The 57,671-nt window shown below is 28.2% G+C and carries 56 protein-coding genes (2 of these 56 cut by a window edge); 2 read left to right on the top strand and 54 right to left on the bottom strand.

What is annotated here, in order from left to right; genetic code table 11:
* The 43 genes from D3Z33_RS09920 to D3Z33_RS09705 form a co-directional block, all read right to left on the bottom strand.
* Window positions 1–500, bottom strand: partial view of an acetyltransferase gene (locus D3Z33_RS09920; protein WP_160197604.1) — the 5' portion only. It extends 172 nt beyond the left edge of the window; the window shows 500 of its 672 coding nt (coding positions 1–500); its start codon is at window positions 498–500; the stop codon falls past the left edge of the window.
* Between the two features lie 5 nt (window positions 501–505).
* On the bottom strand, window positions 506–1,555 hold the full coding sequence (locus D3Z33_RS09915; protein ID WP_160197603.1) for a sugar phosphate nucleotidyltransferase: 1,050 nt from the start codon (window positions 1,553–1,555) through the stop codon (window positions 506–508).
* 27 nt (window positions 1,556–1,582) lie between these two features.
* Window positions 1,583–2,755, bottom strand: coding sequence for a LegC family aminotransferase (locus D3Z33_RS09910; protein ID WP_160197602.1), 1,173 nt, complete (start codon window positions 2,753–2,755; stop codon window positions 1,583–1,585).
* 15 nt (window positions 2,756–2,770) lie between these two features.
* Window positions 2,771–3,751 (bottom strand): NAD-dependent 4,6-dehydratase LegB, encoded by a 981-nt coding sequence (locus D3Z33_RS09905; RefSeq protein ID WP_160197601.1) that lies wholly within the window; start codon window positions 3,749–3,751, stop codon window positions 2,771–2,773.
* Window positions 3,752–3,992: 241 nt separating this feature from the next.
* Window positions 3,993–4,433, bottom strand: coding sequence for an OsmC family protein (locus D3Z33_RS09900; protein WP_160197600.1), 441 nt, complete (start codon window positions 4,431–4,433; stop codon window positions 3,993–3,995).
* Window positions 4,434–4,750: 317 nt separating this feature from the next.
* Window positions 4,751–5,629, bottom strand: a complete 879-nt coding sequence (locus tag D3Z33_RS09895) for an ROK family protein (RefSeq protein ID WP_160197599.1) — start codon at window positions 5,627–5,629, stop codon at window positions 4,751–4,753.
* Window positions 5,630–5,651: 22 nt separating this feature from the next.
* The gene (locus D3Z33_RS09890) at window positions 5,652–6,602 is read right to left on the bottom strand and encodes an ROK family protein (protein ID WP_160197598.1); all 951 of its coding nucleotides are present in this window, start codon (window positions 6,600–6,602) and stop codon (window positions 5,652–5,654) included.
* Window positions 6,603–6,605: 3 nt separating this feature from the next.
* Window positions 6,606–7,256: a D-sedoheptulose-7-phosphate isomerase gene (locus tag D3Z33_RS09885; protein WP_160197597.1), complete on the bottom strand. Its 651-nt coding sequence runs from the start codon at window positions 7,254–7,256 to the stop codon at window positions 6,606–6,608.
* A gap of 68 nt (window positions 7,257–7,324) precedes the next feature.
* The gene (locus tag D3Z33_RS09880; RefSeq protein ID WP_160197596.1) at window positions 7,325–8,257 is read right to left on the bottom strand and encodes an ABC transporter substrate-binding protein; all 933 of its coding nucleotides are present in this window, start codon (window positions 8,255–8,257) and stop codon (window positions 7,325–7,327) included.
* 51 nt (window positions 8,258–8,308) lie between these two features.
* A complete protein-coding gene (locus D3Z33_RS09875; RefSeq protein ID WP_160197595.1) occupies window positions 8,309–9,271 on the bottom strand; it encodes an ABC transporter permease in 963 nt (320 codons plus the stop codon).
* A 53-nt stretch (window positions 9,272–9,324) separates the two neighbouring features.
* Window positions 9,325–10,860: a sugar ABC transporter ATP-binding protein gene (locus D3Z33_RS09870; protein ID WP_160197594.1), complete on the bottom strand. Its 1,536-nt coding sequence runs from the start codon at window positions 10,858–10,860 to the stop codon at window positions 9,325–9,327.
* Between the two features lie 130 nt (window positions 10,861–10,990).
* Complete coding sequence (locus D3Z33_RS09865; RefSeq protein WP_160197593.1) at window positions 10,991–12,400, bottom strand: ATP-binding cassette domain-containing protein; 1,410 nt, start codon at window positions 12,398–12,400, stop codon at window positions 10,991–10,993.
* A gap of 28 nt (window positions 12,401–12,428) precedes the next feature.
* Window positions 12,429–13,442 carry a sensor histidine kinase gene (locus D3Z33_RS09860; RefSeq protein WP_160197592.1) on the bottom strand — a complete coding sequence of 338 codons (1,014 nt, stop codon included), beginning with the start codon at window positions 13,440–13,442 and terminating at the stop codon, window positions 12,429–12,431.
* Between the two features lie 9 nt (window positions 13,443–13,451).
* A complete protein-coding gene (locus D3Z33_RS09855) occupies window positions 13,452–15,032 on the bottom strand; it encodes a response regulator transcription factor (protein ID WP_160197591.1) in 1,581 nt (526 codons plus the stop codon).
* Between the two features lie 290 nt (window positions 15,033–15,322).
* Window positions 15,323–15,520, bottom strand: coding sequence for a cold-shock protein (locus tag D3Z33_RS09850; protein WP_160197590.1), 198 nt, complete (start codon window positions 15,518–15,520; stop codon window positions 15,323–15,325).
* Between the two features lie 276 nt (window positions 15,521–15,796).
* Window positions 15,797–17,005 carry a phosphopentomutase gene (locus tag D3Z33_RS09845; RefSeq protein WP_160197589.1) on the bottom strand — a complete coding sequence of 403 codons (1,209 nt, stop codon included), beginning with the start codon at window positions 17,003–17,005 and terminating at the stop codon, window positions 15,797–15,799.
* 17 nt (window positions 17,006–17,022) lie between these two features.
* Window positions 17,023–18,186: a YhfX family PLP-dependent enzyme gene (locus tag D3Z33_RS09840; RefSeq protein ID WP_243153474.1), complete on the bottom strand. Its 1,164-nt coding sequence runs from the start codon at window positions 18,184–18,186 to the stop codon at window positions 17,023–17,025.
* Window positions 18,187–18,198: 12 nt separating this feature from the next.
* Complete coding sequence (locus D3Z33_RS09835) at window positions 18,199–19,305, bottom strand: aminotransferase class V-fold PLP-dependent enzyme (protein ID WP_160197587.1); 1,107 nt, start codon at window positions 19,303–19,305, stop codon at window positions 18,199–18,201.
* An 11-nt stretch (window positions 19,306–19,316) separates the two neighbouring features.
* Window positions 19,317–20,225 carry a phosphotriesterase family protein gene (locus D3Z33_RS09830; RefSeq protein WP_160197586.1) on the bottom strand — a complete coding sequence of 303 codons (909 nt, stop codon included), beginning with the start codon at window positions 20,223–20,225 and terminating at the stop codon, window positions 19,317–19,319.
* Window positions 20,226–20,243: 18 nt separating this feature from the next.
* Window positions 20,244–21,359: an amidase family protein gene (locus D3Z33_RS09825; RefSeq protein WP_160197585.1), complete on the bottom strand. Its 1,116-nt coding sequence runs from the start codon at window positions 21,357–21,359 to the stop codon at window positions 20,244–20,246.
* A gap of 66 nt (window positions 21,360–21,425) precedes the next feature.
* Window positions 21,426–22,706 carry a YhfT family protein gene (locus D3Z33_RS09820; RefSeq protein WP_160197584.1) on the bottom strand — a complete coding sequence of 427 codons (1,281 nt, stop codon included), beginning with the start codon at window positions 22,704–22,706 and terminating at the stop codon, window positions 21,426–21,428.
* Between the two features lie 16 nt (window positions 22,707–22,722).
* A complete protein-coding gene (locus D3Z33_RS09815) occupies window positions 22,723–23,085 on the bottom strand; it encodes a DUF2620 domain-containing protein (RefSeq protein ID WP_160197583.1) in 363 nt (120 codons plus the stop codon).
* 15 nt (window positions 23,086–23,100) lie between these two features.
* The gene (locus tag D3Z33_RS09810; protein WP_160197582.1) at window positions 23,101–23,460 is read right to left on the bottom strand and encodes a PRD domain-containing protein; all 360 of its coding nucleotides are present in this window, start codon (window positions 23,458–23,460) and stop codon (window positions 23,101–23,103) included.
* A gap of 49 nt (window positions 23,461–23,509) precedes the next feature.
* Window positions 23,510–24,469, bottom strand: coding sequence for a GntR family transcriptional regulator YhfZ (yhfZ, locus tag D3Z33_RS09805; RefSeq protein ID WP_201750491.1), 960 nt, complete (start codon window positions 24,467–24,469; stop codon window positions 23,510–23,512).
* Window positions 24,470–24,625: 156 nt separating this feature from the next.
* Window positions 24,626–25,366 carry a glutamine amidotransferase gene (locus D3Z33_RS09800; RefSeq protein ID WP_160197581.1) on the bottom strand — a complete coding sequence of 247 codons (741 nt, stop codon included), beginning with the start codon at window positions 25,364–25,366 and terminating at the stop codon, window positions 24,626–24,628.
* Between the two features lie 22 nt (window positions 25,367–25,388).
* On the bottom strand, window positions 25,389–26,660 hold the full coding sequence (locus tag D3Z33_RS09795; RefSeq protein ID WP_160197580.1) for a M20 family metallopeptidase: 1,272 nt from the start codon (window positions 26,658–26,660) through the stop codon (window positions 25,389–25,391).
* Window positions 26,661–26,670: 10 nt separating this feature from the next.
* Window positions 26,671–27,603 (bottom strand): nucleoside hydrolase, encoded by a 933-nt coding sequence (locus D3Z33_RS09790; RefSeq protein WP_160197579.1) that lies wholly within the window; start codon window positions 27,601–27,603, stop codon window positions 26,671–26,673.
* A gap of 12 nt (window positions 27,604–27,615) precedes the next feature.
* A complete protein-coding gene (locus tag D3Z33_RS09785; protein ID WP_160197578.1) occupies window positions 27,616–28,551 on the bottom strand; it encodes an ABC transporter permease in 936 nt (311 codons plus the stop codon).
* Window positions 28,541–29,590: an ABC transporter permease gene (locus D3Z33_RS09780; protein ID WP_130805839.1), complete on the bottom strand. Its 1,050-nt coding sequence runs from the start codon at window positions 29,588–29,590 to the stop codon at window positions 28,541–28,543. The genes D3Z33_RS09785 and D3Z33_RS09780 overlap by 11 nt, the downstream gene beginning before the upstream one ends.
* Window positions 29,591–31,102: an ABC transporter ATP-binding protein gene (locus D3Z33_RS09775; RefSeq protein ID WP_347561250.1), complete on the bottom strand. Its 1,512-nt coding sequence runs from the start codon at window positions 31,100–31,102 to the stop codon at window positions 29,591–29,593.
* 78 nt (window positions 31,103–31,180) lie between these two features.
* Window positions 31,181–32,239, bottom strand: coding sequence for a BMP family lipoprotein (locus tag D3Z33_RS09770; RefSeq protein WP_160197577.1), 1,059 nt, complete (start codon window positions 32,237–32,239; stop codon window positions 31,181–31,183).
* Window positions 32,240–32,254: 15 nt separating this feature from the next.
* A complete protein-coding gene (gene rbsK / locus D3Z33_RS09765) occupies window positions 32,255–33,175 on the bottom strand; it encodes a ribokinase (protein WP_160197576.1) in 921 nt (306 codons plus the stop codon).
* A gap of 56 nt (window positions 33,176–33,231) precedes the next feature.
* Window positions 33,232–34,218 carry a LacI family DNA-binding transcriptional regulator gene (locus tag D3Z33_RS09760; protein ID WP_160197575.1) on the bottom strand — a complete coding sequence of 329 codons (987 nt, stop codon included), beginning with the start codon at window positions 34,216–34,218 and terminating at the stop codon, window positions 33,232–33,234.
* A 108-nt stretch (window positions 34,219–34,326) separates the two neighbouring features.
* Window positions 34,327–35,490: a M20 family metallopeptidase gene (locus D3Z33_RS09755; RefSeq protein WP_160197574.1), complete on the bottom strand. Its 1,164-nt coding sequence runs from the start codon at window positions 35,488–35,490 to the stop codon at window positions 34,327–34,329.
* Between the two features lie 122 nt (window positions 35,491–35,612).
* On the bottom strand, window positions 35,613–37,175 hold the full coding sequence (locus tag D3Z33_RS09750) for a PucR family transcriptional regulator (RefSeq protein ID WP_160197573.1): 1,563 nt from the start codon (window positions 37,173–37,175) through the stop codon (window positions 35,613–35,615).
* 209 nt (window positions 37,176–37,384) lie between these two features.
* Complete coding sequence (locus tag D3Z33_RS09745; RefSeq protein ID WP_243153473.1) at window positions 37,385–38,887, bottom strand: tripartite tricarboxylate transporter permease; 1,503 nt, start codon at window positions 38,885–38,887, stop codon at window positions 37,385–37,387.
* A gap of 14 nt (window positions 38,888–38,901) precedes the next feature.
* Window positions 38,902–39,345 (bottom strand): tripartite tricarboxylate transporter TctB family protein, encoded by a 444-nt coding sequence (locus tag D3Z33_RS09740; protein ID WP_160197572.1) that lies wholly within the window; start codon window positions 39,343–39,345, stop codon window positions 38,902–38,904.
* A 57-nt stretch (window positions 39,346–39,402) separates the two neighbouring features.
* Window positions 39,403–40,395 carry a tripartite tricarboxylate transporter substrate binding protein gene (locus tag D3Z33_RS09735; RefSeq protein WP_160197571.1) on the bottom strand — a complete coding sequence of 331 codons (993 nt, stop codon included), beginning with the start codon at window positions 40,393–40,395 and terminating at the stop codon, window positions 39,403–39,405.
* Window positions 40,396–40,413: 18 nt separating this feature from the next.
* Window positions 40,414–41,421 (bottom strand): 2-dehydro-3-deoxygalactonokinase, encoded by a 1,008-nt coding sequence (locus D3Z33_RS09730; RefSeq protein ID WP_160197570.1) that lies wholly within the window; start codon window positions 41,419–41,421, stop codon window positions 40,414–40,416.
* A 36-nt stretch (window positions 41,422–41,457) separates the two neighbouring features.
* The gene (locus D3Z33_RS09725) at window positions 41,458–42,084 is read right to left on the bottom strand and encodes a bifunctional 4-hydroxy-2-oxoglutarate aldolase/2-dehydro-3-deoxy-phosphogluconate aldolase (protein WP_160197569.1); all 627 of its coding nucleotides are present in this window, start codon (window positions 42,082–42,084) and stop codon (window positions 41,458–41,460) included.
* A 119-nt stretch (window positions 42,085–42,203) separates the two neighbouring features.
* Window positions 42,204–42,983 (bottom strand): IclR family transcriptional regulator, encoded by a 780-nt coding sequence (locus D3Z33_RS09720; RefSeq protein ID WP_160197568.1) that lies wholly within the window; start codon window positions 42,981–42,983, stop codon window positions 42,204–42,206.
* Window positions 42,984–43,231: 248 nt separating this feature from the next.
* Window positions 43,232–44,587 (bottom strand): sigma-54-dependent transcriptional regulator, encoded by a 1,356-nt coding sequence (locus D3Z33_RS09710; RefSeq protein WP_160197567.1) that lies wholly within the window; start codon window positions 44,585–44,587, stop codon window positions 43,232–43,234.
* A gap of 16 nt (window positions 44,588–44,603) precedes the next feature.
* Window positions 44,604–46,904, bottom strand: coding sequence for an ATP-binding protein (locus D3Z33_RS09705; protein ID WP_160197566.1), 2,301 nt, complete (start codon window positions 46,902–46,904; stop codon window positions 44,604–44,606).
* Window positions 46,905–47,186: 282 nt separating this feature from the next.
* Between D3Z33_RS09705 and D3Z33_RS09700 the strand changes: the two genes are divergently transcribed.
* Both D3Z33_RS09700 and D3Z33_RS09695 read left to right on the top strand, forming a co-directional pair.
* The gene (locus D3Z33_RS09700; RefSeq protein ID WP_347561249.1) at window positions 47,187–47,891 is read left to right on the top strand and encodes a cysteine hydrolase family protein; all 705 of its coding nucleotides are present in this window, start codon (window positions 47,187–47,189) and stop codon (window positions 47,889–47,891) included.
* Between the two features lie 34 nt (window positions 47,892–47,925).
* Window positions 47,926–49,278 (top strand): APC family permease, encoded by a 1,353-nt coding sequence (locus tag D3Z33_RS09695; RefSeq protein ID WP_160197565.1) that lies wholly within the window; start codon window positions 47,926–47,928, stop codon window positions 49,276–49,278.
* Between the two features lie 357 nt (window positions 49,279–49,635).
* Here D3Z33_RS09695 and D3Z33_RS09690 read toward each other — a convergent pair whose 3' ends face one another.
* The 11 genes from D3Z33_RS09690 to D3Z33_RS09645 all read right to left on the bottom strand — a co-directional run.
* On the bottom strand, window positions 49,636–50,097 hold the full coding sequence (locus D3Z33_RS09690) for a DNA/RNA non-specific endonuclease (protein WP_243153472.1): 462 nt from the start codon (window positions 50,095–50,097) through the stop codon (window positions 49,636–49,638).
* A gap of 107 nt (window positions 50,098–50,204) precedes the next feature.
* Complete coding sequence (locus D3Z33_RS16965) at window positions 50,205–50,336, bottom strand: hypothetical protein (protein WP_279279076.1); 132 nt, start codon at window positions 50,334–50,336, stop codon at window positions 50,205–50,207.
* On the bottom strand, window positions 50,323–50,490 hold the full coding sequence (locus D3Z33_RS09685) for a DUF4301 family protein (RefSeq protein ID WP_201750490.1): 168 nt from the start codon (window positions 50,488–50,490) through the stop codon (window positions 50,323–50,325). Before D3Z33_RS09685 ends, D3Z33_RS16965 begins: the two co-directional genes overlap by 14 nt.
* 45 nt (window positions 50,491–50,535) lie before the next feature.
* The gene (locus D3Z33_RS09680) at window positions 50,536–50,928 is read right to left on the bottom strand and encodes a hypothetical protein (RefSeq protein WP_160197564.1); all 393 of its coding nucleotides are present in this window, start codon (window positions 50,926–50,928) and stop codon (window positions 50,536–50,538) included.
* Window positions 50,929–50,963: 35 nt separating this feature from the next.
* On the bottom strand, window positions 50,964–51,731 hold the full coding sequence (locus D3Z33_RS17170) for a DnaJ domain-containing protein (protein WP_160197563.1): 768 nt from the start codon (window positions 51,729–51,731) through the stop codon (window positions 50,964–50,966).
* A gap of 8 nt (window positions 51,732–51,739) precedes the next feature.
* The gene (locus D3Z33_RS09670) at window positions 51,740–53,119 is read right to left on the bottom strand and encodes a DUF4301 family protein (protein ID WP_160197562.1); all 1,380 of its coding nucleotides are present in this window, start codon (window positions 53,117–53,119) and stop codon (window positions 51,740–51,742) included.
* Between the two features lie 205 nt (window positions 53,120–53,324).
* Window positions 53,325–54,026, bottom strand: a complete 702-nt coding sequence (locus D3Z33_RS09665) for a DNA/RNA non-specific endonuclease (protein WP_160197561.1) — start codon at window positions 54,024–54,026, stop codon at window positions 53,325–53,327.
* A gap of 101 nt (window positions 54,027–54,127) precedes the next feature.
* The gene (locus tag D3Z33_RS09660; RefSeq protein ID WP_160197560.1) at window positions 54,128–55,381 is read right to left on the bottom strand and encodes a TRAP transporter large permease; all 1,254 of its coding nucleotides are present in this window, start codon (window positions 55,379–55,381) and stop codon (window positions 54,128–54,130) included.
* On the bottom strand, window positions 55,378–55,872 hold the full coding sequence (locus D3Z33_RS09655; protein ID WP_160197559.1) for a TRAP transporter small permease: 495 nt from the start codon (window positions 55,870–55,872) through the stop codon (window positions 55,378–55,380). Before D3Z33_RS09655 ends, D3Z33_RS09660 begins: the two co-directional genes overlap by 4 nt.
* A 76-nt stretch (window positions 55,873–55,948) precedes the next feature.
* A complete protein-coding gene (locus D3Z33_RS09650) occupies window positions 55,949–56,986 on the bottom strand; it encodes a TRAP transporter substrate-binding protein (RefSeq protein ID WP_160197558.1) in 1,038 nt (345 codons plus the stop codon).
* Window positions 56,976–57,671, bottom strand: partial view of an FAD-dependent oxidoreductase gene (locus tag D3Z33_RS09645; RefSeq protein ID WP_160197557.1) — the 3' end only. The gene runs 1,314 nt beyond the window's last position; only the last 696 of its 2,010 coding nucleotides appear in the window; the start codon falls outside the window, past its right edge; its stop codon occupies window positions 56,976–56,978. The genes D3Z33_RS09650 and D3Z33_RS09645 overlap by 11 nt, the downstream gene beginning before the upstream one ends.

Below are 57,671 nucleotides of genomic sequence, written 5' to 3'. Positions count from 1 at the left end.
GCAACTAAGGGATTAATTACATTATAATCTTTTAATTCTGTATCGTGTCCAACTGTACAATTTAAATTAATTAAATTAAAATTACCAATTTTTATATCACAAGTTAAATTTACACCAGCAGTTAATATATTTCCTATTCCAAGTTTAACATTATCGATATCAAATTTAACACTTGGATGAATTATATTAGGATAAACTATATTTCTAATATTATTTATCTTATTATATATTATAGACTTAACTTTAGGATTACCTATAGGGATTACCACACCTATTACTGGAAAGTAACGTGTATATTCTGCAATATCATTATCACATGTTATGACATTATATCCATCAATTATTTCATTTCCAACTTTAGAAATATCATCTTCAACAAATCCTAAGAAATCATAAACTTGCTGGCCATTATGTAGATTAATTTGTTTTATTATGTTATAAGTCTCTTTAGAAATTCCTCCACTTCCAAAAATTAAAAGAGGCAACCCATTCCATTTCATTTTAATTACACATCCTCTCGTTCCAGCTTTCTTCTCATCTCTTCCATCTCATCTAATTGCCCCATATCTAGCCAACTTTTTTCGCTAATAGGATAAATACCGATTTTATAACCACTTTGTTTATATTTTTCTATTATATCTGGAAAACTTATAACTTTATTATCTTCAAGATCCTCAATTACTTTAGGCTCTACAATATACATTCCTGTATTAGTGAAAAATGATATTTCTGGTTTTTCTTTCATTTCTTCTATTTCACCAGTTTTACTTATTTCAATTACCCCATATGGTATCTTAATATTCTTAAGTGAACATACCATAGTTATTAAATTATTTTCTTTTTTATGATAATTATAAATTTTTTCATAATCCTCTTCTATTAAAATATCACAATTTGACAATACGAATGTAGAGTTAATTTTGCCTTTAAGTAAACTCAAACCTCCACCAGTCCCTAAAGGTTTTTCTTCATCAGCATAGTCAACTTTATAACTTTTATTAATTTCATTAAAATAAGCTTTTATCATATTTTTTTTATGATTCACCACTAAATAGAATTGATTGCTACCATACTTATTAAACCTATTTATAATATGTTCCACTATTGGAATTTCACCAATAGGAATAAGTGGTTTAGGAAGAATTTTTGTATACGGGTAAAGTCTAGTTCCAAAACCACCAGCCATAATAACTATAGGAATATTTAATGTTTTTCTATGTTGAATTTCCTCATCATTCCATAATATAACTGAAATAATATCCTTTTGTTCATTTAATATTGGTAATGCCTCAATAGCATTTTTCTTCATAAACTCTTTTGCTAAAGACTTGTCCTCTTGCATCAAATATTTAGGATTATAGTTTGCTATTTCTTTTACTGTAGCATCCAGATTCCCTTTTTTGAGAATCCATCTTCTAATATCGCCATCTGTTATAGCAGCAACAAACTTACCTTTGTTGATGACAAAAAGCACCTTTTTAGCTACCTTATCTAAGAGTTCCATAGCTTCTAACATTGTACATTCTTGATCTATTAAAAAGTTTTTTACTTCCAATGTTTACACCTCTCTTGTAACTAAAATCTATAATGTTTTAGAATCCTTTAAACAATTTATTACATAAAGTACATCTTTCTTACTTAAATTTGAACTACAAGGTATATTTATAATATGTTTTAAATAATTCTTTGCTTTTTCTATTTTATAAGTCTGACTACCTAAATAAGGCTTTTGATCACTTATTAATCCCCATATAGGTCTTGATTGAACATTCTTTGACGATAAATATTTAATAATTTCATCCCTATTAAGTGAATAATCTTCATCACAATAAAGTGCATAGAACCAATAGTTTGGCCTTATGTCATCTCTAAAGTCTAGTATTGTTAATCCATCAATACTATTGATATACTTCTTATATAAATTATAATTTTCTTTTTTAGTTGCAATAAACTGTTCAAGTTGTTCTAATTGTGCAATTCCAAGAGCTGCTTGTAAATTAGTCATTCTGTAATTATATCCAATTTGATCATGAGTGTAATACAACGTATCACTTTTAGCTTGAGTTGTGAGATGTTTTGCTTGTTTAAGAAGATTTTCATCATCTGAAACTATCATTCCCCCACCACCAGTAGTTATAATCTTATTTCCATTAAATGAATAAATTCCAACATCTCCAATAGTTCCAGCATATTTTCCTTTATATTTACCTTTACTATAATAAGTACCTATTGCTTCAGTAGCATCTTCTACTACTTTAAGGTTGAATTTATCTGCAATATCCATTATCTTCTCCATATCAGCCATATTTCCAAATACATGCACAATTAATATTGCTTTTATATGTTTATTAGTTTTATTATTAATTAACTTTCCATCTATAAAGGTACATTTTTTTTCACAGAATTCTAATAGTTTATCTGTATCTATAGTAAGTGAATCATCACAATCCATAAATATAGGCTCTGCCCCTACATATTTAACAGGATTAACAGCTGCAATAAATGTAAGTGTAGGAACAATTACTTCATGTTCTCCTGTTATTCCACATACTTCTAGAGCAATGTGAATACCTGAAGTTCCATTTTGACAAGATACAGCACCTTTAGACTTAACATATTCTGCGGTTTTTTGTTCAAATTCAGTAACATATGTGCCACCTGTTGAAACCCATTCAGTTTCTACTGCATGAGTTACATATTCAAGCTCTCTTCCCTTTAAATTTGGTACAGATAAAGGAATAAATTTTTGGCTCATAGCTTGTCCTCCTGACTATATATTATAAATGTCTGTTTTATATTTATCTAAGTTATTTTTAAAAAATTCAATAGTTTCTGCAAGACCTTGCTCAAAAGTATAATTTGGTTTCCAATTTGTAAGATTCTTAATTTTATCATTAGCTCCTAATAACCTATTAACTTCACTTTTTTCCGGTCTAAGTCTTTGTTCATCACAAATGATTTTCGCATTAGGATTTATTTGTCTTATTAGTTCTTCAGCTAATTGGCTAATAGATATTTCTTGTTGAGTTGCTATATTGATTTCTTCACCAATTGTTTTATCAGATTTTGATATTTCTATAAATCCATTTGCTGTATCTTTTACATAGTTGAAATCTCTTGTTGGAGTTAATGCACCTAATTTAACCTCTTTTTTTCCATCAAGTAGTTGAGTAATAATCGTTGGAATAACTGCTCTTGCTGACTGTCTAGGTCCATAAGTATTAAAAGGTCTAACTATTGTTATAGGCATATTAAAACTTCTATAAAATGATTCTGCTAATCTATCTGCTCCAATCTTAGTTGCTGAATACGGCGATTGTCCTTGATATGGATGATTTTCGTCAATAGGCACGTATTGTGCAGTTCCATATACTTCTGATGTTGATGTTACTAAAACTCTAGATATATCTAAATCTCTAGCAGCTTGAAGCACATTAAGTGTACCTTTAATATTTGTATCTACATAAGCATCAGGTGAATGATAACTAAAAGGTATAGCTATCAATGCTGCTAAATGAAATACTTCTTCAATACCTTTCATTGATTCTCGAACTCCATTTGGATCACGTACATCTCCTGTAAAAACTTCAACTTCTTTCATTATTTCTTTAGGTAATGTATCTAACCATCCCCAAGTATTAAATGAATTATAATATGTAAAAGCCTTAACCTTATTTCCTTGTTTTACTAATTCCTCAGTTAGGTGACTTCCTATAAAACCATCAGCACCTGTTACAAGTATTTTTTTCATATGTAATCACTCCCCTTAAAATACCATTTATCTATATTAATAAAAAATAATTAAACACATAAAATATTTTATATAATACAACTTCATTATATCGTAAATTTAAACCTACTTCTATAATTCTTTTAACTATAGTATTATATGACTAGTACTTACTTTAGTCCTATTTAAGAAAAAAATATCTATAAATTTTCTAAGAAAATTTATAGATATTTTTTAAAAGTTATATTAATAATTATCTAAGTTATTTTTTGACACTATATTTTACTGCTAAATCTGTACCATTAGAAATAGTATCCCCTACTGGACAAAACTGCTTGACTCTTTTCATCATTTCATTTATTTTTTCTTCTGGTTCATTAGATTTAATAATAAAATTAGATTTGATATTAGATAATCCTGGTCTTATTTTAGTATTACCTTGAAAACCTTCAGTGTCAAGTTTTCCTTCAATTTCAATTTTTATATCTTCAATTTCTATTCCCATATCTTTTGCCATCATTTTAGTTATAATGGATTGACATGAACCCAGTGCACAAAGTAGTGCTTCTACTGGATTCATACCACTATTTGTACCTCCACCATCTTCAGGTTCATCTAAAATCATTTTGAATTCTCTTGCAGTAGATTCAACCTTTACTCCCTCTAATAAATGTGATGTAGTTTTAGCAACTTCTATAGCCATATTTTATCTCCTTAATTTTATGATATTTATCAGCTATAGTTTTTACTATAAAAAAATTAATTATTCATTTTAATATATACTATAAATTATTTTTCAACTTGCCTTTTTATTATTAATATATTGAACTCTTCACGAGATAATTTTTGATATGATCTTCTAATAGATATATACATAAGTTCATCAAAAATAATTTTTACGAAGCTTTTCAACATCTTATTTTAATTTCATATTAAAAAGACGATTATTTATTTGTTCAAATAAATAATCGTCTTTTATATTAATTAATTAATATAAATATCCACATTTTCTAAAAAAATTTAATATGTTTTTCCACAATATCCACATTCTTTAGAAGCTAATACTAAACCTCCAATAATACCTGCATTATCTTTTAATGAAGGTTTTACTATATAATCATCTATATTAGGTACTTCTACATAATCTGAAAGTAATGATTTAAATTCCTTTTTTACTAAACTTAACATATGATCTTGATTCATTACTCCTCCACCTAATATTATCTTTTCTGGTCTTATTATTAATGTATAATTTACTAGAGCTTGAGCTAAATAATAAGAAATAAACTTCCATACTTCATGATCTTTATCTAGTTTTTTCCCACTCACACCATATCTTTTTTCTATTGAAGGTCCTGCTGTAAGCCCTTCAAGACAATCTCCATGGTAAGGACAAAATCCTTCATATTTATCTTTTACATGCTTTTTAATTAAAATATGTCCCATTTCTGGGTGACTAAATCCTTCCATAAAATCTCCATTTATTATAACTCCTCCACCAATGCCTGTTCCTATGGTTAGATAAATACAACTATTACTTCCTTTTGCACTTCCTAGATAGTATTCTCCTAAACATGCTGCATTAACATCTGTAGTCCAACTAATAGGTATATTATAGTGTTTTTTCATTTCTCCAAGAAAATTAAAATTTTTCCATTTAGTTTTAGGAGTTGATGTTATATATCCATATTTATCTGAGTTTTTATTAATATTTATAGGACCAAAAGATCCTATGCCAATAGATTTTATGTCTTCGTATTTATCAAAAAAATTAAATATTTCTTTTAGTATTGATTTTGGATCTGTAGTTAAAAATGATATCTTATCAATCAAGTTAAATTCCTCATCGCTTACAGCACATACAAATTTAGTACCACCTGCTTCAATTGATCCTAACATAGTAAGCCTCCCTTAATTTAAATTATCTTAAAGCTGTTACTATAGCACCATAGTCTCCTATTTCTTCACCTAACATTGCAGGTACTATTTTAACTACTTTACTTGAGGATTTAAGTGCTTCCTTTTCAATTTCCCTATACATTTCTTCTTCTAAAAATTTACCTGCACGTTTATAAATACTTCCAACAACTATAATTTCAGGATTTAATATATCTATAAGTATGGATAATCCTTTACCAAAATATCTACCAGAAGTCTTAAATATATCTAAAGCATCTTTATTTCCTAATTCTGCAGACATAGCTACATCTTTTGTTGTTATATTTTTAATTTCTGTTTTATCAAATGATGCTCTTAATCCTTTATTTCTTAAAGATTGAGCTTGGAATTGAGCTAATTGAGCTATTCCTCCACCACTACAAAACCCTTCAAAGCTACCAGACTTCCCATATCCAATAGGCCCTTCATCTTCTAATCTAATATGTCCTACTTCTCCTGCCATATTAGATGCTCCAGTATATAGCTTGTTGTTTAATATAAGACCTGCTCCCAATCCTGTACCAAATGTAAGAAAAATTAAATTTTCATAACCTACACCAGCACCATATTTCCATTCAGCTAAAGCACATGCATCTGCATCATTTTGTAATTTGGGTTTCACACCTAATTTTTCATGAATATAATCTACTACAGGAACATTATCCCATCCTGGAAGATTAGGTGGTGATAATATAAGTCCTTTTTTATTATCTAAAGGTCCTCCACAAGAAATTCCTAATTTTAAATCATCTAAAGATATATTATTATCTTTTACAGCAATTTTTGATTTTTCTATTAATTGACCTATAACATTTTTCCAATCTCTTGTTGTTTTAAATTCTTCTCTTTGGAGAATTTTTATTCCAGAATCATTTACTTGAGATAATATAAAAGCAGTTTTTGTACCTCCTATATCATATCCTATTACAAACATAAATTAACCTCCAAAAATTTCATATTCTAATGCCCTACATATAAAATGATATAGAGGAAGATGGTACTCTTGAACTTGATATGTTTCATCTAAAGGTACATTTAACAATATATCACTAGTACTTTTTAATTTTCCACCATCTTCTCCTGTTAATGATATAACTATCATTCCTTTTGATTTTGCTGCTTTTGCAGCATAATAAACATTTGAAGAGTTACCAGATGTTGATAAAGCTATTAATATATCATTTTCATTTCCATATGCATATACTTGTTGAGCATAAATCATATCAAAATTCACATCATTACCATATGCTGTTAAAAATGTTGTCTGGGAAACAAGAGAAATTGCTGGAATTGATCCTTCCATATTACTACTCATATATTCATATTCATCTTTAGTACAATTTTTTCTCAAATTATTTTTAAAATCATCTTCAATTGGTCTATCAATATAGAATTTTTTCAATAATTCTCCTACTATATGTTCACTATCAGAGGCACTACCACCATTACCACATACTAATATTTTTCCATTTGATCTTATTGACTTTACTGTTTTTTCTATTATTTCTCTTAATCTTTCTTCTAAATAATCTAATTTTGGATATTTTTCAATTAACTCATTTAATATTCTTTCTGTTTTATTTTTCAATAATATCACCTCATATATAGTTTAAAGAGGTTACTTTTGTAACCTCTCTAATTTATTTTGAAACTCTATTAATTTTTAAGAGCTTCTTTATTTATTACAGAAACACCTGTATCTACATATTCTTTATTAATTTCTTTTCCTTCAAGTGCATCTACTGCTGTCTTTACTCCTTCATAACCCATTACATCAGGATTCTGTGACATAGTAGCAAGTATATGTCCTTCTTCAATCATTTGTAATATTGTATCAGATTTATCAAAACCTACTCCTATAACGTCTCCACCTGCTTCTTTTATAGCATTTCCAGTTCCAACAGTAGAACCTTCATTTCCACCAAATATTCCTACTACATCTTGAGTTATATAGTTAGCAGCTATATCTTTTGATTTTGCTGCATCACCATCTCCATATTGAGTTTCTAATATTTCAAAATCTGTTCCTTCAAATGCACTTCTAAAACCTTTTTCTCTTTGTATAGTAGAATCTGTAGATGCATTAACACTTACTACACCAATTTTACCTGCATTAATACCTTTTTCTTCTAATGCTTTTTTCATTTCTTCCCCTGCAAGTTTTCCTGCTGCTTCATTATCTGTTGCTAAAGTTTGAACTGCTGGAAAATCAGCTGGTGAATCAACATAAACAATTTTTATACCTTCTTTTTCTGCTTCCTTAAGTGCTTGAGTTACAGCATCTGGTCCATTAGCTGCTAATAATATTGCTTCAGCTCCACCTGCAATTGCATTATTTATACTTTCTATTTGTTTTGCATCATCTTTTACGTCAGGTGCTAACCATTCATAATCTACATTACCTAATTCATCTGCTGCTTCTTTAGCTCCTTCATCTACTGATACCCAATGTTGATCCATTTGATCCATAGTTATTAGATATACTTTGTGAGAATCACCACTACCACTGTCTGAATCATCAGAACACCCTACTATTACTGTTATACTAAGAAATGCAATTAACATCATTGCTAATATTTTCTTTTTCATTTTATTCCCTCCATTTTTTTATTTTTAAAGGTCTCCCTTTAATAACTTAATTTAAGATTTTGCTTTTTGATTAGACTTAGATTTATTTTTATTAGCCCTTACAACTATGTCAAGAAGAACAGATACAATAACAATAATACCTATTACTATATTCCTGATAGCTACAGGTGCACCAGCAAATTGGAGCCCATTTTGTAATACTCCCCATATAGATGCTCCCACTACAGTTCCTAAAAGTATTCCTTGTCCTCCTAATGTACTTATACCTCCTATTACAGAAGCTGCTACTGCATATAATTCATATGAAGTACCTGCATCCATAGTTCCCATACCACTTGTAGCTGTAGTTATGAGACCTACTGTTGCAGCACAAACAGAACTTACTACATATGCTTTTGTGATGGTACTAGATATATTAACTCCTGAAAGGTGTGCAGCACTCATATTGCTACCTACTGCATATATATGTCTACCTGTTCTAGTTCTACTAAGAATAAAGTTAAACACTAACCAGATTCCTAATGCTATCCAAATTGTATTATATAGTCCAAATGTTTCTCCATAATAAAATAAATCCCTAAATCCATCAGCATGTGATCCAATAGAATCTGTATTATAGTTATTATTAACAATTTGTGCAATACCCCTTGCTATAGTCATAGTACCTAATGTTGCTATAAATGATGGAAGCTTAGCCTTTGATATAAGTAATCCATTCAATAATCCTACTCCTAGAGCTGCAATAAAAGTTATAAATACAGCAGTCAAAGGATCCATACCTTTTGACATCAATGTAGCAGAAATCATAGTACTCATTCCTACAACTGAACCTATTGACAAATCTATATTTGCAGTAATCAACACATATGATTGACCTACACCTATAAGTATAATTGGTGCAATTTGTCTTAATAAGTTTGATATATTTCTACTAGAGAAAAAAGTTGGGTTTAATAATCCAAATACGATGACTAATGCTACAAGTCCTATTGAAACTGTAATTACTTGGCCCATACCTCTTCGCGAAAAAATCTTTTTTAATTTACTAGTGTTACTCTTAGTCCCCATTACATATTCGCCTCCACTTTGTTAATCTGTTCATTGTTAATCTTTTTGTCAAATTTAGTAGCATACTCTAAAATAATATTCTGTGTAGCATCTTTTATATCAAGTTCTTTAGTTATTTTACCTTCAGCCATAACTAAAATTCTATCACTAATACCTAATACTTCTGGCATCTCAGAAGAAACAAAAAGTACTCCAATCCCCTTGCTTTTTAATTCATTCATTAAATTATAAATTTCAACTTTAGATCCTACATCAATTCCTCTTGTAGGTTCATCAAAAATTACAATTCTTGAGTTTCTTGAGAGCCATTTGCCTACTACAACTTTTTGTTGATTTCCACCAGATAGACTATCTGCATTGACTTCAGCACTTGCAAGTCTTATATCTAAATTTTCTACTGCTTTTTGAATCATTTCTTCTTCCTTTTTGCTATTCACTATACCAAATTTATGAGCTAATAAATCAAGATTTGGAAGAGAAATATTTTCTCTTATACTAAGCTTTGTACATAAGCCATCATTTTTTCTATCTTCTGGAGCAAGAACTATCCCTGACTTAATAGCATCTATAGGTTTATTAACCCTTACTTCAACACCGTCAATGAAAATTTTTCCTGAACTTTTAGAATCTGCTCCAAATATTGCTCTAGTCATCTCAGTTCTTCCTGCACCCATTAAACCAGCTATTCCAACTATTTCTCCTTTAAATACTGAAAAATTAATATCTCTTACTAAATTACCAGCACTTAAATTTTTAACTTCAAATATTTTTTTCCCTACATCACTTTTGATTCTAGGAAATTTTTCTTTTATTTCTCTTCCAACCATATAGGATATAATTTCTTTAAGTGTAGTATCTTTAAAATCTAAAGAAGTAATATATTGTCCATCTCTTAATACAGTAACCCTATCTACTATATGTTCTAATTCTTCTAATCTATGAGATATATATACTATTCCATGACCTTCAGATTTCAATTTTTTTATTATTTTAAACAAATCATCTATTTCTTTAGAAGTTAAAGCAGATGTAGGTTCGTCCATAATAAGTATTTTTGCATTAGTTGATAGAGCCTTTGCGATTTCAACCATCTGTTGCTTTGATACAGATAAGTCTCCTACTAAAGTCTCTGGATCTATAGCTATGTTTAATTTATTTAATATTTCTTTTGCTTCTATATTCATCTTTTTCTCAGACAAAACACCCTTTTTAGATATCTCTCTACCTAAAAAAATATTTTGAGCTACAGTTAAATGATCACACATATTTAACTCTTGATGTATAATTGCAATACCTAATTCCTGTGCTTTAACTGGATTCATATCTTCAATAGTTTCACCAAATATATTTATAGTACCACTATCTTTTGTATAAACTCCTGACAATATTTTCATAAGAGTAGATTTTCCTGCTCCATTTTCGCCAAGCAAAGCTAAAACTTCCCCAGATTTCAGTTTGAATGATACATTATCAAGTGCCTTAACACCTGGAAAACTTTTGGAAACGTTTTCTATTTTAACAGCATAATTACTCAAAAGAACCCCTACTTTCGTCATTAAAATATCTTTATATTATTATTTAAATACATAGTAACATAAATAAAAATATAATAAGGTAGATATTCTTTTGATTTAGGGGGACATTCATTAGGTTTTAATATCGTTTTCAAAAAACACTATCATCTTTTATAGTTATAAGCCTATCTGATACAATTAAAGTATCTGATATACTTACAGCAAGAATTATAATTGTTATACCTTCATTTTTTAGTTTATTTATTAATTGAATTATTCTAGCTCTTAAATACATGTCTGCACCAGAAAAAGGCTGCATTAGAAAAATTAATTTAGGTTTAAATTCATAAACTTTAAAATATATTAAATCATATAGAGATTTTTTACTTAAATTAGAAATATCATTTTCATTTATATTTACATCTTCTAACAATTTATAATTTTCTTTAAGTCTTTTTATTTTCTTTCTAAATGAAAGATTATTATTTAACTTTTGTTCTAAAAGAAACATTAGATTTTCTAAATAAGACATATTAAAAAACAAAAAATTATCTATTGGATTTTCTGGTATAAATAATATTTCATTTTCTATAAGAGAATTAAGATCTCTTATAGATTTAATTGTTTTTCTATTAAAAATTATATTACCATCAATAAGTGTCAAATTCCCCTTTAAAAATTCAACTATATCTTGAATTCCTTTATTATCTTTATCAAGTATGGTTATACATTCACCTTTATTTATCCTTATATTGAGCTTATAAATATTAGTAGTAGTAAAATCTTCAAATCCAATAATTATATTTTCATTATCTGATATTTTAGAATTTGTATTACTGTCAAACTCCACTATATAAGGTAACATAATCTCATCAGAATAATCATTTTTTTCTATTACTTTTACTATTTTTCCATCTTCTAAAAGACAAACCCTATTACATATCTTAAATGCTTCTTCATGATGATTTGCCATGTAAAGAAAAGAAATGTCTTTATTAGAGTAATATTTAATTAACTTCTGAAAATTATATAACTCATTTATACTTAGAAAATTAGATAATTCATTTAAAATTATTAATTTAGCACCATTTATAACAGCCTTTATAGTCTCAACAACAACTTTCTCGAATTGAGATAAATCAGAAATATACTTATCTGGATTAATATCTAAATCAAAATATTCAAAAATAGCCTTTGCTTTTTTACTTAATATATTTTCATTTATAATAAATTGATTTAGAGTATTATTTAATACATAAATATTATCAATAACTTTTAACTCAGAGATTAATTTTGTATTTTTATCAATAACATAAACCTCATTATATTGCATATCACTATATTCATAATAATTTACAAGCTTTTCATCAAAATATACTCTTCCATAATCAATATTTAAATTTTTAATAATTAACTCAATAAGCTGTTCTTTACCATGATTATCAAGAGGCAATAATCCTAATATTTCTCCTTTTCTTATATTAAAATTTATATTATCTAAATAGGTAATGCCATCAATCTTCCTACTAACATTTTCTATTCTTAAAATTTCTCCATTCATAATATCAACCTTTTATTTAAATTTAAAATTAATCTAATACAAAGGGTATAGTTATTTCAACATCAGTTCCAGCACCTAATCTACTATACATATAAATACCATATTCATCACCAAAAATAAGCTTTATTCTATTATTTACATTAATCAAGGCTATACCACCTTGATTATTGCTATCTTTCTTCATATATTCTAAGGATGCTCCTCTAAGTTTTTTATTTATTTTATCAACTTTTTTTTCATCAATTCCTATACCATTATCTGATATTAAAATAATAAGTCTTTTTTCAGTAGCTCTAATTCTTAAAGTTATTTCACCTTTACCAACTTTTGTTTCCAATCCATGAAAAATTGCATTTTCACAAATAGGTTGTAAAGTTAATTTAGGAATTTTAGCTCCTAATACTTGTCCTATATCATCTATCTCATATTTAATATTTAAATTTATTTTATCATCAAATCTAAACTTTTGAATCTTATAATAATTTTTCACATTTTCTAATTCATCACTAAGAGTAACAAGTTTAGATATGTTTGAAATTGTATATCTAAAAAATGTTGCTAGAGACTCTGTCATATCTGCTATACTATCTACTTCTTCTATTAAAGCCTCACTTCGTATTGCTTCAAGGGTATTATATAGAAAATGAGGATTAATTTGGTTTTGAAGTGCTAAATATTCAGCATGTTTTTTGGAGCCTTCTATAAGTTCTTTTGTATCTATTATTTCTCTAAACTTCGCAAAGGTTTTATATGTTTCATGACTTATATGCACTCTAAGACTAAATACACCTTTAAATATATCTCCCTTATAAAATAACTTTAAAACTTTTGCTATTTTTTTATGTGGTTCATACACCCATTTATATGAGATATAAGTTGTTCCAATTATAAAAATAAACCATAATGCTAAAGCAATATAATTATTTATAGTTTCAATATTAAATAATAAATATATAAAAACTATAATATTTGCTACAAAATTAATAATAAAAAGTATCCATATTCTATCTAATAAATAATAATTATCTTTTTTAAATTTCATTTCATACACCTACACGAATAGTTTTCTATATTCATTTGGTTTTAATCCACTATATTTTATAAATGTCTTGGTAAAATACTTAGAATCATTATATCCAATCATACTAGATATATCTTGAATTTTAAGATCAGATTCCTTTAATAATTCTTTAGCTTTTTCTACTCTTACCATTGAAAGATATTCTACAAAAGAAGTGCCTGTTTCTTTTTTAAAAACACTACTAAAATAACTTGGATTAAACCCTATATAGTTTCCTACGTCTTCTAACTTTATATTTTCCATATAATTTTTTTCTATAAATTCTTTAGCTTTTATTATTTCTATCATATTATTTTGAAAGCTTTTTTTAGTTATTGAATTTATATCTTCTAATAAATATTGTAATGAATCACTAAATAATCCGTCTATTGAATCTGAATTATCAATAATGCTTTTAATCTCTTTATGTTCTTTATTTAAATTATTATTTTTAAATTTATTATTTTTCAAAACTAAATAATATGCTTTAAATAGTTCCTGAAAAAAGTCTTTTAAATTTATTCCTCTTAAAGGCATATTGCTTATATCTTGTTTAAATTTCATAAAACTATATTCAATCTTTGCATAATCTAACATTTCCACATACTTTATAAACCTTTTGAAAAAAATATAAAATATATCTTCTACCTCTTTTTTTATAGGTAATACTTCATTATACTTATATATCCTATTCTTACCATAAAGTATTCTATCTTCAATAAGTGAATTAGAAGAATTGAAAGAAATATTTAAATCATTAATTTTCTCAACTTGACTCCCATATGCAATGGTTACTTGAAAATTCTTTATTCCAATAATATATTCAATTATTTTTTGATGCACCTGTTGTATTAGTATTTCAATATTTTCTAATTGTTTTAACTTATAATTTAATATTAAATATATATTGTTTTTATTTGTTATAATTTCACATTCATTTACACCTAATTTTAAGTTTTCTTTGATTATATTAACTATTTTTGTATTCATAACAGTTATATCACTATATAGTTTTGTATTATAATCAATCTTAAATAAAACAACATTAAAATACTTCTCTATAAAGCTAAAATGATATTTTTCATTAATTTTATATATATTAGTATTATTTAGTCCTTCATTTTTAAAAAGAACATTATTTAAAAAAGATACCCTTATTAAATTAACATCTTTTTTTATAATTTCTATATCAATATTTTTTTTGATATGCTTTTTTACATTAATTAATGTTTTGATAAGCTTTTCCTTGTTTATAGGTTTCAATAAATAATCCTTTACTCCAAACTCTATTGCCTTTTTAGCATATTCAAATTGTTCATATCCACTTATAATAATAAACTGTAGATTTTCATCTATATTTCTTGCTCTTTCTATCATTTCTAAGCCATCATAACCAGGCATACGAATATCAGTAATAACTATATTTGGTTTCTTTTCTTTTATAAGATCTATTGCTTCTATACCATCATTAGCTTTTCCTACAATTTGCAGACCTAATTTTTCCCATTGGATTAATTTTTCTATGAGTTTTAATATTCTTTTTTCATCATCCGCTATAATAACTTTTATCAATACTTTTTACTCCTAACATGCTAAATTTAGATTAATAAAGGCAACCTATAATCCTATTATTTAAGGTAATCACCATATTATTCATTAAATATAGTTATTATAAATCTGTGGATATTATACCATAGGGATAATAAAACTACCATGTCAAACAATATTAAAAACTATCATATAATTCCATTATTATAATGTGAGATCTTTTTACCCCTTCATTTCTACATTTAGTCACAAAATTAGAATTATAGACATCAAAAAACCCTAGAATATATTATATCCTAGGGTTGAAATATCAATTATTTAGTAACGATATTTTCTGCTTGAAGACCTTTTTGTCCTTCAACTACGTCAAATTCTACTTCTTGACCTTCTTCTAAAGTTTTGAAACCATCTTTTTGAATTTGAGAAAAGTGAGCGAATATATCTTTTCCGTCTTCTCCTGTGATAAATCCAAATCCTTTTTCTGCGTTAAACCATTTTACTGTACCATTCATAATGTGTACCTCCTAAATTTTATTTCTTAAACTCATTTTAATAATCCACTAATAAAATCTAGATAGATACTATGTTTAATAGCACGTATAGATATATATCGTGTTACTATTTACTCTTAATTTAAGTTATAATATATATTGTAACATAGGTTAAAATTTATAGCAAGCTTTTTATGGAATAAACTTAGAAATAAAGTCATTTTATAAAAAGACCATCACTATATCCTACTCTAAATTTCCTAAGAAATTATTGACAGAAAAAAGTTTTAATCACTTTCACTCAACTAACATATCATAAAAACTTTCACCATTCTCAGGTTTATTTACCTTAAAATGATCTGCTATTGTAGCTGATATATCTGAGAGGGTTTTTCTTTCACCTATATTAACACTTTTTATATTTTTACCATATACCAATAAAAATGTCTTTTCTCTAGTATGTTGACTATTATCACTTGTAGGGTCATTTCCATGATCTGCACTTATAAATAAAATATCTTCATCAGTCATTTTTTCTAATATGCTTTCTAAATATTTATCTACAATCATTATCTTTTCAGCATATCCTTCTACATCCTGTGCATGTCCCCTTAAATCTGTTTCTTGAACTGTAGCTGATATTAATCCTTCATTCATATTATCAAGACTAACTAATATTTTTTCCATTACTAGTTCTGTATCAACTGCAGGTACTTTAGCTGAATCACTACATTCAATCACATCTTGCATTTTACCAATCAAAGTAACTTCTTTACCTGAATTTGATAATATAGATGAAATTTGTTTTTCAGGGTCAACACCATATCCCATATGCCTTGCATGATAATCTGATTTATAAACTCCCGATTTAGGAGAATTAACTCCAACTAAACCATCTTCTCTTTGCTCTATACTGTCAATTAATTGTTCTGGCTTTACATCTCTACCACCTAGAGCTATAACTCTATTCACTTCTACATTTCTTCTTACAATCTTTCCAATTTCCATAACTTCGTCAAAGGATATATAATCAAGTGGAGCACTTATATTATATATCTGACCATAATCTGTTTCTATATTATCGGCAACCACTACTAATTCATTTACCAATATATATGGTTTTTCTTTATTTGGTATTTGAACCTTATATCCTTCATCTTCTAAATCTGATTTTACTTTGTCTATATAGTATACAAAAGGTTTCATTAAAGGTTTTTTTGGATCAGTTCCCATAATTTCTTGATGTCCTGCATAACTATCGGCTCCATAGTGTTTAAGATTTAATTTACCATAACTAGCTGTATTTTTAGTTTTCTTAAGTCTATTATGCTTTACTATCTTATTTATGCCTAGCTTTTCTAAATTAGGTATTTCTATATTTTTAGCATTATCTAATATATGCTTAAAAGTATTTGCACCTATATCTTGAGGTCTAGTTTCTTTTACATCATCCATATATCCAACACCTAAGCTATCTAATATTAATATTATTGCTCTTTTTTTCAATTGTGTCACCACCTTCTTTATCGTATTTTATTTCCTTGACTATCATAAACTCCAATAACTTTAGGATTGTTTTTTTGTATACCTTCAACTAAAACTACTTCACTTCTTGTTACAAATATTTGTGTTCTAAAAGAATATATTACTGTATCTCCTACTTCTACACTTTTATTTCCAAGTTTTAACGTCCCATAATAATCTATAGCCTCAGGATTAATTTCTTCTATTTCAAATATATTCTCTTTCATCTTTTCAAAATCTTTACCTACCATAGCATTTTTCATTCTAGATCTTCTATAAAATCCACCACCATATACATATGCCTTATCATCAAAACAATGTGATATTTCACTTACATAGACCATAGCAGGCTTTTCTTCTAATATATTGTCACCATGAAGAGGTGTAGTACCTGTTAATGCATGACCAGGTTCTCCATGAGTGCCTCCCATGTCTTTTAATAATGATAATGAAGCTATAGTATTAGCACTAGGAATATTTACTTGCTTTATTTTGATATCTAATTTTTCTTTTAACATATTTGCACATCTTATAGCTGTATGAGCATTCTTTGTAGGTTCTATTTTGTCCGCTTCATAATTATATAAAAAACATGGAAAAGCAGTAACTCCTGCTATATTTACTCCCTTTAACTTTTTTATTTTATCTGCATATGTTATAAGTTCTTTTTCTTTAAATCCACCTATTTGTCCTGGATATAATCTATCATTTTCTCCTACTACCTTTAATAATATATCTTGAACCATTCCTAATTTTATAGCTTGTTCTGAAATTTCTATTGCTTTATCTAATGTAAATACTGTTATTACCTCAGGATTATAAGATAGAATTTGTCTAATCATACTAGTAGGTATTTGCACCAAATGCCCTACATTTCCAAGTTTTACTCCAGATTCTGCTAATCTTATAGCCTCCCATGGGTCTACAGCTACAGCTTTTTTGATACCACTTTCTGCTATTATTTCAGCGATTTTAGGGTTCCTACCTATTTGTTTTGTCATCATATATAACTCTATATCTAATTCTTTTGCTTTTTTAGCTAATTTAGATGCATTTTCTCTTATAGAATCTATATCTAATACATATGAATTAGGTTTAATTAGACCATTTTTATGAAGGTCTATTGCAGATTTTATTAAGTTTTCATTTCTTTTTATTGTCATATCTAAAAACATCTAATTATCACCTCTTTGAAGGGCCATTTCTATAGCTTGCTCTAATACTCTAAGAACAGTTTTTGAACCTGATCTCATTGGATTTATACGTATCATATAATCTTCTAACTTAGGATTAGATTTCAAAAATGTCCCAGAAACTCTATAAAACATAGCAGTAACTTCATATCTAGATTCAGCTCCAATTGGGTAAGGAGCTGCCCCTAGTTTTGAACTATATTCTAAAACTTTTTTTGCTATAGGTTCATCGAACTCAACTAATATAACCCTTGATTGTGCATTTGCAATAAGAGAAGATTTTACCCCTTTAATTTTTCCTGAATTTAATGTATCTATAATTTTATTTCCTTCTTCAGCTTGAATTGCTAGTGAAACAGGTGCATATACTAATGACCTTAAAGCATCCATAGCTTCATATCCTTGAACTTGACTACCTCCAGAATAGTTAATATTCCTTATTTTCTCTATTATTTCTGTATTACCAACAACACAACCTATTCCTGCTGGTCCTAATAATTTGAATAATGAAAAAGCACTTGCACTTGCTCCAAGTTCTACGCCTATTTTATCAGCTTTCATTACAACATAATTATCATCTACTAATATATTTATATCTTTATTAACCTTTTTAATTTTATTTATTACATCTTCTAAATTATAGCTATCATCTAATTTTTGTCTTGAATGTTGAACTAAAGCAAAATCTATATTTCTAATTTTTTCTTCATCTTCTTCTAAAATATTATTAAAATTAACTTTAATAGTTTCAATTCCCATACTATCAATTATTACTTTTGTAGTTGGATATATTGGTGCATCATGAATTAATATTTTTTGATTAGGTTTTAATACTGTATTCATTACATTTCTTATAGCTCCAGTACCTGAGCCACGAACTAAAACAGCATCTTCTGAGCCAAAAAAATCTGCTAATACACTTTCTACTTTTCTAGTATATTTTGGACCACCTACACCTGGCACTACACCCATATCTCCATTTTCGAGAAATTCATAACCATCAAAATGTTTATGGATTATATCAACTAGTTTAAATTGTTTTTCTTTTGCCTTATCTATATTTATAGTCTCTATAGGATATGCTTTCATCTATATTCCCCCTATATATCCAATAATTCACGTGGATTTTCTTTTAACATTTTATCAATTTGAGCTTGTGTTATTCCTGCCTCTAAAAGTTTTGGTATAAAATTATCTATCAAATGATCATAACCAATACCACCATTTATTTTTAAATGAGATTTTCTAGTTATATCTTGAGAAAGTACTATTTGATTTAAATGTCCTCTATCTATTAAATTCTTTATATATTTAACACGTTTCTCATCTTTCTCATAATTATTTTTTCCTATTGTATCAAAAGCTAAATAGCATCCATTATCAGCAATTCTTAGATGATAATCAGAGTCACAGTTTAAATCTAAATGGCCTATAACTACTTTACTAAGATCAATATTGTGTTTTTTCATAAACTCTATTTGTTTTATAGCATAGGTGCCTAATGTAGTATGAGTAGAGAAAACTCTACCAGTTTCAAGATGGGCTCTAGCTGCTACTCTAAATATTTTATGTTCCATATCTGTCATAGTATCCTTACTAGTACCAATTTCACCTATTACATGTGCTTTAATATCAGTATTATCTATTCCTTCTGTAAGATCTTTTATTAAAAGCTTACTTAACTCTTTTTCTTCCATTTCATATACATATGATGGCAAGAAAGGTTCTTTATAAAATCCTGTACTAGCTATGACATTAATTCCAGTTTCATCTGATACTCTTTTCATTACTTCTATATTTCTTCCCATGCCTCTATTTGTAACTTCTACAATACTATCTATGCCTTTACTTTTTATATTTTTAATCTCATCAATCAATGATTCCACATCATCAAAATTAGTATCAGGATCTTTTTTATGAGCTGATAAATCTACACTTAAATGCTCATGTATATAAGTTGACCCTAAGCTATTTTTATCTATCTCTCCATTTACAGTTATTATACTCATTTTATACCTCCTGTTTATTTATATAAAATCTAGACTTTTGCTTTTGTAATCTTCAATAAAATATCTATTATATAATTCTGGTCTATCATATAATCTTCTTATTTTATCTCCCAACTCTATAGCAATTTCACCATTTTCTAAACCTTCCTTAGCCATAATAAGAACTCCCATACCTAACTCAGAAGTAGGTATACTTACAGCTGTAGCATTAATCATATTAGCTATTTTCAATAAATATTTACCAGAGTCATTTTGTATTTTAGATCCAACTTCTCCCCATGTACCTAATACTGAATCACCTAGTCCATATAAATCTATTGGTCCTTCTACAGATAAAATAATATCTATATCCTCTTCATCAAACATTTTATTACAGAAAGAAATTGAAGAATGTCTATCTTCTAAACCAGTAAAATCTTTTTCCACAATTTCTACATACTCTTTTATTAGATTTATTACTCCTTCTAAATCCTCTCTCATATCATTACCATTAGGAAGAATTATAGAATTCTTCTTTGGAACAAGAACTCTAATTTTTCTATTACTATTTATATTATGATTTTTATCTACAAGTGCATTTAAAGCTTTTTTACACATATTATAATTATGAGATATTACTCCTATACCAGGAGTAAATTTTATATTATCAGTTGAAGATTTGATGCTATTTCCTTTTAACCCCATTCCTTTTGCCATAATTGAAAAAAGACTAGTACTTATAGCAGGAGCTAAAACAGAACCACCTCCATCAGTGCCTATAGCTAAATCATTTATCCCCTTTAATATATTGACACAACCCCCACTAGATGAACCTGTCATTACTCTTCCCGTCAATGGATTAATTAAGTCTATATCTATAGCCCTTCCTCTTTCAGACATTTTATCTATAGTATGAAAAAAATATCCAACTTCATTTTCTAATTTCGTTGCCATCTCAATTCCAATTTCACCTGTATTTTTGATGCCAAATAATGTTAAATTACTATTAGGATTTTTTTCAAGAGTAATTACAGCTTGATCCAGAACACCTTTTCTTTGATACACTACACTTTTGTTTAGTTCTTCTTTTGCTTTTAACATAGCTTTACTAATTTTATTCATTTGTAATAATATATTTTTTTGTGTTTCATCCATACTAATTCCCCTTTTTTATCTTCTAACAAAGTCAAGGATAACCTTGACTTTGTTAGAAATATAATTTTATGCTGGTGGAGTAAATAACCCTATAATTGAAAGGATATTTGCAAGTACTCCAACTAATATTGCTGATATAGGACCTACAGCCATTTTAACTACTGGTTTACCTGCTATTTCATTTAATATATAAAGACCTATAACTACAAAGAAACCGATACCAGGAGCTATTGCATTAGCTGCATTCATACCTCCAACTAATAGTGCAATTTCAAGTAATTTTGACATTGCAGTACGTATATTGTCTCCAGACTTTCTAACACCTGGGAATTTATCTAATAACTTAGAAATTTTATCTAAGAATAATACTTCTATTCCAATAACAAGTCCACCAAGAATTGCTGATACAAATGGATTTGCTATAAATAATCCTACAACAAATACAAAAGTCATTCCTATAGGACCATATACACCTGTTGCTATTGCAGTAGATGCTATTAATGGTATAAAACCAATACCTCTAGCTAAAGCTGCAAAGCCTGCATCTATGTTCTTACCTTCTGATAATAAATTAAGAGATATAGGATCTCCTGCCATTAAATTTAAAGAAGTAGCAGCTGCTACAAGTGCACCCATAACTATTAAATATGGTACATTTTTCTTTATTCTTTTTACTCTTTCTGAAAATACTGATACTAAATCTACAGCTTCTTCATCTGATTTTTCCCTTACTGCATAAATAATTAATATAATCATACCTACAATTAGTGCTGAACCCTCAGGGTTAACATTTATTGAAACTGCTCCTATTGCAAGGGGACTTACAACTATAGCAATTTGTCTTGCTAACATAGAAAAACCTAAGTTTATTAAACCTTTTTTAGCTCCATATTGATATCCAGTAGCAAGAGCTGGGAATGCTGCAAATGCTATTACTATTGGAGCTCCAACTTCACCTAAACTTCCCATAAAATTCACTGGTAACATTTCAAATGCCTTAACTACACTTTCTAAGCCAAGTAATATTCCTGCTCCATAAAGAGCACCCACTATTCCTGATATTGCTAAACCTTTTTTTCCATCTGGTGAAAAAGTACCAATTATATCTGTACCTAATAATATTGAATGTATTAAAAGAATGCTTGCTGTTAATGAGAATGGAATTCCAAATCCTATAACTAATCCAAAACTCATAGCAAATGAAGTAGCTGCAAGTTCTTTTCTACTCATTCTTCCTTCAATATGTTCTGGAACTATAGGTCTTAATCCATCATTAAATACTGCTATACCTTTGTTAGCCATTATAGAAGCTAAAGCACCGATTAATGATATTATTACTATTTTCATTTTTTCACTCCTCTATTTATTTTTTTAAAATCTCTCTTACAATTATAGGGACTGCCTTTTCATAATGATCTCCTGTGAAACCGAATGCTAATTTTCCTTCATTTACAGCATTTATAATGTTTTCTTCTTTAGGCGGTTTACCAGGCATAGATATTGTTGCAGTTTTAGCTCTAGTAAGTAAAGCTATAGCCATGCTAAGTGCTCCACCGCCGCCAGTATGGCAAGCACCTAAATAATAATCTGCTTTACCAGACTTAACATCATTAGCCGCTTGTAAATCTGACTTTACAGTTACTTCTACATCTTCACCTCCAACTTCTTTTATTAGATCAGCAATATTTTGCTTTTCTACTTGTCCTCCAACTACAAATTTAACCATTATACTACCTCCTTTTTATTTTAGTACTAAAGTACATGCATGAAGTGCTATAAAATCCTTTTCTGATTGAGGTAAAATTATATTTAATCTTTCCTCAATATCATTATAAAACTCAGGTAAATCATTATAAATTTTGCATTGTTTAATCTCATCTAAAGCTAAGCTATCCATTGCTTCTACTATCTCACCTTTTTTAATTCTAGATAATGCCATAGCTAAATGAGTTATTAACATTGAAGAGTTATCTTCAGTCATTTCTAAAGAATATTTCTTTTCAAATTTGTCAGCAAACTCTATAACAGTATTTTTTATATCACTATCTATTTCACTAGCCTGTTCTAAAAGTTCAAGTCTTTGTTTCAATAAACTATCCATAATTACACCTCCATTCAATGTACATTTTTTTGTATATTGATATAAAATTTTAATAAATTGGTATTAATTCATCTTTCATTACCTTTTTTTGTATCTGTTCTACTTTGTAAAGGTCTATAAATCTATTTAAAATATTACTAAAATCTTTATCATCTTTTCTTATTACTACTACTGCAATAGTATCATCTTTAGTTGAATCCTCTTTATTAGTCATAGGTACTATATTATATTCTAGATTTTTTTCTTTTATTTCATCAACATTCCAAATAGCTGCATCAATTTCATTATTATTCATCTTATTTAATATCTGATTATAAGGGGTTTCTATATATTCTATATCTATATCTTTACATTCATTAGATGTTAATATAATTTGATCAATAGATTCTGTATCTATTGCTACCCTCATATTTTCTTCTATCTCAAATTTATCTTTATCTCTTAAAACTATTACATGTCTACCAACGTAACTTTCTTCTCCAAATTCATATGCTATTTCAATATTAGAAGTCTTTCTCATCTCTAACCTAGCAGCTAACTTTGAAGTAATAGCAAAATTATATCTTCCAAGAGTTAAGGCTTCAATCCTTTTACTTGAACCTCTCATAAAAGCTAAACTAAAAGGTATATTCCTCGTTTCAAAATTCTTATAAAAACCAGTAGCTAGTCCTTCATATCTTTTAGAATAAGGTAAAGGCATAACACCCATTATTACATTGAAATCTGAAACAGACCATAGCTTATCATAATCTACATCAACTATATATGTACCTAAATGACCTCTAGATTCTAATTTTACTGCTTTAATTTCTTGAAGAAATTTTAAAGCAGATTGAATAGTTCCTCTAGCAGTATTGTAAGACTCGGAATACTCTTTTATTGTTTTTATTCTGTCATCTAAGTAATAAGTTAACATTTCTCTAGCAAGGGATATAATAACTTTTCCATTTTTAGACATTAATTTATCTTTATATTGCTTCATAGTATCTAACCTTTCTTCAATGTACATTTTTTTGTATATTGTAATTTCATTATACCATATATTTTATATAATGCAATATTATTTTAAAATTATCATACTTTATTACTCATAAGGTTTAATTAACTTTAACTAAAAATAAAGGACTCCTATAATTATAGAAGTCCTTATATTTATTCTAGTACCTTATTTCGTTACCCAATCAATTAGATTATTCCAAAACTTATTATAATATTTCCACTCTACAAATTCAGTTGGACCCCAATGTGGTGCACAATCTGAAGTAAATACTGCCGATTTCCCTTTTCCATATTCTGCTACAGCTATAAATGGATCATTTCCTATTGTTGCTAATACTGTTGCATGTTCTTTTGCAATAGTTTTATTATACCCTAAGAAATGTGGCCAATCATTATCTACACCATTTAAAATTTCATGTTCTTTTTCTATTACTGGTGTAATTCCTTGTGGCAATTCTACTCTATCATCTTTTTCTAAGCATTTAACTGGTAATATATCTTTTATAGCAGTTTCTCCATATCTAGACTTTGCATCTATTCCTGTGAATGCCATATATCCACCAATCATGATAAATGCTCCACCATCCATTACATATTCTTTTATTAATTCACATCTATCTGGATTTTTTTCACTTTTTACAAATGTTGAATCAGGTAATAATAATGTGTTTGATCCTATGTCAGAAAGAATAACTAAATCATATTCTTTTAATTCTTCTAATGTATATGGAAAGTCTTCTTGTACTTTGTGATTAGGAACATGGACTACTTCATTTCCACCTTCTTCTAAAGCTTCCTTTATCCATTTTATACCTTCACCATAAGAACTAGTTGTGAAAGAATCAAATCCTTTCACATGTAAAGTATGTGTAAACCAAGTTTCTCCTGCAAATAAAATTCTACTCATAATAAATTCCTCCTAATATATTTTATTCTTTATTCATATTTAATATCAAATTAGCATATATCTTTATAAAATTAAAATAGTCTTCTATATTTACATATTCATTAGGACTATGACATTGTTTAGCATATCCAGGTCCCATTATTATTGTTGGAACTTCTAATATATTTGAAAATAATCTAGCATCATTTCCTGCAGCTCCTCCAAGTAATTGTGTGTCCCCTACCACTTGTTCCATAGACCTTTTAGCTAATTTTACAAATTCATCTTCTAAATCAACTTCAAATGCTCCACCTGCTTGATATATTGATATTTCAGGCATATGATCCTGTAACCAGTCATCCCCTTTAGCACGTAAGTTTATAGTTTCTGTTACTTCCTTTACTACTTGATCATAATTCATAACTTTGGGTAAGTAATGCAAGCATAACTTAAATGTACATTCATCAGGTACTGTAGACCCTGCAGTACCTCCTTCTATTACTCCTATATTTAATGTTGGTGGAGGTAATAGAGGATGCTTATATTTCATAAGCCAATTATGTTCCATTTCGTTTAAAGCTAGTATCAATTTTATAGCTTTTTCTATTGCATTTACTCCATTCCATTTATATCCTGAATGTAGTGCTACTCCTTTTACTTTTACTTCAAAGAATACAAATCCCATATGTGCTGCTATTATATTATTTTCAGAAGGTTCACATACAACAGCAGTATCTGCTTTATGACCATTCATTATAGCTGCTATAGATCCATTTCCCCCACCTTCTTCATCTACAACAGAGGTTATAGTTACATCTACAGGTATTTCATATCCAGCATCTTTTATAAGTTTAACTGCCATTATAGATGCCATTAAGCCTGATTTCATATCTGCAGTTCCTAATCCATATAATTTTCCTTCTTTTTCATATGGCCTATGTGGATCCTCTTTCCATTTTGAAAGTTCTCCTGGAGGCATAGTATCTATATGTCCATTAAATAATATGGATTTTCCTTTAGATTTGCCATTAAATTTTGCAATTACATTGTATCTATCTTTATAGTTATGACCTAGATTACCTTCATTATGTTCTCTATATGCTTGTTCTATAGTTTCTTCCTTCATAGGTTCTTTGAATATTTCATCTGCATTTAAATTCTTAAATATTTCTTCTATATATTCTTGTCCTTCTTTTTCCTTTCCACCTAATATTCCATGACCTAATAATTGAGTATCTATAGATACTAATTTCTTTAAGATATTTAAGTATTCTTCTTTATTTTTTTCAAAGGTTTCTAATAATTTTTCATCCATATTTTTCACCCTAACTATACATTTTTAATGTGTCATATATTAAATTCCAATACTTATCAAAATCTAAGTTTATAGCTATTTCTGCATTTGGTTCTTTACCTGTTATATTAAAGAAGTCACATATTGTTCTACCATATGATAATTGACTCCAAATTTCTATTTCTGTATACATTGATTTAGTTTCTACTATTGAAGGATCAATTAAATATGCTACAGTTGTAGGATCATGTGTTGGTGGTGCTTCCCATCCAAAAACTTCTTTTTGTGTTTTTGTAAAGAACTCTATAATATCTACAAATAAATCTGAAGCTTTATTTCCTATTGTATTTATTTTATCTACAACTTCTTGTTTTGCTAATGCTTGTCTAGTTAAATCTAATCCCATCATTACTATTGGTCTTCCTGATGTAAATACTATATGTGCTGCTTCTGGATCTACTAAAATATTAAATTCTGCTGAAGGTGTTACATTACCTAATGTATAAGCGCCTCCCATTAATACAATTTTTTTAATCTTGTCTACTATTTTAGGTTCTTTTCTCATTGCCATAGCTATATTTGATAAAGGCCCTGTAGGTACTAATGTTATATCCCCATCAGATTCCAAAAGTGTATCAATAATAAAATCTACTGCATGTCTTTTATCTAATTCAACTGTAATTTCACCAAAATCTGGACCATCTAATCCAGTTTCACCATGTATATCATCAGCAATTATTTGTTCTCTAACCATAGGTCTTGACATTCCTGCTGCTATAGGAACTCTTATATCTATATGAGAACACACATTTAGAGTGTTTTTTACTGTTTTTTCTAATACTTGATTTCCTGCAACTACTGTTATGCCAAGTAATTCAATTTTTGGATTCTTAGCTGCTAACATTATAGCTATAGCGTCATCATGACCTGGATCTACATCTAATATTATCCTCTCTTTTACCATTACAAACACTCCTTAACTTTTAATAGTACTTTTCATCTTTTTGTCTCTCTTAATTTTACTTGCCATTGATATAGCTAATATTGCTATTGTTGCAACATATGGTATCATGAGTATGAATTGAGATGGTAACCCGTATGCTTGTAGTCTAGATCCTACTGAATCTGCTAATCCGAATATTAAACTTCCTATCCAAGCAAATATTGGATTTGCACCTCCAAAGAACATTGCTGCTACTCCCATGAAACCTCTACCATTTGTCATATTCTCTACAAATAAATTAGAATATCCAAGGGATAAATGAGCTCCTGCAATTCCACCAAATACTCCAGAAATTAAAATAACACGAAACTTATTTTTAAATACGTTTAACCCTGCTGTTTCTGCTGCCATTGAATTTAACCCAACAGAACGGATTCTTAATCCCCAAACTGTTTTATATAATACATACCATAGTACAAAAACCATGATAATTCCTACTATCTCAAAAAGAGAATAGTTATTAAATATACTATTTAAAAATTCACTGTTTTCTATAAAAGGTATATTTACTTTAGGAATAGCAACTATTTCTTTTGAATAAAAGCTACCAGATACTCCAAGTATACTATTTAAAAAGAATCTGGTCAGAGCTAGTGCTAACATATTTATTATTGTACCTACTGCAAATACATCTGCCTTATATTTCAAATGTGCAATTCCAATAATTGCAGATATAATAACCCCTACTAAAATAGCAGCTATTACTGCAAATAACCAACTTCCCGTATAAAAACTTACTGCTACTGCTACAAAAGCTCCTGATAGCATTATACCTTCTACACCAATATTTAATATATCAGCTTGTTGAGTTATTATTGCAGCTAATGCAGCAAACAGTATAGGAGTAGAAGATCTGATTGTAGCATGAATTAAAGTATAATCAAATATTTCTGCTATATTATCCAACATTTTCTTCTGCCTCCTTTTTATTTTTTAATTTTTTTCTTAATTTAAATAAACCTTCCATAGTAGCAAACAGTATAAATACTGCTATTATCGCATCAATTAAAGATTTTGGAACTCCTGTATATCTTTCCATACTTAATGCTCCTGATTTTAATGCAGCAATAAAGAATGATAAAACAGGTACTAATACAAAATTACTCTTTGCTATTAATGCAGCTAACATTCCATCAAAACCAATTCCTTGTGAGAAATTATCAAGAAATAAACCATATATACCCATAACTTCTATTGCACCTGCAAGTCCTCCAATAGAACCACTAATCATCATTCCACTTACCATAGCTCTTTTAGGATTTGTCCCTATATATTCAGTGAAATCAGGATTAAGCCCTACACTTCTAAGCTTGTACCCTACAGTAGTTTTATAAAATAACCAATATATAAATATAACTACAGCTATAGCAATAAATAATCCAGTACTAGCTCTACTTGGTTTTAATATCTTAGATAACTCAGCAGTTTTAGCTATAGGAGGAGATTGAGCTACACCAGTACCTCCTGAAAATGGATAATTAACTAAATAAGATGTAAGATATATAGCTACATAATTTAATAATATAGTTGTCAATACTTCATTTACTCTATAATATGCCTTTAATATTCCTGGTATAGCTGCCCACAAAGCTCCTACTATCATAGCAACTATCATAGCAAATGGAACATGGATTATTTTTGGCAGATTAGTAAAAGTAAAACCTACCCATGCTGCACCCATAGCTCCTAAATAAAGCTGTCCTTCAACTCCTACATTAAATACACGTACCTTTGACGAAACTGCAAAAGCTAACCCTGCTAACATTAATGGCACAAATTTTTCTATTGTTCCACCAAAATTAAACTTTCCTACAAAAGCACCTTGAAACAATTGAATATAGGCTTCAAACGGATTGTGTCCCATAATTGCTATGGCAATTCCTCCAATTATTAAAGCGACTATTATAGACATTATAGTGTTATAATAACCTGATTTTCTTGACCACATCTATTTCTGTCCTCCCGTCATTAATAATCCTAATTTTTCTTCTGTTGCTTCTTCATTATTTAGAATCCCAGTTATCTTACCTTCATACATCACTGCTATTCTATCTGATAATGATAATATTTCTTGAAGATCAGCAGAAACCAATAGTACGCCAACTCCTTTGGATTTTGCCTTGTTTATTGTTTCTCTTATAAATTCTATAGACCCAATATCAACTCCCCTTGTAGGTTGACTTGCTATAATTAAATCTGCTTCTTTTGAAACTTCTCTGGCTATTACTATCTTTTGAGCATTTCCACCAGATAAATGTTCAGCTGATATTTCAGGGTCTGATGGTCTTATATCAAATCTTTCAATAAGGTCTGTAGCAAATTCTTTTATCTTTGCCTTTTTCAATATAATTCCTTTGGATAAAATATCTTCTTCATATTTATCGGCTATCAAATTTTCTTGTATTGTAAATTCTCTATTAAGTCCTCTTCTGTTTCTATCTTCTGGTATATGAGATATACCAGATTTTCTTATTTTTAGTGGAGATGACTTTTTAATAGATTTTCCTTTAAACTTAACATCTCCTTTTTCTATTTTTCTAAGACCAGTTATTCCTTCAATTATTTCAGATTGTCCATTTCCATCTACTCCTGCTATTCCAAGAACTTCTCCTCTACATACTTCTAATGAAACTCCTTTTATTTTAGACAATTCTCTTTCACCAGGAATATAAACATCTTCTACAGATAATAGCACTTCTCCAACATCAGGTTTCTTTCTATCAATGTCTAAGAAAACTTCTCTTCCAACCATCATTTTTGCTATATCTGGTATGCTTGTCTCCTTTGTTTGAACTGTTTCTATATGTTTTCCATGTCTCATTACTGTTACTCTATTACTAATATCCATTATTTCATTTAGTTTATGAGAAATAAATATAATTGACTTTTCATCTGCTGCAAGACTTTTAAAAATCTTGAATAATTTAACCGTTTCTTGAGGAGTTAACACTGCTGTAGGCTCATCTAATATGAGAATATCTGCTCCTCTATAAAGAGTTTTTATTATTTCTACTCTCTGTGCTTCTCCAACAGATATGTCTTTTACTTTTTTATTTAATTGGATATCTAATCCATAATCTTCTATATATCTATTAATCTTTTTTCTTGCTCCACTAAAATCTATTCTGTCATAAGATTTTCTAGGTTCAAATCCAAGAATTATATTTTCTAATACTGTCATTTCTTCAACTAACATAAATTCTTGATGGACCATTCCAATACCTAAATTAATAGCATCTTTAGTTGTAAAGTCTTTATGTTCATTACCTTTAATAACGATACTACCTGCACTGGGGGTATACAAACCATATAACATTTTCATCATTGTGGATTTGCCTGCTCCATTTTCGCCTATCAAAGCATGAATCTCACCTTTATTTAAATCAAAATTAGCAGAATCAACTGCCTTTACCCCAGGAAATTCTTTCGTTATATTTTTCATTTCAACTACTTTTTCCAAGTTTTTACCTCCTACTATTGTAGTCTTATATAATTCTTTAATCCGGTAATGTTAAACTACCGGATTAAAGAATTAATTTTATTCTACTGAAAATCCTGAATAAGATTCTACTTCTATCTCTCCAGATTTAATTTGTTCAGATAACTCTTCTATCTTATCTAAGATATCTTGTGGAAATTTATCTCCTAAAGCTTCTTTCATTACAGACATATCTGTAAGTCCTACACCATCATTACTTACATCCATTCTAGTAATTTCTCCACCTTTAAAATTATCTTCAACTACTGATTTAACAACTGTATAACTAGCTACATCCACTCTTTTTAACATAGATGTTAATATTGCACCTGGATAAACATCATCTTGATCTAAATCAACACCTATTGCATACTTATCTGTTTCATTAGCTGCTTCAAGTATTCCATTACCTGTATTAGATGCTACATTCATTACTATGTCAGCACCTTGACTATATTGAGCCAACGTTAACTCTTTTCCTTTAAGTGGATCATTAAATGTTTCTGCAAATGAAACCAAAACTTCAGTTTCTGGATCTATATGTTTTGCTCCTTGCTCATATCCAACTAAGAAGTCATGAAGAACTGGAATATCCATTCCTCCAACCCATCCTATTGTTTTTTCATCATTTACATTTTCTATTTCTGTCTTTTGTGTAAACATTGAAGCTGCTGCTCCTGCTAAAAATGAACCTTCATTTTGTGCAAAAATTGCTGATGAAACATTATCTAATTTTGCAACTCCGTCTATTAATGCAAACTTTACATCTGGAAATTCAGGTGCATGTTTCTTTATAATCTCTTCAAATTGTGTTGATACTCCCATAACAAGATCATAATCATCTTGTGCCATAGCTACAAGATTTGATTCCCAGTCAGCTGGAACTTTAGATTCTAAAACCTTAACTTCTAAGTCAAATTCTTCTTTTGCTTTTTGAATACCTTCCCAAGCTGAATCATTAAATGATTTATCTCCTAAGAACCCTGCTAATACTACTGCAACTTTTAACTTATCTTTTCCACCTTCATCAGAACCTTCACCTGATGAATTACATCCTGTTAATACAACTGATATTGATAACATGAAAACTAACATAATTGCTAAAACTTTCTTTTTCATTATAAACTCCTCCTTTTATTTATAACTTTTTATAAATTCCTCTACTTCTTTTTTAGTTGGTAGAGAACTTTGAGCTCCTGATTTACTTACTGTTAAAGACGCAGCATATGAAGCATATTCCATAGCTTCATCAATACTTTTTCCTTTTATAATTCCTGTTACTAATGCACCTATAAATGAATCTCCTGCAGCTGTACTATCAACAACTTTTGTTTTTTTTATGGAAAAATATTTTGAACCACCCTTACCTAAATACAAACTACCTTTACTTCCTAAAGTAACTATAAGGTGAGTACAACCTTTTTTATAAGTCTTTTTTGCTATTTGTTCAATATTATCTTTTTCCAATGTTTTTTCACCTGATAAAAAACTTAATTCTGTTTCATTTGGAATTAAAATATTAATTTTATTTATTAATTCATCTTCTATTTCTTTAGTAGCTGGTGCTGGATTGAATACTACTTGTACTCCTTTTTCATAACAAAGATTAATTACATACTTTACTACTCTATAAGGTATTTCCATTTGCAAAATACATATTTTACTATTTTCAATAATTTCCCTATATCTTTCTATTTGCTCAATATCTATATCATTATTTGCTCCTGGATATACAACAATATTGTTATCACCATCTGAGCTAACATTTATAAAGGCTGTTCCACTTATATTGTTTGAAATTTCAACTCCTTCTGTATTAATGCCTTCTGACTTCAAACTTTGTATTAACTCTTCTCCATTATTGTCATTTCCTACTTTTCCAATCATAGAAACTTTACACCCTAACCTGGCAGCTGCTATTGCTTGATTGGATCCTTTCCCACCACCATAATATTGAATGTCTGTTGCTAATATGGTTTCACCTATTTTAGGTATATGTGGTACAGATACTACCATATCCATATTTAAACTCCCTACAACTACTACATCTGACATTTAATCAATCCTCTCAATATATAATATAAATATTTATAAACTATATACTTATTAAGTTAAGCACTCCCTCTCTGAATAAGTTTTGTTTGTAAAACTTTTTCTAGATTTTTGCCTTTATTTTTTATCAATGAAATTAACATTTTCACTGACTCTTCTCCCATCTGATATATAGGTTGTCTAATTGTTGTTAATGGTGGATCCATATATTGAGATATTTGAATATCATCAAATCCAATTATTTTAACTTGTTCTGGAATTCTTATATCCTTCTCTCTAAGGGCTTTTATAGCTCCAATAGCTATTAAATCATTTCCACAAAATATTCCATCTACTTCCGTTTCTTTTAATATTTTTTTAGCTCCATTATATCCTGATTCTATAGTGTAATTTTCTAAAAAGATTTTATTTTGTTCTATATTAATGTTACTTTCATCTAGAGCTTTTTCATATCCTTTAATACGATCTGCTGATGGTTTATTTTTATAGTTTGATGAAATCATACCTATCTCTCTACAGCCATTTTCTATTAAATATTTTGTTGCTTTATAGGCACCGTCTCTATTATCTACAGTGATTCTACCTATTTTTTGATCTGTTTGAGTACCTATATCTCGATCTACTAATACTAGTGGAATATCCTGAATTTTTATAGATTGATGTGTTCTATTCTCAGGAGCAGTAATTATTATTCCATCTACCTTTTTTTCTTGTAACATTTGTATATATTTTTCTTCTTTTGATTCTTTATTATCTGAGTTACACAAAATAACAGTATATCCCCTTTTCTCTGCAGCATCTTCTACACCACGTGCTAACTCAGAGAAAAAAAGATTCATTACATCCGGAATTATAATTCCTATTGTCTTAGTTTTCTTTATCTTTAAACTCTTTGCAATTCCATTTGGAACATATCCTTCTTGCTCTACTATTTTCAGTATTTTTAATTTTGTAGCTTCACTTATATATTTATCTTTTCCATTTATTACTTTAGATACTGTAGCTGTAGAAACGTTTGCTAATTGGGCAATTTTCTTAATAGTCATTTTATTCACTTTCCTTTATTAAGAGTAGTTAAACGATTACCTAGGTAAACGTTTAACTAAATATTATCATCTTAATTCTAAAAAACAAGTCTATATTGAAATTTAAGACTAAATTCCTAATATATAATTTATATATATTTCTGTTATATTTGATATTGATGATAATTTTATTTTTTCATCTCTTTGATGTGCCATTTTATCATCACCTGGACCTAATATAACAAATGGAACTTTTATATCTGGTATTACTTGAGATGCATCAGTATAGAAATATATACCTTTATAATCAAAGTCATATTTTAATTGTTTAAATGTTTGCTCTATATCTTTTATAAATCTTTGATTTCTTTTAGTTTCAATAGCTGGTCTATTATTTTCTACATCTATTATAATATTTAAATTAGATTTATCATCCATCATATCCTGCGCTATAGTTTTTGCCATATCTATTATTTCATCATGACTATGTCCTGGTATAGTACGAATATCTATATTAGCTTTTGCTTCTGTAGGTATAACGTTTGTCCCTATGCCACCATTAAACTTATTTATAGATATTGTAGTTTTACCTAATAATTCGTTTGTTTCATCATTTTTAACTCTACACTTAAATTTTTCTATATACTCAAATAAATATTCTATTGCATTTACCCCAAGTTCTGGTCTAGACCCATGAGCTGACAAACCTTCAACATTGACTTCAAGCCATAAAGCTCCTTTTTCTGCAAGTCCAATTTTTTCGTTGGAAGGTTCTGCTACAAATATTGCCTTTGTATCATCTAATATCTTATTTTCTTTAACAGCTAATATACCAATTCCATTAGCTTCTTCATCTGCAGTAAAACAAAACTTGATTTTATTTGATGGAGTTATATTGTTTTCTAAAAGATATAATAGAGTCAATATCATTGATGTAACTCCGCCTTTCATATCTGCTGTACCCCTGCCATACATATATCCTTGTTCTATAACTCCATCAAAAGGAGGGTATATCCACTTCTCATAATCTTCTACGGGTACAGTGTCTATATGACCTAAAAAGGCAATTGAGTTATCATTATCTTTGCCTTCTAGTGTTATTACAAGAGATGCTCTATTCTTACCATGATCAATCATTTTATAATCTATATCATAGTCTTTGAATATATCTAATATTTCTTTTACAACCTCTTTTTCATTTCCTTCTGGTTGTGTAGAATCTATTCTTGATAATCTTTGTAATATGTTTATTATCTTGCTTTCAGTTATAAATTCTTTTGTGTCTTTAATCATTTTATTCTCCTTATCAATAAAACTATATTACAAATATAATATATAATAATTTTCTGAAATTGTCTTTGTACTATAAGTACAAAATAAAAAGCTAAATAATATACCTATAGTACAAAGGTGTATTATTTAGCCATATCTAGTAATTTAAGTGCTACTGATACGTTTAATTTATCTTCACTATTTTTTAAATCTAATTTCAATATTTCCATTATTTTATTAAATCTATATTTCATAGTATTATAATGTATATACATTTGCTTTGCTGTTACTTTCAGATTCCAATCATTCTCATATAAACACTTTAATGTGTTCAAAAAATTAGTATTATTTTCTTGATCATATTCCAATAGTTTACCAATATATGATTTATAAAAATCTATTTTTTCTGTTTCACTACTTAACTTATCAAATAACTTATATATTCCTAAATCTTCATAAAACATTGTAGCATTTTTTCTATAAATATTTCTTGCTATTTGTATAGACTTTTTAGCTTGATTATAACTTATATTTATATCTGTTGGTGATAATTTATAACTTCCCACTCCTATTGTTATACTGAATTTATACTTTTGTAATATTTCTTTTTTAATCATAGTTGATACTTCTTTGAACTTTACCTTAAAATTATCTAAGTCATTTTCAAATGGCTTTAATATAAATATTATACTATCACTAAAATTTGTATATACTGCATCTTTAAATTTGTTTTTTATAATTTTTCTTATATATAAAAATATATTTTCCTTTATTATTTCTAGTTCAATTCTATTTTCTTTATTTAAATTTAAATATTGTCCTTTAAAATTATCTATATCAAATATTGCAACTACATTACCTTTTTCAAAATCCCAATCATACACTTTTGCTCTATTAATTATTTCTTGAAGGGACTTTACATTGTCCATTATAAGATCTTGTATAAACTCATGTCTATATCTTGATTCAATTTGAATATTTGATATCTTCTTTTGTATTTCCAGTTTCAATACAGTAGATGCATGTTCTATAGCTATTTCATCATATTCTGCTATGATTTTTTGTTCATCATATATTATTATATATCCATATTTTATATTATCTATTTTTATAGGATAATAAATATAATTATCAAGTACATTATCTATATCTACGTCTATATATGCAGCTCCATATATTTTATCAAAGTATATATCGTAATATATTATGTTTTTATTTATTATTTTAGTTAGAGTTTTTATTATCTTTTCTATACTCCCACCATCTATTACAAGCTCTGTAAACGAATTATGAATCTTTTGAGAGTATAATAATGTTCTAGCTTGCTTGTTTATTATTTCTGATAAAATTGGATTTATAACATCTACAAATGAATATTTAAGTGGTATAAAAACAATAGGAAAGTTTAATCGATCTGCTATATCTATTACTTCTTGTGGAAGCTTGTCTATAAACCTCTTTAGTTTTATTCCAAGGGCTGATGCTCCCATTTTGTCTAAATTAATAATTAAATTTTTAAAATCTAAAGGATTTTCTTTCATTATATATCCGGTGGTCATCAAAAATTCTCCACCTTTCATCCATTTATATATATCAGGGGCATCCATTACACTTACAGTTGTAATTTCTCTATCAATACCTTTATGTCCTGCTATTATCTCAAAGTCATCAAATAAAGGATAACTCATTAGGTCTTCTACTTTCATATAATCACCTTTTAGTTTTAAAATTATTATATCATAATTAAAATAAAAATTATAAAAAATACTATCAACTCTACATCTCACTCAAGAATTGATAGTATCTCTGTAATAATATCTATTATTTTTTCTAAACTATTATCGTTCTAACTTACTAGTAGCCCCCTTAAGGTTTATAACAATTTTTATAAATAACCAACCATAAGGTACTTGAACTAGTTATTTTCGCTTTTAGCACTCTTCTTTAACTTAGACTTTAAATTGTTAGATATTATTGGAGTTAATAAAGTTATAATAGCTAAAACTAATAATACTAATGTTATAGATCTAGTATAAAATATACTTAAATTACCTTGAGACATTAATAATGATCTTCTTAAATTACTTTCCATTAAAGGTCCAAGTATTAATCCTAATATTACTGGAGATACAGGAAATTCTAGTTTAACCATAAAATAACCAATTATCCCTGCAATCAACATCACTATAACATCAAAATAATTATTATTTAAAGCATAAGAACCAACTACACAAAGAACTAAAATTAATGGTGATAAAATAGATTTAGGTACTAATAAAATTTTAGTAAAATATTTAATTCCAAAAAGACCTATAACTAATAGAAATATATTCGCTAATAGCATTCCTACAAACAATGTATAAACTATAGGTCCATTATTTTGAAATAAAAGTGGACCAGGTTGCAACCCTTGAACCATTAAAGCTCCTAATAAAACAGCAGTAACAGCATCTCCTGGTATTCCAAGTGTCAATAAAGGAATCATCGCACCACCAGTTACACTATTATTAGCAGCTTCTGGAGCAGCTATTCCTTTCATAGCACCTTTACCAAATTCATCCTTATTTTTAGAAAAACGTTTAGCTTCATTATATGCAACAAAAGATGTTATATCTCCTCCTGCACCTGGTATCATTCCTATAAAAGTACCAATACCTGCTGACCTTAGAATAGTAATGATTAATGATTTAAATTCTACCCATTTAAGCTTAACTTTTTCAACTTTAATATCTAAATTTTGTTTAGAAAAAATATCTTCCATTGATTTAAATGCTTCAGATGCTGCAAATAATCCAATCATAACAGGAATTAAATTAAGTCCATTAGCTAAATTTATATTTCCAAAAGTAAATCGTGGAAATCCACCCATAGGATCTATCCCAATTGTAGCTATTAATAATCCTAAAATTCCTGCCATTAATCCCTTTACCATGGATTTGCCTGATATACTTGAAATAATAGATATTCCAAAAACAGCTAATGCAAAAGTTTCAGGTGCACTAAACCTCAATGCAAAGTTTGCTAGTTGTGGAGCTACTAAAATTAATACAATAACACTTAAAATACCTCCTATAGAAGAAGATAATGTAGAAATTGTAAGTGCTTTATGAGCTAGTCCTTTTCTAGACATTGCATATCCATCCATAGCTGTAGCAGCTGATGCCGGTGTACCTGGTGTATTAATTAATATAGCAGTTAAAGATCCTCCATATACAGAACCAAAATAAACTCCTATTAATAATAATATTCCTGGTACAGCTTCCATTCCAAAAGTAATAGGTAATACTAGGGCTACCCCCATTGTCGCAGTAAGTCCAGGTAATGAGCCAATAGCTATACCACTAATAATACCTAATAATAATATTAATATAACTTGTATATTTAATACATTTATTAATCCTTCCATTAATAAATTCAATCATTTCACCTCCATTAAAAAATTAATCCCGTTGGCATAGCAACATTCAGTAGTATATCAAAAAATAAAAATATAAATAAACTTGTAGCAATAGGTATAGTTATTAATATAATTTTATTCTGAGTTTTAGAAAAAAGTAATAAACTTAAAACAAGTAATATTGTTGAACTATAAAATCCTAAAATAGGAATTATAATAATATATATTAATAGTAATACCATAGTAATTAATGAATATTTATAATAGCTTTCTTTATTTTCTTCTTTATTTTCTTCCTTTTTATAATTTTGAATTATCAAAATTATCCCTAATGCAATCAATAAAATGGCATATAACTTTGGCATAAAGTCTGCGCCTATAACTTGATTGTCTAACTTTTTAAAGCTAGAAGTATTAAAATAGAAAAATAGAGAAGTAATTATAATAATAATCCCACTAACAATATTTCCCTTTTTCATCTTATTCACCTTTCATTTATAGGGATTGATATTATATCAATCCCTATATTAATTATTTTATATATCTAAATCACTAATTATCTCACCAAAAAGTTTTTCATTTTTTTCTATAAATGTTTTAAATTCTTCTGAATTCTTTAATTCAATTCCTAATCCATTGTTTTTCATAAAATCCTCAAATTCTTTTTCTTTAGCTGCTTCTAAAAATCCTTTTTCTAATGTTTCTACTATTTCATCAGGAGTTTCTTTAGGTACAGTTATTCCTCTCCAAGTTCCTATACTTTCAGCATCTAATCCTGCTTCTTTAAAAGTAGGTACATCTGATATTAATTCTGAACGTTCATCAGCCATAACAGCTAATGTTTTAAGATTTCCAGCTTCTAATTGTGATTTTACTTCAGCTGGACTTACAGTTACTGCATCTATATGACCTCCTACTAAAGCAGTTACTGCTGGAGCTGCTCCTTCATGTGGTACATGGTTTAATTCAATACCTGCAGTTTTTTCAAGGTTTGCTGCTGCAATATGCCATATTGATCCTGTACCTGCATTCCCTACACTAACTTCACCTGGATTTTCTTTTGCATAATTAATAAATTCTTCTAATGTATCATAAGGTGCATCAGCTGGAACAGTAAGAGCTGCTGGATCAAAGTTTATCATTGCAACAGGTTTGAATTCATCAGGAGTTAAAGGTGATAATCCTAAATGCTTGTACATTGTTAATTCAACAAATACCATTGTAGCAGTATATCCATCAGCTTTAGCATTAGCACCTTCAGTCATTCCAACAGAACCACTAGCACCAGGCTTATTTAATATACCTATAGATGTATCTAATTTCTTTTCTAATTGTGTTCCTAGAGCTCTTGCAGTAGAATCAGTACCTCCACCTGCAGATGCTGGAACTATTATCTCAATACTCTTGTTAGGATAATCACTAGAACTTTCTTTTGTACCAGAATCACTATCACTACAACCTACACTTATTGTTAACACTAATCCAAATATTAAAAATATACTTATTAATTTTTTTATAAAACTATTCATTATTAAACCCTCCACTTTTTATATTTTTACTTTCATATATCTTGATGCTATAGTTTTAGATCCAATTACTGTTGAATATTCAACTTGTTCATCATTTGCTTTGATTATATTCCAATCTAATTCTAAATGTTTAATTAGATAATAAAATACATTTTTTAAAGGATCAGAGCCTCCTATTATAACCCAGTCTATATCCTCTTTGTTATTTAAAGATTTAAGCAATGATTTTATATCATCATGAATAATAACACCTGTATAATAGTTAGCTAAATAATTACTATCTAATTCAGAAAATTTATCTAACAACCTGACATGATAAAGTCCTCTAGTAACTCCATATTCTCTAGCAGCATCATATCCTTTTTTTAGCATGTCCTTTTGTATAGTACATATTAAATCCTTCTTTAAAGACTTAGATAATATAGTTTCTTTTTGTATAGATAAAAGAGTTTCTCCACCTAAAGTAGATAAACAAGATAATAATTTTTTATCTTCATCAACAAAAATATATTTAGTATGAGAACCAGGAAGTATCATTATTCCTTTACCTTTAACATTAATTTGTTCTAATAATCCTATAGTCTCGACTTCTTCTCCACGCATTATATCATAATCATTAATATTGAATATAATATCGTTTTCATCTTCCACAGAATTTTCCATTCCAGGAATAAATATAATAGGAATATTTAAAAACTCTTCAGATTTATACACAACTGAATTTGAAGCAAAATCTTTAATAGAAGCAGGGCCTTTAATATGAGGGACTTCATATATTCCTAAATTAGAAGTAATCATACCAGATGCTATAATATACTCAATTTCTTGTGAAGTTAAATTATTTCTGTTGATAATCTTTAACAAGCCTTCTTTTAAACCATTTTTCAAAATTGTATTATTACCTTCAATAGCTGTATTTCGTACACCTATATTAAGTTTTATACTATCTATAATTTCATTACTATTTATTCTAGTAAGTCTAATCCTTGAATTGGTAGTACCAGAATCTATTAAAATAATATTCATTTTTCACCTTCTTTCAATTTAAAATATTTAAATTATTTATTTTTTTGCTATTTCTACAAACTCTTTAGCTTTGTTTTCTATTGCTAAAAAATTTCTTTTTTCTATGTCATAATTATTAACAATAGAACCACCTATTCCTAATGAAGAACATCCTTTAGATAAAAACTCCTCTGCATTTTCTAAAGAAATACCTCCTACTGCCATAATATCAAGTTGTGGAAGTGGTCCTTTTAAATCTGATATGTAACTTGGACTTAGTGACCTAGCAGGAAATATTTTTATCATTCTCGCTCCATAATTATACGCTGTTAAAGCTTCCGTTGGAGTTAAAACACCAGGAACTATTAAAATATTATATCTATTAGCTAATTCTATAGTTTTTTTATCTAAAATAGGTGATAATAAAAAACTAGCTCCACTATCAATAGCAAGTTTAGCACTCATCTCATCTAAAACAGTGCCTGCACCAACTATCATATCTGGATAAATCTTTCTGATTTTTTTTATTGCCTCAAAAGCATTTGGTGTATTTAATGTTACTTCAACAACTCTAATACCACCTTTATATAAGCTTCCTACAATAGATTCAATTTGTGATGATTCATTAATTCTGATAATAGAAATTATTTTATGCTTTTTTATTTTGTTAATTATCTTTTCCAATTTAAACCTCCTTAAATATATATTGTTCTCTATTAAGGAACAATGTTCCTTAATTATACTATCATTATAAATGTTATTATATTATATGTCAATTAATTTATAAAAAAATAACACTCCTTTTAAAGAGTGTTATCATTATATCCTAAAGCATTTGATATAGATTTGCTTATATTTAAAATTTCATTTATTATATTATTGAATTTTTCATCATTTAATCTCATAATCGGACTTGCTACACTAATCCCAGCTACTACTTCATTATTATAATTTAAAATAGGTGCTGCTGCACATTTTATTCCTAATTCATGTTCTTCATCATCTATTGCATATCCAGACTCTCTAATATTATCTAATTCTTTTAACATTTCTTTTTTTGTCACTATTGTATTTTCTGTATACTTTACAAAATCCATTTCATCAATTATATTAATTATCTCTGATTCAGGTAAAAAAGCAAAAATTGCCTTTCCAACTCCTGTACAATATAATGGAGCTCTTTTCCCTATAGTAGAGAACATACGTATAGTTTTAGGACTTTCTATTTTGTCTATATAAATAATCTCATTTTTATTTTTAATAGCCAAATGAGCAGTTTCTCCAGTAATATTTCCTAATTTGTAAAGGTAAGGATAAACTATTTCCTTTATATCAAGTTCATTAGATACAATTTCACCTAATTCTATAAATCTAAGTCCCAATAAATACTTTTCATTTTCTCTGTCTTGACGAACAAAATCAGCATTATATAATGACATAAGTAGCCTATGAGCAGTACTTTTAGATACTTCTAGTATATTAGATAATTCTGTTACTCCTATACCCTTTGGTCTATCTTTTAATATTTCAATTATTTTAAGAGCTCTATCAACTGATTGAACAGTTTTCCCCTTTGTTTTCATTTATACTTACCTCACTTATATAAAAAATTAACGATAAACATTACTATAACATAATAAAAATAATTAATCTACACTATATGAATGTTTTTTCAAGATTAAGAACTTTCTACCTTAAATTTTCAAAATTACATCTACCATACATAATTCTTTTAATTACCTTTATTTAATTTGCATTTGCTTCCGCTAAGCCATTACTATATTAATACATTATAATTTTTTACTTCTTCTAATGCTTCTTTAAGATATTATCAATTAAACTTTTTACTTATTTTATATCTTTCTATTTTCTGATACAAATTTTTTCTAGCTAATCCTATATCATTTGCAGTTCTAGAAATATTTCCTTTATTCTTATTAAGAGCATTTTCAATAAATTCTTTTTCAAACTGCATTCTAGCTTCCTTTAGTGTAAATAATTTATTACTTTCTTCATATGATAGTTTTTCAAAAAATTCTTTAGGTAAATATGTATCCTCTATAATATGCCCTTGAGTAAATACTACTAGCCTTTCTGCAATATTCTTTAATTCTCTCACATTACCAGGCCATTTATATTCTATTAATAGCTCCTTAACCCTTTCTGAAATCCCATTAATGTTCTTATTCATTTCTTTAACAAATTTTTTAACAAAATAATCAAACAATACTAATATATCTTGTTTTCTTTCTCTAAGAGGTGGAACATGAATAGATATAACATTCAATCTATAATATAAATCTTCCCTAAAATTTTTATTATCTACTTCTTTCTTTAAATCCTTATTTGTAGCAGAAATAAGTCTAAAATCAGTCTTTATTGTCTTATTACTTCCAACTCTTTCAAACTCTTTTTCTTGAATAACTCGCAAAAGTTTTGCCTGCATATTTAAGGGCATCTCTCCAATTTCATCTAGAAATATAGTTCCTTTATTAGCAGCTTCAAACCTTCCTTTTCTTTCATTAATAGCACCTGTAAAAGCACCTTTCTCATGACCAAAAAGTTCACTTTCTAACACCGTTTTACTTAATACAGCACAATTCACCTTAACAAAAACCTTATCTTTTCTTAAACTGTTTCTATAAATAAGATCAGCTACTAATTCTTTTCCCGTTCCACTCTCCCCAGTTATTAATACAGTAGAATTTGTAGAAGTAATTAACTTTACTTTTTCCTTAATACTTTTAATAACTTCACTTGTACCTAAAAATTCATCTTGTCCTTCTAATATCTTCTCTTTTAAATATTTATTTTCGGCTTGCAAACTTTCATATTTTAAATATTTATCGATTTCCATTAAAAGCTCATCAATATTTATTGGTTTAGACAAATAAGTACAGGCTCCTACCTTCATAGCATTAACAGCTGACTCAATAGTTCCTTTGCCTGTTAAAAGTAATACGGGAATATTTTTATATTTGTTTTTAACTTTTTTCAAAAGAGTTATCCCGTCCATTTTAGGCATTACAATATCTGAAATTATCAAAGAAATTGATTCTTTTTCTAAAACCTCTAATGCTTGTAAGCCATTACTCGCTGTAATAGTTTCATATCCACTTTTTTTTAATATTTTTTTATATATTTTTAAAAAACTTTCTTCATCATCTACAAGAAGAATCTTATACATATAAATCCTCCTTTCTTTACTCTATAATTAACTTTTGAAACACAAGACTTATTTTTGTTCCTTTATCTACAACACTAGAAACTTTAATATCTCCATTATTCCTATCTAATTCATTCTTTACAATCCAAAGCCCTATACCTGTTCCATTTTCTTTATGCTTTGTAGTAAAAAATGGTTTGAATATATAATCTAATATTTTTTCATCTATGCCATAACCTGTATCTTCAATTTCTATTGCTATTTTTTTAACACTCAAAATTCTACCTAAAACTTTGAGATATCCTCCATCTGGCATAGCTTGAATAGCATTTTCTATAATATTTATTAATATATGTTTCATAGAATCCAGGTTTCCATATATATGCAAAGGTTTCTCTTGCAACTCTAACGAAAGTTCAATATTTTGGTCAATAATATATTTTTTATTGAGAATTATAATTTGTTCAAGAAGAGCTGCTAAGTCTATTTTTTCTTTTTCCACATTAGACTTTCTCGAAAAATTCAACAAATTATGAATAATATTTTCTGATCTATTAATGCTATTTTCTATTTCTATAATAATTTCCTCTAATTCTATATTTAATTCCTTATCAAGTTCTACTAAATCTATAGTTTGTTTAAGTAGATAGTTGCATCCTTTTATTACAGACAATGGATTCTTTAGCTCATGTGTAACTCCTGCTGCCATTTGTCCAACAACAGCCAATTTTTCCCTTTGGTGAAATTCTTTTTCAAGTATTGCTTTTTTGGTTACCTTCATACTATATACAACTACTTCCTCAATGTTTTCTTTATCATCAAATATGGGAAATGTCCATATATGAAAAATATCCTGATTATGTAACATCTCTTTAAAAGATTCTTTACTAATTTTTATAGTTTTCACCATAGGACAATCTTTACAAGGAGTTTCTCTCTTTTTAAAAAAAGAGTAACACTTACTTCCTATGGGTTCTTTCTGTAAACTTTGAGTTATTTTCTTACCATACCGATTCATGGAAATTATATTATAATTTTTATCTATTATAAATAGTACTCCACTTATACTATTGAATACTGCTTCCAATTTGTTATTTGCTTTTATAAGATTATTCATATAATCTTTAACAGTTAAACTTAAAATATTTAAAGAATTAGCTATTGTGTCAATATCTTCTCCAGCACTAATTCCATCCAGTTGAATAAATTCTCCTGAAGCTATTTTTTCTGCACCGTCAGATAAAACTTCTATAGGCTGTGCCATTTTTTTTAATAGGTAATATCCAAATATTAAAATCATTGTTGATATAACTATAGGTATAAAGAAATATCTATTTATGTAACTTTTAGTGTTAATATCATATTTTTCCATATTTACATCGAAACCTATACTCCATTTAAGCCTATCCATTGATGTATAAGAAAGCAAGTAATCACAATTATCATCATCTCTGTAATATTGAGCTTGTCCATTATTTCCTTTTGTCATATCTTCTACAATTGCCTTAAGTGAACTATTTTTATTCAAATCAAATATATTCGCATAAACTTTTTCTCCTTTATTCAAAGGTTCATTTTTATACTTAGGATGATATATTATTTGTCCATCATAATCTATGATAAAACCATAACCAAGGTTATTAATTCGAAAATCACCCATAGTTTCTTGCAAAAATTTAAGAGTTACATCAGCAAAAACTACATAGGATAACTCATTATTAATATAGACTGGATAGACACATGTAACTATCCAACCTCTACCTGCCCAATCATAATAAGGTTTTGTCCATATAATTTTTCTATGGGGATTATTTTTTTCTAAAGCTTCTTCAAAATAATAATCTTCTATAAAGTCATGATTAGGACTAAATGCTCCAATATCCATATAAGGATAAACTCTAAGAACTCCTTCACTAGAAATAGCATATACACAAACAATATCTTTATTTCGTTGTATAGTTTTCATAAACTTATCTTCCATATTTGCAGTTAGACTTATTTGATCAATAACCTCTTTATTCATATCAGTTTTATTAGTAATAAAAAGACTAGTCTTGTCTTTCCCTTTTGGGTCTATTATTATATCTCCATAAGATTTATATTCTGCTTCGGGTATATTAAAATCCTCCTTCGTGTACCCATATAACCAACCTCCTAAACCCTTAACTTCTAATTCTACTTGTTTCATTCTCAAATCTAATAGTTCTTTTTTTTCAACTACTAATTGACTTAAATTTTGCTCCATAATATTTTTGCTAGTTTTATTAGTGGTTATTATTTGAATCAACGCAAATAAAAATATTAGAAAAACTATTAATCCAAAAAAAATTAATATCACTCTTGAGCTAAACGTTTTCCTTCTCATGACTTTATTTATATCACCTCAATGTCGAAATTTGATCAACTTTATTGTTTAATTGTATCAAAGTATTCCTAGTTTATCTACTATTTAAAAAAACTGTTACCTATAAATCACACCCACGTTACTTAAAGGTAACATTTTTTATGCTCATATTTTCAAACAAACCTATAGTTTTGCGCTTTTATTTATTGGTATGTTTATTGCAACTTATAGAATATGTAAAGAAATAAAAATAAAAAATGAAAGGAGAAGATATAAGTGAGTGAGACAGCAAAAAAATATGTTTCATTTTATTATGAAAATGGAGGTGGAATGAATAAAATAAAAATTAATCCCCAAAAAACAGCCCTATTAATAGTTGATATGCAAAACCACTTTGTAAGAACAGATTTTGGAGAAGCACTTGATTACAAAGCAGATGGAGAATGGGAAAGATGGTTACCATTCTATACAAGACTTCATGATATTGTAATCCCTAATACTCAAAAACTAATAGAATCTTTGAGAAAAAATAAGATTGAAGTAACTCATGGAAGAATCGCTTCCCTTAAGAAAGATGGAAGTGATAGATGTTTAGTTCAAAGAAAACCTGGTTGGAATGATATTCTTCTTCCAGTAAACTCCGAAAATGCTCAAATAATTGATGAATTAAAACCTTTAGATGATGAAATTGTTGTAAACAAGACTACAGACAGTGTAGTAGCAGGAACTAATTATACTAGTTTGATTAGAAATATGGGTATTGAAACAATTATAGTTACAGGAATAGTTACAGATCAATGTGTTGCTTCAACAGTTAGAGATCTAGCTGATGAAGGTTTTGAAGTAATTGTTGTAGAAGATTGCTGTGCTGCAGCTGACCACCGTTTACATGAAAATGAACTTGAAATTATGAACGTTATATACTGTTCAATAATGAACACTGATGAGGTAATAGATTTAGTCGAAAAAAGTTTAAAATGAAATTTATGACTAAATTCAAGGAGATGAAAACCATATGCATAAATTAAAAAAACAACTGACATTACCACAAGTAATATCCATGGCTGCAGGTGGTATGATAGCAGCTTGGATGGTAGAAATTAAGTACTGGTTTGAACTTAGTGGCACAGGAAGTTTCTGGGCTTTAGCTACTACTGCTGTCCTTGTTTTACCTTTAGCTTTTGTTTATTCTGAAATGTCTTCTATGCTTCCTTTTGCTGGAGGAGCAAATATATGGGTTTCTAACGCTTTTGGTTGGCATTTAGGATGGTATTTTAACTGGATGCAACTATTAATATATGTTCTTGCTATGCCAACTGTCTCGTACGGTATAGTTACAATGACAAATTATTTTTATCCTTTAAGTTTTATTCAAACAAAAATAGTTGCCTTAATAGTTTTAGTATCATGGTTCTTTATGACGAATAAAGAAATTAAAATTTTAGGAAAAATCCAAAATACTTTATTTTGGATTATGATTATTACTTCAATATTTGTTTCTATTAATTTAATCTTTAGTGGGCAATGGGATTTTTCTAACTTAGGACCTTGGTTCCCTAAAGGTTTTTCAGGGTATAGTGCTGCAGTTGGTATATTAATATTTAAATATATTGGATTTGATTTAATACCTCAACTTTCAGAAGAAGCTAATTTCCCAAGAAAACATCAGTGGAAAGCATATTTAGGAGCTATTGGATTAACATTTTTAATTTATGGATTTGCCATAATCGGCAATGGCGGTATCGTTTCTGTTGAATGGATTTCAAATATAGATATTGTAGATCCAAGAGTTGCTGATTTAGTAGGCAAACATTGGCTTGCTGTAATAGTTGTAATAGTTGGTATATTAGGTACTGTAACAACTTTAAGTGGATTCTGGTTAAGTGCTTCAAGAGCATTATATGGTGCAGCACAACAAAGACAACTATCCTCAATATTTACAAGGCTAAATAAAGATGGACAACCTTATATAGGAAATATTGTAGTTGGAATTCTAGCTATTTATTTCACTGTTTTTGCTCCAGAACAATGGGTTGAATATATTTACACTATTTATTCCTTTGTTGCTGGGATTGTTTATACAACAGTAGTTTTATCCTTCCTTGCTTTAAGAAAGAAACATCCAGAATGGGAAAGACCTTTTAAACTTAAATATGGTACTGTAATAGGAATAGCAGCATTGGCATTTACAATATGGGTTATATTAGCTTCATTATCAGAGATATCAATGACTTCAATAATCTTATTGGTAGGATATTTATTTATCGGAATTGCTTTTCACTTATATGCTAAAAAAATGCAAAAAAATCATCCAGAAGAATGGAAACCAATTGTATTAAGTCCTAAAGATATAAAAAAAAGTAGTTAAATCTTACAAGCAACAATTTTATAAGTAATAACTTTTTTATTAGTTATTAAAAACAGCTATTGATATGATACTTCCAAAGTAGACAGTGTAATTAATAAAATTTACATTATCTACTTGGAGGTATTTCTATAGTTCTGATTCTAATTCTTCTATTTCAGCATACGGAAAAATTCTATTCTCTGTGATATTAAAATCACCATCTTCATTTCAATCAAATATTTTTCCTTTACAACGATGAACTTGAGAAATCTCAGGAATATTAATATAGATCAGACTAATTCATATTTTTCATAGTCTAGTATTATACTTAACTTCCCATCTTCTCTTATAAATTAAAACATAATACCTTAGACTGTTTTACTCAAGAATTGATAGTATCTCTGTAATAACATCTATTATTTTTTCTAAAATATTATCAGATTCTACCTCACCAGTAGTACCATCAGGATTTATATTTTCAAATTCATCTCGAACTGTATTACCGTTTATAGTATAAGTATAGCTATATTTATTAGAAATATGAGTCTTTGTATCCGGATAAGTAATTATAGCAGTAAAATCTGTAGCTCCATCAGCATCTCTAATAGCTTTTTCCATATAGGCTTGGTCACCATGTCTATTTAAAGTGCTATTTTGTGGTGTAATATTATAGGCATTTGATACTCCACCTAGAGAATCAGCTATTACATGACCTTCATCTAAAGACTTGCTTTCTACTCCAGGAACCTTGGCCTCATCTGGATAATACCTTCCACTTGAAAGAACAGGTTCATTTTTATCATCCTGAAGTATTATTTCTTCAGCCACTACCTTTACCAATTGACCATGTTCATTAGTAAAAGCATAGTACTCTCTATCACCAAACCCAATATCTACAACTACATTCTCTTCCCTATGTCCTGATAAATCTCCACCATCTACATTTATTAAAGTATAACCCTAAAGAGTTCTTCTTCATTAAATGTAACCTTAGTATTTCCTAAATCATCTCCATCATATAAAAATACTAAAGCAATTATGATTATTACAGGAATAATTAACTTTTTAACATTTTTCATTTGATTCACCTACAATTATAATTATATCTTTTTTAGCATATATTATTGTATCACATAATGTAGCTATAGGAACTTCAACAAATAATGTATTCAAATTATGCATTGCACCATTCCAAAGACCAGAATGTTCTAATGCCTTTAATTTTCTACCCAAAAATTAAAGCTTTTGACCTAGTTTTGTACTATAATATTCTTGTTTTTATGTGTTTTTAACCATAGTCTTTTTACATTTTGGACATGTCACTATTATTTTACCTTTTCCCTTTGGTACTCGAAACTGCTGTTTACAGCCTGAACATTCATAATAGCGATAATCTTTTCTATTTTTCATTTTCTGCATCTTTTTATTTAACTTGTTTTTTATAGGATACCAATATTTCAAAAACTTATTATTTTCTTGATACCTTTTCCCTATATTTTTAGAAAACATTCTATAGAAAATAGTAATTAATAAAACGATGCTTAATATATTTAACAAACTACTGTAAAAGATTCGAAATAAAATTGAAAAAATCATAGAAACTGCTAATAAAGCTATAGATAATTGATCTGTTCCATATCTTCCTATCATAAACTTCCTAATCCAATTCATAACTAATTCATCTCCTCTTAGTATTGATATACTTATTATCCAATACTTTTATATCTCTCTACATTTCCATCACTTAAAAATTCATATGCTTCATTAATCTGCTGAAACTTCTCTGTAGCATTGGGAGATTTATTTATATCTGGATGATATTGCTTTGCCTTTTTCCTATATGCTAACTTTATTTGATATGCATCTGCATCATATCCAACTTCCAAGAGATCACAACTTTTTTCATATTTTGTTTTAAACTCATTTGTTGGATTTGCATAGGTTTGTTGATTTCCATATCCCCAATTATTTCTTTGAGAATTTTGATATGCATTCCATTGTCTAAACCTTTCTTCCCATTCTCTTTGTTGTCTGGCTCTATTTTGTTCTTGCCTTTTCCTTCTTTTTTCCTCTTGCATCCTTTTATACTTTTTGCTATATCCATCAAAGGATTCAAATTCATAACTCTTGCCATCTATGAGATAGCTTGCACGATCAAATAAATACTCAGTTGTAATATATCTTATATATTTTAGATAAGATATAAATTTAGTACCCAATATTGGCGCTATAATGAAAAATGCTACTGTCAAAAGCACAGCAGGATTTAGCAACAAAGCAATTCCAAAGGGACCTGCAAATAGTAAAAGGAACAAACAACCTCCCATTCCTAAAAGTACAACAAATCCCCTTGCAATACTGGATATAATCATAACTATCGTTTCAACAACAGTTATTACGGCATCAAATATTATAGATATTAATCTAGCAATTCCATATAAAATTTTACCAGCTATTTTATTTAGTATATTCATATATATTTTTATTCCTCTTTCTTTTCTTCTCTACCTCTATGTCCATCTCTCAATAAATCATTCACCGTTTTAACTGGATTAAATGTAGAAATAGGGACTTCAACAAATAATGTATTCCAATTATGCATTGCACCATTCCAAAGACCAGGATGTTCTAATGCCTTTAATTTTCTTCCCTTGTATGTCTTTTCACTTATAAAATATCTTTCTTCATTTATATAATCCATTAAATTAAACTTATCACCTTTATAATCCTTAACAAAGCATACTAAATCTACAGGATTGAAAAATTGTGATGAATTTAGGATTTTGACATTTTCTTCATCATTTAAATTAATTTCAGATTTCTCACATATCTGTAAATCTAGATAATCTCCATTATCAACAAGAAATGGTCCACCACCTGGTTCACCTTGATTCATAACCATACCACAAACCCTAAGAGGTCTATTGAGAAGTGATAATGCAATATCTCCTGTAAGTTCATCTTTGTAAACAATCTTCAATCTTTCTTTTATAAAATTATCTATTTTCTTTAAGTCATAATCTCCAGATAATATATCTAGAATATATTTATCAATTTGTTTCTTTACTTCAAGTCCAACAGATGCTAACTTTCTCTTTGCATGAATAGTATCCTCTATATAGCTTCTATGACATACATTATCAATATTTTTAATAAAAATAATATCAGCATCTAAATCATTCAAATTCTCAATTAAAGCACCATGTCCACCAGCTCTATATAATACATCTCCATTTTCAAGAAGAAAAGGATTGTTATTTAAATCTACAGCTAATGTGTCCGTTTCATTCTTTTGAAAAGAATATGTAATATCTATATTATTTTTATCCACTAATCTTTTATCAACATATTTGTTAAATAATTCTTCATGATCTTTTGATATAGTGAAATGTAAATTAATATTATCATTATTTAAATAATGTTCTCCTTCATAAATATGCTCATCAATTGGAGTGGCCACAAAATCTTCATATGAATGCATCTTAATAAGAGCTTTAGGTAAATTCCCATAATTTAGCTTATCCTCTAAGATTATATCAATTATTTGGGTTCTATCATTTATATTGTCTTTATCTAAATCTCTAGAATCAATAATTTCTTTTATATCATCATAAAAAGCAAAATTTTCTAGATTTTCAAAGAACTTATCAGTAAAATCAGTATCTATTTTAGAGTTCTTGTATTCATATAAATCCTTGAACATTCTAGTAGCAGCACCACTAGCTGGAATAAATTTAACACATTTTTTATTCAAATAATCATTACTAACATCACTCACATCAGTCAATTCATCTTCAGTAACAGCAGAAACAATATTTACATATTGAGTTCCTTTATTAAATTTTTCAATAAACTTATCCATAATAACCTCCGTTTGAAAATAATATTTATATTTTAAAAAAACTAATACTTTTATACTAAAATAGCCCTAAACCATATTAGGGCTATTTTACAAAGAATCAACTAGTTTAGTTTTCCTATAACTTCAATTATATCATTGTTGATTTACAATTAAAAGCAATACCTAGAACTATGAAAATCTATAAAAATACTACCAACTCTATATTTTACTCTAGAATTGATAGTATCTCTGTAATAACATCTATTATTTTTTCTAAAATATTATCAGATTCTGACTCACCAGTAGTACCATCAGGATTTATATTCTCAAATTCATCTCGAACTGTATTACCGTTTATAGTATAAGTATAGCTATACTTATCAGGAATATGAGTCTTTGTATCAGGATAAGTAATTATAGCAGTAAAATCTGTAGCTCCATCAGCATCTCTAATAGCTTTTTCCATATAGGCTTGGTCACCATGTCTATTTAATGTACTATTTTGTGGTGTAATATTATACGCATTTGATACTCCACCTAGAGAATCTGCTATTATATGTCCTTCATCTAAAGACTTGCTTTCTACTCCAGGAACCTTGGCCTCATCTGGATAATATCTCCCACTTGAAAGAACAGGTTCATTTTTATCATCCTGAAGTATTATTTCTTCAGCTACTACTTTGACCAATTGACCATGTTCATTAGTAAAAGCATAGTACTCTCTATCGCCAAACCCAATATCTACAACTACATTCTCTTCCCTATGTCCTGATAAATCTCCACCATCTACATTTATTAAAGTATATCCCTCAAAGAGTTCTTCTTCATTAAATGTAACCTTAGTATCTCCTAAGTCATCTCCATCATATAAAAATAGTAAAGCAATTATGATTATTACAGGAATAATTAACTTTTTAACATTTTTCATTTGATTCACCTACAATTATAATTATATCTTTTTTAGCATATATTATTGTATCACATTATGAGATACGTACAAAGATATTTATAATATCATTTAATGACCAATTAAAGTAATATTAATGATAATTGAGGTATAAATGTAATAATTAATAAATCAACTATTAGAAGTAATATAAAAGGCATAACACCTCTAATAACTTCAGATATTGACATATCACTTATACCTGAAGCCACAAATAAATTCAATCCAAAGGGTGGTGATAGCATTCCTATAGCTAAGTTTACAATCATTATAACTCCAAAGTGAATTGGATGCACACCTACATTAGTTAATATAGGAAGGAACAACGGCGTTAATATAAGTACTGCTGCACTAGAATCCATAATCATACCTACAAACAATAATAATACATTAATAGCCAATAAAATTACAACTGGAGAACTTCCTAATCCTAGAACACTCTCTGCTATTTTTGTAGGAACTTGTTCAAAAGTTAGATACCAACTAAATATTTTCGAATTAGCAATAACAAACATGATCATTGCTGAAGTTATGACTGATTTTCTTGCAATGGAAAATATATCACTAAATTTAATTTCTTTATAAATTAATATTGAGATAATTAAACTATATATTATAGCTACAGCCGCTGCCTCAGTAGGTGTAGCAAATCCAAAATATATCCCACCTAATATAATAACAGGCATCAATATACTAAAGAATGCATGTTTAAAAGATATAATCACTTCTTTAAACTTTGGAAAAGGCATTCTTTCTTGTTTATTAAGCCTTGAATATATATAACTGAAAACCATAAGGGATAATCCAATAAAGATACCCGGTATAATAGCTGCAATAAATAAATCACTTATAGATTGTTCTGAAACAACTCCATAGGACATCATTGTAATACTTGGAGGTATTATAATTCCAAGAGATCCAGCGGCACATAATAATCCCACAGAAAATTTTTTAGGATATTTGTTTTCTATTAGATTCGGTATCATTACACCGCCAACACCTGCTACAGTTGCTGGACTTGATCCTGATAATGCAGCAAAAAACATTGATGATATAATTGCCGTAATAGGTAATCCACCAGTAATCCATCCAAATAACTTATTTGCAAAGTTGATTAATCGCTTAGATGCTCCACCCTTTAACATTATATCTCCCGCAAAAACAAAGAAAGGTATAGCCATTAAGCTAAAGGAATCTACTCCAGAAAACATCTTTTGTGCTGCAACCTCTAAACTAATATCACTAGCCAGCATAGCTACTATGGTAGATAATCCTGTAGTTATACTAATAGGAACCCCCAATAAAAGTAATATAATAAAACTTACTAATAATATCATTCCCTCACCTCTTTCCCATTAACTAACTCAATTGTTTTGTTTGCTATACTGAATATATATCTAATTAGCATAAAAAATACTCCAACTGGCACTGAAGCATATGGAATATATAATGGTAAAGAAATTGAAGTTGCTGTTGTTCCCAAATCCATAGCACTTTGTACCATTTTCAATCCTGCCATTATAATTACTATACAAAAAGCAATATTTATTAAATCGATTACAATACTAATTGCTTGATTAACTTTTCCTTTAATCAAATTAGATAATGCATCCATATTAACATGAGCATTGTCCTTAACTGCCATACTACTCCCTAAGAATATAAACCAGGCAATCATATATCTAGCAGCTTCCTCTGACCATGCTATAGAATAATTAAACATATATCTCAATAAAACTTGAATAAATACTAATAGGGAAGTAATAATTAACAAGCTTGAAGCAGTCAACTCTTCAGTCTTATTAAAAAAATCAAAAACTTTTTTCATATAATCCACCCTTACGCTTTAATTTTAATGATATAAATGTATCAAGAGTATTTTACCCTTGATACATTTATACTTCTTATTTTATATACTTCTCAACTAAGTTAAGTAATTCTTCTCCATCTTCTTTTTCTAAAAACTCATCGTAAGCTGATTGAGTAGCTTTTTTAAATTCTGCTTTTTCATCATCATCAAATTCATCAATAGTCACACCTGCATCTTTGATTTCTTGTAGATACTCTGAATCTTTCTTTTCTGATTCTTTCCACTCCCATTCCATCACTTCTTTAGATACTTCTTTTGTTAAATCTTGTAAATCTGAAGGCATAGAGTCAAACTTGTCTTTATTCATAAAGAAAGAATATCCCATAAATCCATGATCACTTACTGTCATATAATCTTGTACTTCATAGAACTTTTTAGTTGCAATATTTGCAAATGGATTTTCCTGTCCATCTACAGTTTTAGTTTGTAATGATGAATATAAATCACTAAAAGGCACTGATATTCCTCCTGCATTTATAGCTCTAAATTGTGTAACTAAAAGAGGACTTTGACTAACACGGATCTTTAAACCATCTAAATCATTAACTGATTTAATTGGTTTAACAGAGTTAGTAATTTGCTTAAATCCACCTGTCCAATATCCTAGAGAAACTAATCCTTTTTCTTCTAAATAACTATCTAACTTTTCTCCTACTTCTCCCTCTAGTGCAGCATATGCATTTTCACTAGAAGTAAATAAATATGGTAAGTCAAATAACTCAAATTCTTCAACAAAAGATGTAACTGTTGATAAGAATGGCGCATTCATATCTAAAGTTCCTTCTAATATCTGCTCATTAATCTCTTGGTCCGTTCCCATTTGTGAATCAGGATATATTGTAACCTTGATTCTTCCATCACTTTTTTCTTCTATTCTCTTTTTAAACTCTTCTGCTGCAGCTCCCTTAGGAGTTGTAGGTCTAACAACATGGGCAAATTTCAATTCATAAACTTTATCTGAACCACCTTCTCCTGCAGTTTCTTCATCATTACCACAAGCAGCTAGTGGCAGAATCATAGCTACCATTAATACAATTGCTAAAATACTTTTTTTAGTTTTATTAATCTTCATTATTTATTCCCCCATATATTTTATTTTCTCTGTATTCTTGCCAAACATTTTCAAACCATGATTTATACTCCGGTATAGGTCTAACCTTGTTCCATTGTTGTTTAAATTCCATTAATGAATGATTTTGATTGATTTGGGTTTCACAAACTTTATCACCTATAGTATTCTCTAATGAATACCTTAAATTTATTCCTTGATAATCTATCTCATAGTCTCCATTTTTATTGTGAACCAGATATGAACCTCTACTATCTCCTCCATAGTTAATATATTCTTCTATAGAATTTAATAATGATAATTGAGCAATAATCATATCATAAATTCTGAACACATTAGGTAATTCATTTAAATCATTAATATGAATTAATTCGGTCAATGATTTAAATGTATTATTAAATTCATCAATAGACTTTCTAACTTCTAAAATCCTCCTGATAAAAGCTCCATGTTTTGACATTTCTTTCTGTAATTCTTGTTGGAATTCTATTAAATTAGAACTTTTATTTTTGTTAACTTTAATATTCTTAATGAAATCAATCTTTTTCTCTACTTGACTTTTAATCTTATCTTTAAATTCATTCATATCCATAGGCTCTTCAGTATAAACCTTTGATATGAATTCTGCAGCCCTATAGCTACCTACTTGAGTAGAATTTAAAGCTGTTCCTCCCGGACGGTAAATTCC

This window comes from Senegalia massiliensis, assembly GCF_009911265.1.
GTDB classification, from domain to species: domain Bacteria; phylum Bacillota; class Clostridia; order Tissierellales; family SIT17; genus Anaeromonas; species Anaeromonas massiliensis_A.
The sequence above is the reverse complement of the archived record's forward strand: the minus strand, read 5'-3'. Positions and strand labels throughout refer to the sequence as shown.

Excerpts from the sequence above, each read along its gene's own strand:
- D3Z33_RS09865 (WP_160197593.1), bottom strand. The coding sequence starts at position 12,400 with ATGAATGGAGAAATTTTAAGAATAGAAAATGTTAGTAGGAAGATTGAT.
- D3Z33_RS09815 (WP_160197583.1), bottom strand. The coding sequence starts at position 23,085 with ATGGTTAAATTTGTAGTTGGAGGACAAGTAGAAAAGCAAAATATTGCT.
- D3Z33_RS09660 (WP_160197560.1), bottom strand. The coding sequence starts at position 55,381 with ATGATATTATTAGTAAGTTTTATTATATTACTTTTATTGGGGGTTCCT.
- D3Z33_RS09755 (WP_160197574.1), bottom strand. The coding sequence starts at position 35,490 with ATGATTAAAGACACAAAAGAATTTATAACTGAAAGCAAGATAATAAAC.
- D3Z33_RS09900 (WP_160197600.1), bottom strand. The coding sequence starts at position 4,433 with ATGGCTATAGAAGTTGCTAAAACTACATCACATTTATTAGAGGGAGTA.
- D3Z33_RS16965 (WP_279279076.1), bottom strand. The coding sequence starts at position 50,336 with ATGAAAAATGTTAAAAAGTTAATTATTCCTGTAATAATCATAATTGCT.
- D3Z33_RS09840 (WP_243153474.1), bottom strand. The coding sequence starts at position 18,186 with ATGACAATAAAAAGAAATGAAAACTTAATAAAATCTGCAATAGACCTT.
- D3Z33_RS09790 (WP_160197579.1), bottom strand. The coding sequence starts at position 27,603 with ATGGTAAAAGAGAGGATAATATTAGATGTAGATCCAGGTCATGATGAC.
- D3Z33_RS09905 (WP_160197601.1), bottom strand. The coding sequence starts at position 3,751 with ATGAAAAAAATACTTGTAACAGGTGCTGATGGTTTTATAGGAAGTCAC.
- D3Z33_RS09740 (WP_160197572.1), bottom strand. The coding sequence starts at position 39,345 with ATGAAAAAGGGAAATATTGTTAGTGGGATTATTATTATAATTACTTCT.
- D3Z33_RS09655 (WP_160197559.1), bottom strand. The coding sequence starts at position 55,872 with ATGAAAAAAGTTTTTGATTTTTTTAATAAGACTGAAGAGTTGACTGCT.
- D3Z33_RS09795 (WP_160197580.1), bottom strand. The coding sequence starts at position 26,660 with ATGGATGAAAAATTATTAGAAACCTTTGAAAAAAATAAAGAAGAATAC.
- rbsK (WP_160197576.1), bottom strand. The coding sequence starts at position 33,175 with ATGTCAGATGTAGTAGTTGTAGGGAGTTTAAATATGGATATGGTAGTA.
- D3Z33_RS09670 (WP_160197562.1), bottom strand. The coding sequence starts at position 53,119 with ATGGATAAGTTTATTGAAAAATTTAATAAAGGAACTCAATATGTAAAT.
- D3Z33_RS09770 (WP_160197577.1), bottom strand. The coding sequence starts at position 32,239 with ATGAAAAAGAAAGTTTTAGCAATTATGTTAGTTTTCATGTTATCAATA.
- D3Z33_RS09650 (WP_160197558.1), bottom strand. The coding sequence starts at position 56,986 with ATGAAGATTAATAAAACTAAAAAAAGTATTTTAGCAATTGTATTAATG.
- D3Z33_RS09810 (WP_160197582.1), bottom strand. The coding sequence starts at position 23,460 with ATGGATAGTTTATTGAAACAAAGACTTGAACTTTTAGAACAGGCTAGT.
- D3Z33_RS09665 (WP_160197561.1), bottom strand. The coding sequence starts at position 54,026 with ATGAAAAATGTTAAAAAGTTAATTATTCCTGTAATAATCATAATTGCT.
- D3Z33_RS09850 (WP_160197590.1), bottom strand. The coding sequence starts at position 15,520 with ATGAATGGTACAGTAAAATGGTTTAACGCAGAAAAAGGATTTGGATTT.
- D3Z33_RS09890 (WP_160197598.1), bottom strand. The coding sequence starts at position 6,602 with ATGTTTGTAATAGGATATGATATAGGAGGTACAAAAACTGCTTTTATA.
- D3Z33_RS09680 (WP_160197564.1), bottom strand. The coding sequence starts at position 50,928 with ATGAATTGGATTAGGAAGTTTATGATAGGAAGATATGGAACAGATCAA.
- D3Z33_RS09730 (WP_160197570.1), bottom strand. The coding sequence starts at position 41,421 with ATGAATATTATTTTAATAGATTCTGGTACTACCAATTCAAGGATTAGA.
- D3Z33_RS09785 (WP_160197578.1), bottom strand. The coding sequence starts at position 28,551 with ATGTTGGATAATATAGCAGAAATATTTGATTATACTTTAATTCATGCT.
- yhfZ (WP_201750491.1), bottom strand. The coding sequence starts at position 24,469 with ATGTACATTGAAGAAAGGTTAGATACTATGAAGCAATATAAAGATAAA.
- D3Z33_RS09825 (WP_160197585.1), bottom strand. The coding sequence starts at position 21,359 with ATGGATGAAACACAAAAAAATATATTATTACAAATGAATAAAATTAGT.
- D3Z33_RS09875 (WP_160197595.1), bottom strand. The coding sequence starts at position 9,271 with ATGGGCCAAGTAATTACAGTTTCAATAGGACTTGTAGCATTAGTCATC.
- D3Z33_RS09780 (WP_130805839.1), bottom strand. The coding sequence starts at position 29,590 with ATGTGGTCAAGAAAATCAGGTTATTATAACACTATAATGTCTATAATA.
- D3Z33_RS09710 (WP_160197567.1), bottom strand. The coding sequence starts at position 44,587 with ATGTATAAGATTCTTCTTGTAGATGATGAAGAAAGTTTTTTAAAAATA.
- D3Z33_RS09835 (WP_160197587.1), bottom strand. The coding sequence starts at position 19,305 with ATGAAAGCATATCCTATAGAGACTATAAATATAGATAAGGCAAAAGAA.
- D3Z33_RS09735 (WP_160197571.1), bottom strand. The coding sequence starts at position 40,395 with ATGAATAGTTTTATAAAAAAATTAATAAGTATATTTTTAATATTTGGA.
- D3Z33_RS09910 (WP_160197602.1), bottom strand. The coding sequence starts at position 2,755 with ATGAGCCAAAAATTTATTCCTTTATCTGTACCAAATTTAAAGGGAAGA.
- D3Z33_RS09820 (WP_160197584.1), bottom strand. The coding sequence starts at position 22,706 with ATGAAAATAGTAATAATATCATTAATCGGTGCTTTAGCTTCTATAATG.
- D3Z33_RS09760 (WP_160197575.1), bottom strand. The coding sequence starts at position 34,218 with ATGACTATTAAGAAAATTGCCCAATTAGCAAACGTTTCTACAGCTACA.
- D3Z33_RS17170 (WP_160197563.1), bottom strand. The coding sequence starts at position 51,731 with ATGAATATACTAAATAAAATAGCTGGTAAAATTTTATATGGAATTGCT.
- D3Z33_RS09695 (WP_160197565.1), top strand. The coding sequence starts at position 47,926 with ATGCATAAATTAAAAAAACAACTGACATTACCACAAGTAATATCCATG.
- D3Z33_RS09800 (WP_160197581.1), bottom strand. The coding sequence starts at position 25,366 with ATGAGTAGAATTTTATTTGCAGGAGAAACTTGGTTTACACATACTTTA.
- D3Z33_RS09880 (WP_160197596.1), bottom strand. The coding sequence starts at position 8,257 with ATGAAAAAGAAAATATTAGCAATGATGTTAATTGCATTTCTTAGTATA.
- D3Z33_RS09720 (WP_160197568.1), bottom strand. The coding sequence starts at position 42,983 with ATGAAAACAAAGGGGAAAACTGTTCAATCAGTTGATAGAGCTCTTAAA.
- D3Z33_RS09895 (WP_160197599.1), bottom strand. The coding sequence starts at position 5,629 with ATGTTAGGATCAATTGAAGCAGGTGGTACTAAATTTGTATGTGCTGTA.
- D3Z33_RS09830 (WP_160197586.1), bottom strand. The coding sequence starts at position 20,225 with ATGAGTATAATAACTGTAAATGGAGAGATAGATAAAAATAGCTTAGGG.
- D3Z33_RS09750 (WP_160197573.1), bottom strand. The coding sequence starts at position 37,175 with ATGAAAGTAGAAGACCTAATGAGTTATCCTTTATTTGATGACTTTGAG.
- D3Z33_RS09860 (WP_160197592.1), bottom strand. The coding sequence starts at position 13,442 with ATGAAATTTAAAAAAGATAATTATTATTTATTAGATAGAATATGGATA.